The organism is Nostocoides veronense (assembly GCF_039531185.1).
GTDB lineage: Bacteria > Actinomycetota > Actinomycetes > Actinomycetales > Dermatophilaceae > Nostocoides_A > Nostocoides_A veronense.
In genome coordinates this window covers 1-54,562 of sequence record NZ_BAAAPO010000044.1, presented here as the reverse complement: position 1 = coordinate 54,562, position 54,562 = coordinate 1, and the positions used below count along the sequence as shown (strand labels likewise).

At 69.0% G+C, this 54,562-nt stretch carries 61 protein-coding genes and 2 pseudogenes (1 of these 63 cut by a window edge); 26 read left to right on the top strand and 37 right to left on the bottom strand.

Annotation, left to right across the window (positions count from 1 at the left end; all coding sequences use genetic code 11):
- Positions 1–717: the 3' portion of a LacI family DNA-binding transcriptional regulator gene (locus ABD225_RS14740; RefSeq protein WP_425564456.1), read on the top strand. The gene continues 285 nt to the left of window position 1, outside the view; only the last 717 of its 1,002 coding nucleotides appear in the window; its start codon lies beyond the left edge, outside the window; its stop codon occupies positions 715–717.
- Between the two features lie 244 nt (positions 718–961).
- On the opposite strand, the gene ABD225_RS14735 is transcribed toward ABD225_RS14740, so the two are convergent.
- From ABD225_RS14735 to ABD225_RS14700, 8 genes are all read right to left on the bottom strand, one after another.
- Positions 962–1,612 carry a hypothetical protein gene (locus ABD225_RS14735; protein ID WP_344087043.1) on the bottom strand — a complete coding sequence of 217 codons (651 nt, stop codon included), beginning with the start codon at positions 1,610–1,612 and terminating at the stop codon, positions 962–964.
- A gap of 92 nt (positions 1,613–1,704) precedes the next feature.
- Positions 1,705–2,661 carry a 23S rRNA (guanosine(2251)-2'-O)-methyltransferase RlmB gene (rlmB, locus tag ABD225_RS14730; RefSeq protein WP_344087040.1) on the bottom strand — a complete coding sequence of 319 codons (957 nt, stop codon included), beginning with the start codon at positions 2,659–2,661 and terminating at the stop codon, positions 1,705–1,707.
- Positions 2,661–4,091 carry a cysteine--tRNA ligase gene (gene cysS, locus ABD225_RS14725; RefSeq protein ID WP_344087037.1) on the bottom strand — a complete coding sequence of 477 codons (1,431 nt, stop codon included), beginning with the start codon at positions 4,089–4,091 and terminating at the stop codon, positions 2,661–2,663. Before cysS ends, rlmB begins: the two co-directional genes overlap by 1 nt.
- 158 nt (positions 4,092–4,249) lie before the next feature.
- Positions 4,250–5,059, bottom strand: coding sequence for an outer membrane protein assembly factor BamB family protein (locus ABD225_RS14720; protein WP_344087034.1), 810 nt, complete (start codon positions 5,057–5,059; stop codon positions 4,250–4,252).
- A 226-nt stretch (positions 5,060–5,285) separates the two neighbouring features.
- Entirely contained in the window at positions 5,286–5,963 is a 678-nt protein-coding gene (locus ABD225_RS14715) for an OmpA family protein (RefSeq protein ID WP_344087031.1), read from the bottom strand.
- Positions 5,960–6,619: a hypothetical protein gene (locus ABD225_RS14710; protein WP_344087029.1), complete on the bottom strand. Its 660-nt coding sequence runs from the start codon at positions 6,617–6,619 to the stop codon at positions 5,960–5,962. Before ABD225_RS14710 ends, ABD225_RS14715 begins: the two co-directional genes overlap by 4 nt.
- A gap of 169 nt (positions 6,620–6,788) precedes the next feature.
- Positions 6,789–7,436: an MBL fold metallo-hydrolase gene (locus tag ABD225_RS14705; RefSeq protein WP_344087026.1), complete on the bottom strand. Its 648-nt coding sequence runs from the start codon at positions 7,434–7,436 to the stop codon at positions 6,789–6,791.
- Positions 7,433–8,515 (bottom strand): S-(hydroxymethyl)mycothiol dehydrogenase, encoded by a 1,083-nt coding sequence (locus tag ABD225_RS14700; protein ID WP_344087023.1) that lies wholly within the window; start codon positions 8,513–8,515, stop codon positions 7,433–7,435. Before ABD225_RS14700 ends, ABD225_RS14705 begins: the two co-directional genes overlap by 4 nt.
- A 159-nt stretch (positions 8,516–8,674) precedes the next feature.
- Here ABD225_RS14700 and ABD225_RS14695 point away from each other — a divergent pair, with 159 nt between their 5' ends.
- Positions 8,675–8,992, top strand: coding sequence for a transcriptional regulator (locus tag ABD225_RS14695; RefSeq protein ID WP_344087020.1), 318 nt, complete (start codon positions 8,675–8,677; stop codon positions 8,990–8,992).
- 25 nt (positions 8,993–9,017) lie between these two features.
- A complete protein-coding gene (locus ABD225_RS14690) occupies positions 9,018–9,800 on the top strand; it encodes a MerR family transcriptional regulator (RefSeq protein ID WP_425564455.1) in 783 nt (260 codons plus the stop codon).
- A 109-nt stretch (positions 9,801–9,909) separates the two neighbouring features.
- Here the strand turns inward: ABD225_RS14690 and ispF are convergent, their stop codons facing one another.
- From ispF to ABD225_RS14675, 3 genes are read right to left on the bottom strand one after another with little or no spacing between them, the layout of a single operon-like run.
- The gene (gene ispF / locus ABD225_RS14685) at positions 9,910–10,410 is read right to left on the bottom strand and encodes a 2-C-methyl-D-erythritol 2,4-cyclodiphosphate synthase (protein WP_344087014.1); all 501 of its coding nucleotides are present in this window, start codon (positions 10,408–10,410) and stop codon (positions 9,910–9,912) included.
- Positions 10,407–11,159, bottom strand: coding sequence for a 2-C-methyl-D-erythritol 4-phosphate cytidylyltransferase (ispD, locus tag ABD225_RS14680; protein ID WP_344087011.1), 753 nt, complete (start codon positions 11,157–11,159; stop codon positions 10,407–10,409). The genes ispF and ispD overlap by 4 nt, the downstream gene beginning before the upstream one ends.
- A gap of 19 nt (positions 11,160–11,178) precedes the next feature.
- On the bottom strand, positions 11,179–11,661 hold the full coding sequence (locus ABD225_RS14675) for a CarD family transcriptional regulator (RefSeq protein WP_344087008.1): 483 nt from the start codon (positions 11,659–11,661) through the stop codon (positions 11,179–11,181).
- 131 nt (positions 11,662–11,792) lie between these two features.
- Here ABD225_RS14675 and ABD225_RS14670 point away from each other — a divergent pair, with 131 nt between their 5' ends.
- Positions 11,793–12,272, top strand: coding sequence for a hypothetical protein (locus tag ABD225_RS14670; protein ID WP_344087005.1), 480 nt, complete (start codon positions 11,793–11,795; stop codon positions 12,270–12,272).
- Positions 12,273–12,368: 96 nt separating this feature from the next.
- Here ABD225_RS14670 and ABD225_RS14665 read toward each other — a convergent pair whose 3' ends face one another.
- Positions 12,369–13,055, bottom strand: a complete 687-nt coding sequence (locus ABD225_RS14665; protein ID WP_344087002.1) for a winged helix-turn-helix domain-containing protein — start codon at positions 13,053–13,055, stop codon at positions 12,369–12,371.
- The gene (locus tag ABD225_RS14660) at positions 13,052–14,212 is read right to left on the bottom strand and encodes a sensor histidine kinase (protein ID WP_344087106.1); all 1,161 of its coding nucleotides are present in this window, start codon (positions 14,210–14,212) and stop codon (positions 13,052–13,054) included. The genes ABD225_RS14665 and ABD225_RS14660 overlap by 4 nt, the downstream gene beginning before the upstream one ends.
- Before the next feature lie 175 nt (positions 14,213–14,387).
- On the opposite strand from ABD225_RS14660, the gene phoU reads away from it, so the two are divergent.
- Positions 14,388–15,074 (top strand): phosphate signaling complex protein PhoU, encoded by a 687-nt coding sequence (gene phoU / locus ABD225_RS14655; protein WP_344086999.1) that lies wholly within the window; start codon positions 14,388–14,390, stop codon positions 15,072–15,074.
- Positions 15,075–15,205: 131 nt separating this feature from the next.
- Here the strand turns inward: phoU and ABD225_RS14650 are convergent, their stop codons facing one another.
- Both ABD225_RS14650 and ABD225_RS14645 read right to left on the bottom strand, forming a co-directional pair.
- Positions 15,206–15,499: a hypothetical protein gene (locus ABD225_RS14650; RefSeq protein WP_344086996.1), complete on the bottom strand. Its 294-nt coding sequence runs from the start codon at positions 15,497–15,499 to the stop codon at positions 15,206–15,208.
- A complete protein-coding gene (locus ABD225_RS14645) occupies positions 15,496–16,389 on the bottom strand; it encodes an ATP-binding cassette domain-containing protein (protein ID WP_344086993.1) in 894 nt (297 codons plus the stop codon). Before ABD225_RS14645 ends, ABD225_RS14650 begins: the two co-directional genes overlap by 4 nt.
- On the opposite strand from ABD225_RS14645, the gene ABD225_RS14640 reads away from it, so the two are divergent.
- Positions 16,388–16,831 carry a hypothetical protein gene (locus ABD225_RS14640; RefSeq protein ID WP_048548021.1) on the top strand — a complete coding sequence of 148 codons (444 nt, stop codon included), beginning with the start codon at positions 16,388–16,390 and terminating at the stop codon, positions 16,829–16,831. The two genes, ABD225_RS14645 and ABD225_RS14640, sit on opposite strands and share 2 nt — an antisense overlap.
- Positions 16,832–16,850: 19 nt before the next feature.
- Here the strand turns inward: ABD225_RS14640 and ABD225_RS14635 are convergent.
- A pseudogene (locus tag ABD225_RS14635) lies at positions 16,851–17,895 on the bottom strand (LLM class flavin-dependent oxidoreductase).
- Between the two features lie 90 nt (positions 17,896–17,985).
- On the opposite strand from ABD225_RS14635, the gene ABD225_RS14630 reads away from it, so the two are divergent.
- The 4 genes from ABD225_RS14630 (at position 17,986) to ABD225_RS14615 (ending at position 21,840) form a co-directional block, all read left to right on the top strand.
- Positions 17,986–19,569 (top strand): molybdopterin-dependent oxidoreductase, encoded by a 1,584-nt coding sequence (locus tag ABD225_RS14630; RefSeq protein ID WP_344086987.1) that lies wholly within the window; start codon positions 17,986–17,988, stop codon positions 19,567–19,569.
- A 111-nt stretch (positions 19,570–19,680) separates the two neighbouring features.
- A complete protein-coding gene (locus ABD225_RS14625; RefSeq protein WP_344086985.1) occupies positions 19,681–20,349 on the top strand; it encodes a fasciclin domain-containing protein in 669 nt (222 codons plus the stop codon).
- A gap of 46 nt (positions 20,350–20,395) precedes the next feature.
- Entirely contained in the window at positions 20,396–21,007 is a 612-nt protein-coding gene (gene sigK, locus ABD225_RS14620; RefSeq protein WP_344086982.1) for an ECF RNA polymerase sigma factor SigK, read from the top strand.
- The gene (locus ABD225_RS14615; protein WP_344086979.1) at positions 21,004–21,840 is read left to right on the top strand and encodes an anti-sigma factor; all 837 of its coding nucleotides are present in this window, start codon (positions 21,004–21,006) and stop codon (positions 21,838–21,840) included. The genes sigK and ABD225_RS14615 overlap by 4 nt, the downstream gene beginning before the upstream one ends.
- Before the next feature lie 146 nt (positions 21,841–21,986).
- On the opposite strand, the gene ABD225_RS14610 is transcribed toward ABD225_RS14615, so the two are convergent.
- Together ABD225_RS14610 and ABD225_RS18770 are read right to left on the bottom strand one after the other, a co-directional pair.
- Positions 21,987–22,190: a hypothetical protein gene (locus tag ABD225_RS14610; RefSeq protein ID WP_344086977.1), complete on the bottom strand. Its 204-nt coding sequence runs from the start codon at positions 22,188–22,190 to the stop codon at positions 21,987–21,989.
- Between the two features lie 2 nt (positions 22,191–22,192).
- Positions 22,193–22,348: pseudogene (locus tag ABD225_RS18770) on the bottom strand (nicotinamide mononucleotide transporter); the annotation flags it as partial.
- 109 nt (positions 22,349–22,457) lie between these two features.
- On the opposite strand from ABD225_RS18770, the gene ABD225_RS14605 reads away from it, so the two are divergent.
- Positions 22,458–22,982, top strand: a complete 525-nt coding sequence (locus ABD225_RS14605) for a SigE family RNA polymerase sigma factor (protein ID WP_344086974.1) — start codon at positions 22,458–22,460, stop codon at positions 22,980–22,982.
- Positions 22,979–24,355 carry a hypothetical protein gene (locus ABD225_RS14600; protein WP_344086971.1) on the top strand — a complete coding sequence of 459 codons (1,377 nt, stop codon included), beginning with the start codon at positions 22,979–22,981 and terminating at the stop codon, positions 24,353–24,355. Before ABD225_RS14605 ends, ABD225_RS14600 begins: the two co-directional genes overlap by 4 nt.
- A gap of 110 nt (positions 24,356–24,465) precedes the next feature.
- Here ABD225_RS14600 and ABD225_RS14595 read toward each other — a convergent pair whose 3' ends face one another.
- From ABD225_RS14595 to ABD225_RS14575, 5 genes are all read right to left on the bottom strand, one after another.
- Positions 24,466–25,152 (bottom strand): GNAT family N-acetyltransferase, encoded by a 687-nt coding sequence (locus ABD225_RS14595; protein WP_048546828.1) that lies wholly within the window; start codon positions 25,150–25,152, stop codon positions 24,466–24,468.
- A 101-nt stretch (positions 25,153–25,253) separates the two neighbouring features.
- Positions 25,254–25,991, bottom strand: a complete 738-nt coding sequence (locus tag ABD225_RS14590; protein WP_344086965.1) for a phosphoglyceromutase — start codon at positions 25,989–25,991, stop codon at positions 25,254–25,256.
- A gap of 31 nt (positions 25,992–26,022) precedes the next feature.
- The gene (locus ABD225_RS14585; protein WP_344086962.1) at positions 26,023–26,544 is read right to left on the bottom strand and encodes a type III secretion system chaperone family protein; all 522 of its coding nucleotides are present in this window, start codon (positions 26,542–26,544) and stop codon (positions 26,023–26,025) included.
- Positions 26,541–27,791, bottom strand: coding sequence for a D-inositol-3-phosphate glycosyltransferase (gene mshA, locus ABD225_RS14580; RefSeq protein WP_344086959.1), 1,251 nt, complete (start codon positions 27,789–27,791; stop codon positions 26,541–26,543). Before mshA ends, ABD225_RS14585 begins: the two co-directional genes overlap by 4 nt.
- A complete protein-coding gene (locus ABD225_RS14575) occupies positions 27,788–28,594 on the bottom strand; it encodes a hypothetical protein (RefSeq protein ID WP_344086956.1) in 807 nt (268 codons plus the stop codon). Before ABD225_RS14575 ends, mshA begins: the two co-directional genes overlap by 4 nt.
- Positions 28,595–28,632: 38 nt before the next feature.
- On the opposite strand from ABD225_RS14575, the gene ABD225_RS14570 reads away from it, so the two are divergent.
- From ABD225_RS14570 to dtd, 5 genes are all read left to right on the top strand, one after another.
- The gene (locus ABD225_RS14570) at positions 28,633–29,430 is read left to right on the top strand and encodes a class I SAM-dependent methyltransferase (RefSeq protein ID WP_344086953.1); all 798 of its coding nucleotides are present in this window, start codon (positions 28,633–28,635) and stop codon (positions 29,428–29,430) included.
- Positions 29,427–30,155: a molybdenum cofactor guanylyltransferase gene (gene mobA / locus ABD225_RS14565; protein ID WP_344086950.1), complete on the top strand. Its 729-nt coding sequence runs from the start codon at positions 29,427–29,429 to the stop codon at positions 30,153–30,155. The genes ABD225_RS14570 and mobA overlap by 4 nt, the downstream gene beginning before the upstream one ends.
- A gap of 1,041 nt (positions 30,156–31,196) precedes the next feature.
- Positions 31,197–31,406: a hypothetical protein gene (locus ABD225_RS14560; protein WP_344086947.1), complete on the top strand. Its 210-nt coding sequence runs from the start codon at positions 31,197–31,199 to the stop codon at positions 31,404–31,406.
- A gap of 186 nt (positions 31,407–31,592) precedes the next feature.
- Entirely contained in the window at positions 31,593–32,570 is a 978-nt protein-coding gene (locus tag ABD225_RS14555) for an asparaginase (RefSeq protein WP_344086944.1), read from the top strand.
- Positions 32,570–33,004: a D-aminoacyl-tRNA deacylase gene (dtd, locus tag ABD225_RS14550; protein ID WP_344086941.1), complete on the top strand. Its 435-nt coding sequence runs from the start codon at positions 32,570–32,572 to the stop codon at positions 33,002–33,004. The genes ABD225_RS14555 and dtd overlap by 1 nt, the downstream gene beginning before the upstream one ends.
- Before the next feature lie 228 nt (positions 33,005–33,232).
- Here the strand turns inward: dtd and ABD225_RS14545 are convergent, their stop codons facing one another.
- Both ABD225_RS14545 and ABD225_RS14540 read right to left on the bottom strand, forming a co-directional pair.
- Positions 33,233–33,934 (bottom strand): hypothetical protein, encoded by a 702-nt coding sequence (locus ABD225_RS14545; protein ID WP_425564453.1) that lies wholly within the window; start codon positions 33,932–33,934, stop codon positions 33,233–33,235.
- Complete coding sequence (locus tag ABD225_RS14540; RefSeq protein WP_344086935.1) at positions 33,931–34,410, bottom strand: helix-turn-helix domain-containing protein; 480 nt, start codon at positions 34,408–34,410, stop codon at positions 33,931–33,933. Before ABD225_RS14540 ends, ABD225_RS14545 begins: the two co-directional genes overlap by 4 nt.
- 91 nt (positions 34,411–34,501) lie before the next feature.
- Here ABD225_RS14540 and ABD225_RS14535 point away from each other — a divergent pair, with 91 nt between their 5' ends.
- The gene (locus ABD225_RS14535) at positions 34,502–34,822 is read left to right on the top strand and encodes a DUF2516 family protein (RefSeq protein ID WP_344086932.1); all 321 of its coding nucleotides are present in this window, start codon (positions 34,502–34,504) and stop codon (positions 34,820–34,822) included.
- A gap of 4 nt (positions 34,823–34,826) precedes the next feature.
- Positions 34,827–35,690 (top strand): formate dehydrogenase accessory sulfurtransferase FdhD, encoded by an 864-nt coding sequence (fdhD, locus tag ABD225_RS14530; RefSeq protein WP_344086929.1) that lies wholly within the window; start codon positions 34,827–34,829, stop codon positions 35,688–35,690.
- A gap of 25 nt (positions 35,691–35,715) precedes the next feature.
- On the opposite strand, the gene ABD225_RS14525 is transcribed toward fdhD, so the two are convergent.
- Together ABD225_RS14525 and ygfZ are read right to left on the bottom strand one after the other, a co-directional pair.
- Entirely contained in the window at positions 35,716–36,540 is an 825-nt protein-coding gene (locus ABD225_RS14525) for a beta-keto acid cleavage family enzyme (RefSeq protein WP_344086926.1), read from the bottom strand.
- Positions 36,541–36,589: 49 nt separating this feature from the next.
- Positions 36,590–37,630 (bottom strand): CAF17-like 4Fe-4S cluster assembly/insertion protein YgfZ, encoded by a 1,041-nt coding sequence (gene ygfZ, locus ABD225_RS14520; protein ID WP_344086923.1) that lies wholly within the window; start codon positions 37,628–37,630, stop codon positions 36,590–36,592.
- 82 nt (positions 37,631–37,712) lie between these two features.
- Here ygfZ and ABD225_RS14515 point away from each other — a divergent pair, with 82 nt between their 5' ends.
- Entirely contained in the window at positions 37,713–38,732 is a 1,020-nt protein-coding gene (locus ABD225_RS14515) for an LCP family protein (protein ID WP_344086920.1), read from the top strand.
- Positions 38,733–38,889: 157 nt separating this feature from the next.
- Here ABD225_RS14515 and ABD225_RS14510 read toward each other — a convergent pair whose 3' ends face one another.
- Positions 38,890–39,381 carry a heme-binding beta-barrel domain-containing protein gene (locus ABD225_RS14510; protein ID WP_344086917.1) on the bottom strand — a complete coding sequence of 164 codons (492 nt, stop codon included), beginning with the start codon at positions 39,379–39,381 and terminating at the stop codon, positions 38,890–38,892.
- A 148-nt stretch (positions 39,382–39,529) separates the two neighbouring features.
- Between ABD225_RS14510 and ABD225_RS14505 the strand changes: the two genes are divergently transcribed.
- Complete coding sequence (locus ABD225_RS14505; RefSeq protein WP_344086914.1) at positions 39,530–39,898, top strand: DsrE family protein; 369 nt, start codon at positions 39,530–39,532, stop codon at positions 39,896–39,898.
- A gap of 113 nt (positions 39,899–40,011) precedes the next feature.
- On the opposite strand, the gene ABD225_RS14500 is transcribed toward ABD225_RS14505, so the two are convergent.
- Positions 40,012–40,812, bottom strand: coding sequence for a hypothetical protein (locus ABD225_RS14500; protein WP_344086911.1), 801 nt, complete (start codon positions 40,810–40,812; stop codon positions 40,012–40,014).
- Between the two features lie 179 nt (positions 40,813–40,991).
- Positions 40,992–41,306: a MoaD/ThiS family protein gene (locus ABD225_RS14495; RefSeq protein WP_344086908.1), complete on the bottom strand. Its 315-nt coding sequence runs from the start codon at positions 41,304–41,306 to the stop codon at positions 40,992–40,994.
- Between the two features lie 21 nt (positions 41,307–41,327).
- Between ABD225_RS14495 and ABD225_RS14490 the strand changes: the two genes are divergently transcribed.
- From ABD225_RS14490 to ABD225_RS14475, 4 genes are read left to right on the top strand one after another with little or no spacing between them, the layout of a single operon-like run.
- Positions 41,328–42,029 (top strand): winged helix-turn-helix transcriptional regulator, encoded by a 702-nt coding sequence (locus ABD225_RS14490; protein ID WP_344086906.1) that lies wholly within the window; start codon positions 41,328–41,330, stop codon positions 42,027–42,029.
- A complete protein-coding gene (gene mshD, locus ABD225_RS14485) occupies positions 42,022–42,924 on the top strand; it encodes a mycothiol synthase (protein WP_344086903.1) in 903 nt (300 codons plus the stop codon). Before ABD225_RS14490 ends, mshD begins: the two co-directional genes overlap by 8 nt.
- Before the next feature lie 13 nt (positions 42,925–42,937).
- Complete coding sequence (locus tag ABD225_RS14480) at positions 42,938–45,235, top strand: RNA degradosome polyphosphate kinase (protein WP_425564450.1); 2,298 nt, start codon at positions 42,938–42,940, stop codon at positions 45,233–45,235.
- 8 nt (positions 45,236–45,243) lie between these two features.
- Positions 45,244–46,185, top strand: coding sequence for an NUDIX hydrolase (locus ABD225_RS14475; RefSeq protein ID WP_344086900.1), 942 nt, complete (start codon positions 45,244–45,246; stop codon positions 46,183–46,185).
- Positions 46,186–46,257: 72 nt separating this feature from the next.
- Here the strand turns inward: ABD225_RS14475 and pstB are convergent, their stop codons facing one another.
- The 6 genes from pstB to ABD225_RS14445 all read right to left on the bottom strand — a co-directional run bounded on the left by pstB (position 46,258) and on the right by ABD225_RS14445 (position 52,341).
- The gene (pstB, locus tag ABD225_RS14470) at positions 46,258–47,034 is read right to left on the bottom strand and encodes a phosphate ABC transporter ATP-binding protein PstB (protein ID WP_344086897.1); all 777 of its coding nucleotides are present in this window, start codon (positions 47,032–47,034) and stop codon (positions 46,258–46,260) included.
- A 36-nt stretch (positions 47,035–47,070) separates the two neighbouring features.
- A complete protein-coding gene (pstA, locus tag ABD225_RS14465) occupies positions 47,071–47,991 on the bottom strand; it encodes a phosphate ABC transporter permease PstA (protein WP_344086894.1) in 921 nt (306 codons plus the stop codon).
- Complete coding sequence (pstC, locus tag ABD225_RS14460) at positions 47,988–48,998, bottom strand: phosphate ABC transporter permease subunit PstC (RefSeq protein ID WP_344086891.1); 1,011 nt, start codon at positions 48,996–48,998, stop codon at positions 47,988–47,990. The genes pstA and pstC overlap by 4 nt, the downstream gene beginning before the upstream one ends.
- Positions 48,999–49,193: 195 nt before the next feature.
- Positions 49,194–50,351, bottom strand: coding sequence for a phosphate ABC transporter substrate-binding protein PstS (gene pstS, locus ABD225_RS14455; protein WP_344086888.1), 1,158 nt, complete (start codon positions 50,349–50,351; stop codon positions 49,194–49,196).
- A 360-nt stretch (positions 50,352–50,711) separates the two neighbouring features.
- Complete coding sequence (locus ABD225_RS14450) at positions 50,712–51,707, bottom strand: inorganic phosphate transporter (RefSeq protein WP_344086885.1); 996 nt, start codon at positions 51,705–51,707, stop codon at positions 50,712–50,714.
- 7 nt (positions 51,708–51,714) lie between these two features.
- Positions 51,715–52,341 carry a DUF47 domain-containing protein gene (locus ABD225_RS14445; protein WP_344086882.1) on the bottom strand — a complete coding sequence of 209 codons (627 nt, stop codon included), beginning with the start codon at positions 52,339–52,341 and terminating at the stop codon, positions 51,715–51,717.
- Between the two features lie 105 nt (positions 52,342–52,446).
- Here ABD225_RS14445 and ABD225_RS14440 point away from each other — a divergent pair, with 105 nt between their 5' ends.
- Positions 52,447–52,650, top strand: coding sequence for a hypothetical protein (locus ABD225_RS14440; RefSeq protein ID WP_344086879.1), 204 nt, complete (start codon positions 52,447–52,449; stop codon positions 52,648–52,650).
- 655 nt (positions 52,651–53,305) lie between these two features.
- Here ABD225_RS14440 and ABD225_RS14435 read toward each other — a convergent pair.
- Entirely contained in the window at positions 53,306–54,529 is a 1,224-nt protein-coding gene (locus ABD225_RS14435) for a S8 family serine peptidase (protein ID WP_344086876.1), read from the bottom strand.
- Between the last annotated feature and the right edge of the window lie 33 nt (positions 54,530–54,562).

The following is a 54,562-nucleotide window of genomic DNA, read 5'->3' as shown; positions in this document are numbered from 1 at the left end:
CTGGACGAGACGACGCTGCGCGAGCAGCATATGGTCGAGAACCTGATCTCCCGGCGGGTCGACGGCCTGGTGCTGGTGCCCGCCAGCGCGCGCCAGGACTATCTCGCGCCGGAAGTCCGCAGTGGCTTCCCCGTGGTTTTCGCGGACCGGGCGCCCCGGGGCATTGAGACCGATTCGGTCGTGATCGACCATGCGCTGGGCGGGTTTATAGCGGTCGATCACCTGCTGGCCAATGGCCACCGGCGGATCGCGATCATCGCGGACAGTTCGACGATCACAACAGCGAGTGAGCGGGTGCGGGGGGTGCGGGCGGCCTTCACGAAATACGGCCTGGAGGTCCCTGAAGACCTCGTGCGGGTGGGAGAACGCACCGAGGAGGGGGCCCGGGCGGCGGTGCACGCCTTGCGCGGGCTACCGGATCCCCCGACAGCGATCTTTGCCGGGCGAAATACGATCGCGCAGGGGGCGGTCCGGGCCTTGTCGCAACGCGGTGAGCGCGAGCGGGTGGCACTCGTCGGCTTCGACGACTTCCCGATGTCCGACCTGCTCGGGCTGACCGTCATCCGCCAGGATGTGTCACGCCTCGGAGCCCTGGTCGGCGAGCGGCTGCTTGCCCGGATCCAGGGCGACACCTCCCCTCCCAGCCAGCAGGTGCTCCCGCCAGCCCTGATCGCCCGCGGCTCCGGCGAGATCCCCCCGCCCAGAGTGGCGGGATGAAAGCGGCTGCGCGCCAAGGGGGTTGACTAACTTCTGCTAGCAGACGTTAGTCAAATCCGCACACCGTGCAAGGTCTGCAGATTCGACGTACTTCTCCTAGGCCGTGGTGCGAAAGTCCTGGACGGGGTCCCCGCGAAGTACCGGAGCTGGGTCCCACGCTCTGCGTGGGCGCTTGCGAGCGAGGAAACTTCGTGGGGTGTCCTTGCAGAGGTTAGGAGACCCGGCCTTAGAGACCCGGCCGCGGTTAGATGCGGGGGGCACTCATGGCGTTGTAGTAGGCGGTCGAGTCCTTCTGCCACATGAAGTACGTCGCGCCGGCGCCGAAGGCGAGGCCGATCAACCCGAGGATGCGCGCGAGGCCCGGCTGCGGCTGGGTGAAGGAGAAGGCCGCGCTGAGCAGGCTGATGCCGAAGAGCACCGAGCCGAAGATGCGCGCCCACGACTTGCCCTTGCCATTCGCCGACGCCATCCAGAACCACAACAGCGTGCCAAGCAGGCCGAAGACGACCGCGAAGCCGATGCTGATGTTGACGACCGTATCCAGGTCGACATCGGGCGTCGGATTGCGGTCCAAGCTGTCTTGAGCGGCCTCGCGGATCTGGTCCTTGAACAAGAAGACCGACAGGATGTTGAGCAGCGAGAGCAGCCCGCCCGCCTGCATGAGCTTGACGGCCAGGTCGAGAGACTTCGGGCGAGCCGGCGGCGGGCCGGGGGTGTAGCCGCCCCCGCTGTAGCCGGGCATCTGACCGTACTGCGGGGCGGCTGGCATGCCCCCCGTGAAGCCACCACCACCGGGGTTGTTGTATGCCGGCGGGGGCGGCGGCGGCACGTCCCCATAGCTCGGCGGCGTCGGCGGGTTCGCGGGCGGGGGGTTGTTCGGGTCGTAGTTCGACATCTCACGTCCTTGTCGTGTGCTCCGGCCCCCAGCAGGTGACCGACAGGTGCATTGGCTCGATCCTAAGCGAGCCCGCCGCGCACTCGGCCGATTCAGACCCGGCGGGCGCGGGCCACTTCGTACATCGTGACCCCCACGGCCATGCCGGCGTTGAGGGACTCAACGGCACTGGACATCGGGATCGAGACGATCTGGTCGCAAGTCTCGCGAACCAGGCGCGAGAGGCCCTTGCCTTCCGAGCCGACGACGATCACAAGGGCCTGATCGGCCAACGCCAACTGCGGCAGCTCCACGTCACCGTCCATGTCGAGCCCGACGATGAAGAAGCCCTGCTTGCGATAGTCCAGCAGCGCCCGGGTCAGGTTGGTCGCCTGCGCGACCGGGATGCGGGCGGCGGCGCCGGCGCTGGTCTTCCAGGCCGAGGCCGTCATACCCACCGACCGGCGGGCGGGGACGAGCACCCCGTGACCGCCGAAGGCCGCGACCGAGCGAATGATCGCGCCGAGATTGCGCGGGTCGGTGATGCCATCGAGGGCGACGATCACGGGCACGCCGGGGCGTTCCGGGTCGAGCAGGTCGCCGGGGTGGGCATAGGAGTAGGCCGGCACCTGCAGCGCCAGCCCCTGGTGCACCGCCCCATCGGTGAGCCGGTCGAGTTCGGTTCGCGGCGCCTCGAGCATGGGTATGCCGCGCTCCCCCGCCAGCTTGATGACCTCGCGCACGCGGTCATCGGAGTCGATCCGGCTCGCGACATAGAGCGTCGAGGCGGGGATATCGGTGCGCAGCGCTTCGAGCACGGAGTTGCGGCCCGCGACCATTTCACTGCTCGCCTTGGTGCGGCGCGGCGGCGCCGACCGGGCTGGCCGGGAACCAGTGGCAGCGGTCTTGTTGGCGCTCTTGTAGGCCTTGTGGTTCGGCCGGTCGGCGGCCTTTGGCGTGGGGCCCTTGCCTTCCAGGCTCTTGCGGCGCTGGCCACCGGAGCCGACGGTCGGCCCCTTCTTGGAGCCCGGCTTGCGGATCGCGCCGCGGCGTGCGGAATTGCCGGCCATCAGTGCTCGCCCTTAGTCAAACTCCACCGCGCGCCAGTCGAGGTGTCCTCGATCGAGATGCCCACGGCGTGCAATTGGTCGCGGATCGCGTCGGCCGCGGCATAGTCGCGGGCCGCTCGGGCCGCGGCGCGGGTTGATAGTTGGGCTTGCACCAGGGCGTCGAGCGCCTCGGCTGCGTCGCTGCCGCCGGCATCCGAGCCCGTCCAGTTGGGCGCCAAGGGATTGACCCCGAGGACATCGGTCATGGCGATCACCAGGCGGGCGATGGCGGCCGCCTCCTCGCGCTCGTCCTCATCCAGCGCGATATTTCCCTTGCGGACGTGCTCGTGAATGACGGCCAGGGCACCGGACACCCCCAGATCATCGTCCAGTGCTTCGGCGAAGTCCTCCGGGAACCCCTCGTCGCCGGACGGGATCGCGGTGTGCTCGGTCGGCAGGGCGCGCCGCAGGAAGCCCTCGATCCGGTCGACCGCGGCCTCGGCCTCGGCGAGCGCGCCCTCGTGGAACTCGATCGTCGAGCGATAGTGCGCGGCGGTGAGGTAATAACGCACCGCGAGGGGCCGGGCCTGCTTGGTCACTTCGCCGATGAGCAGGGAGTTCCCGAGCGACTTGCTCATCTTCTCCCCGCCCATGGTCACCCAGGCGTTGTGCAGCCAGTAGTTCGCGAAACCCAGTCCCGCAGCGCGCGATTGGGCCTGCTCGTTCTCATGGTGCGGGAAGCGTAGGTCGACGCCGCCGCCGTGAATGTCGAAGGTGTCGCCGAGATACTTGCGGGCCATCGCCGAGCACTCCAGGTGCCAGCCCGGACGGCCGATGCCGTATGGCGTGGGCCAGCTCGCGCTGACCGGCTCGGTCGGCTTGGTGCCCTTCCACAGCGCAAAATCGCGCGGGTCGTGCTTGCCGCGCGGGTCGGCATCCTCGGCCGCGGCCATGTCCTCGACCTTCTGGCGGGTCAGCTCGCCATAAGCCGGCCAAGAGCGGACGTCGAAGTAGACGTCGCCACTCTCGTCGGGAGCCGGATAGGCGTGACCCTTCTCGATCAGGATGCGCATGAGCTCGACCATCTCGGGCACATGGCCGGTAGCACGCGGTTCGTAGGTCGCGGGCAGGATGCCGAGCAGGTCGAGGGCCTCATTGGTGAGGCGCTCGTTGCGATAGGACAGGGCGAACCAGTCCTCGCCCGCCTCCTGTGACTTGCGCAGGATCTTGTCGTCGATGTCCGTCACATTGCGGACCAGCGTCACGTGATAGCCGTGGCCGCGCACCAGCCAGCGACGCAGCACATCGAAGGCGACGGCGAATCGTACGTGCCCGATATGCGGTGGCGCCTGGGTCGTGAGCCCGCAGATGTAGATCCCGACCTGGCCCGGGGTCACGGGCACGAACTCCCGGATCTCTTTGGCGGCGGAATCGAAGAGGCGCAAACTCACCGCTCAAGGCTACCTGGGCGGACGCGTCCGACCATATTGATCCGTTCGCCCTCCGGCTCACACGACCGGAGGCGCAACCAATGAAGGGATCGTCAGAGACGACCACCACATCGTCGCCGACGCCCAGGAGGCCGCTCACGGGATCGCGGACATCCTGGTCATAGAGCAGGCGACCGGTCGCCGGGTCCAGGGCGTCCACCCAGCCGGGCGTCGCTGATGTGGGAGAGCTGCTCCCCCGTGTTTGCGTTCAGGGCGAAGACTTCTGCACGAGATTCTCCGTAACCGCTAGCCGCCCTCCGCTCACGGCCGAGCAGAATCACCTCGCCCGCGCGATCGACGACCTCGAGGTGAGAATCGCCCGGCGGCGGCACGGACCAGGTCCAGCGCGCGTGGCCCGTCGCCGGGTCGAGGCCCCGCACCTGGCCACCATCGACCAGCACGATCGGGTCCTGCACGGGGAGTTGACGCCAGCCCAACTCCGGTGTCACCGGAACGCGCCAGACCGGGCTGCCGTCGGCGATGCGCAGCGCGACCACGCTGTCGGGCTGGCCGACATCCACCAGCTCGGCGGACGCCGAGGCGGGACCCGTCGGCGGGACGAGGCGTCCACCCGGCCTGAACTCCCAGCGGGTCGAGCCTGACTGGGCGTCCTTGAGCGTGACCGCGCTCGATGTCCAGGCCCCGACCTGCGCTTCGGCCGGTTGCAGCCGGACAAGATGGTCAGAATCCCACTGCCACAACGACTTTCCCGTCTCAGCCGAGACCGCGATGGTGTTGTCCTGGCCCGCGACGACGAGAACATCACCCACAACGATGGGCGGCGCGATTCCCTGGCGCGGCGGAATCTCGACCTGCCACCTCGGGTGCCTAGTGACGGGATCGAGCCGAGTCAGTTGCGCTCGGTAGTGGAAGTCGCCGCACCCGCCTCCCGAGCCGTCACCGATCCCGTCGAACTCCTTGCCACTCAAGAGGTCGTGCGCTGCTCGGGCGCGACCCAGGCGAGCATGCCCACTCCCGCCACGATGGCGAGTGCCGCGATCAGCCAACGCAACCGATGCATCAGGCCCTCCGTCCGGCGGGCCGCCTGCCGAGCCACCTGGCCTGGCCACCGGCCCGTTGTGGGCGATTGTGCCGCGCGCGCTCGTTCGCCCGGTCGCGGTGGCGTAACGATTCATCGCCACGTCGCCCGCTCGCTCAGCGCTCGACGGTGACCGTGACGCGGCGGTTCAGCGCCTGCCCACGGGCATCGTCATTGCTCGCCACGGGGTCCTCCTCGCCATGCCCGCGCACGGTCAGGCGCGCCCCCGTTTCGAGGGCCGCCCGCAGTCGGTCAGCGACCGCCGCGGCTCGCTGGCGGGACAGCGTCAGGTTGTATGCCGCCTCCCCCACCGAATCGGTATAGCCGTCCACCCGCACCCGGGTGGCCCCCGCCGCCCGCAGCTTGCCAATGAGTTCGCCGATCGCCGCGTCCGCCGCCGGCGTGAGATCGGCGCTATCGAAGCGGAAGAGTAGGTCCGCATCCAGCCGGAACCGGCGGCCATCGAGGTCGGTGAGCGAGCCGTCGAGGTTGGCCGTCGGGAGGATGAGCCGCTGCACCTCGCCGCGGATCTCTAGCACGGGCAGGGTGGCCGGTGCGCCCGTGACGGGTATGCGGATGCTGTCGCTCTCGACCACGGCCGAGGCTCCCGCCGTCACCGACACCGCGCCGAATGCCGCGACCGGGCTGGCGGTGGCACGCGGAAGGGCTCCGATCCCGGCGACCGCCAGCGCAAGAACGAAGACCACGATTCGCCGGCCGCCCGGCGGATGAACAAGCCGGCAGAGCTCCCATACCGCAGCGACGGACTGGCCACGGTGCTGCAGTGCGCTCACGCCCGCGTCACCGGAACCTTGGCGAAGGTCCCGACCTTCGGGATGACGACATCAACGGTGGCGGTGCTGCTCGGCGGCGCGGCGAAGACGGCTTCCAGCACCACCTCCCCACCCGGCCCGATCATGTCAGCGCCCACGTGGGAGCTGCAGACGCACTCGCCGTCCTTGTCCCGCGCGACGAGATAGCGGCGCTTCGCGGCCGGGTCCAGGACATAGACACCGTCGACATTTGGATCGAATCCTCCGAGAGCTGTGTCCACAGCCGTCCCGTTGGGGTTTCCGGCATAGAAATACGTCCCCACGAACCAGCCGTCACTCGCATCACTGCGGGCGGTGAAGGTCACGGTCATCAGTTCGCCATTGACGACCACGGAGTTGAGGCTGACCTCCATCGACTCGCCAGTGGATTGCGGAGCCCCCTTGCGGGTCGCGATGACCGGCAGCGCGGTCGGGCTCGCCGTCGCGCCGGACGCGGTCGAGGACGGGCTTTCGCCGGCACTCGCATCGGGCGCGGTCGGCGTGGCGTCAGCGGTTGCGGCGCTCTGCGTGACGGTGACGGTCGGCTGTTCGGTGCCGGTGCACCCGGTGAGCGCGGCCGCGGCGGCGAGCGCGAGCGTCATACGCATCGCCGGGCGGCGGGCAGTGAATCGGACCATGAGGAGCCCCTTCGGGAAGAGTGGGCGGGCACCCCCTGCGGGCCCGCCTCCCGGCCGACGCTAGGGCCGGTTGCCGAATCGCGCATCCGCATACCCGGGTTATCCACAGGCACATAGCGCGCGGCCCAGGATCTCGTCGTCGATCCTGGGCCGCGGGGTCTAAGGGGGGCTACTCGGCAGCGTCCAGCCCGGCCGCTTCCGCGGCGATGGTGGTCGAATCGCCGTGGCCGGTCAGGACCACGGTCTCGGCGGGGAGGGTGAGCAGGGTGGCCCGGATCGACTCCAGGATCGTGTCCTTGTCGCTAAAGGAGCGGCCGGTCGCGCCCGGCCCGCCCTGGAAGAGGGTGTCTCCCGTGAAGACCAGGCCGAGGGACGGGGCATACAAACAGACCGCGCCGGGTGCGTGTCCGGGAGTATGCAGCACCTCCAGTGCCACATCTGCGACCACCAATTCCTCGCCATCGGCGAGCTGCTCGTCGGGCTCGGTCCCGGGGTATGTCAGCCCCCACAGCACCTGGTCGGCGGGGTGCAGCGCGATCGGGGCGCCGGTCGCCTCGCGGACGGCCGGGGCGGCGGTGATGTGGTCGTTGTGGGCGTGCGTGCACAAAACCGCGAGAACATCGCGGCCCGCGACAGCGGCCAGGATCGGCTCGGCCTGGTGGGCCGCGTCGATGACATAACAAGAGGTGTCGTCGCCGACGATCCAGACGTTGTTGTCGACCTCCCACTCCCCGCCGTCGAGGGCGAAGATGCCGCTGGTGATCACGCGCTCGACGCGGACGCCGCCAGGCGAGGTCGCGATGATGTCGGTGGTCACAGCTCGACCACCGAACGCAGCACCTCACCCTTGTGCATCTTCTCGAAGGCCGCCTCGATGTCGCCCAGGCCGATGCGCTCGGAGACGAACTGCTCCAGCGGGAAGCGGCCCTGCTCGTAGAGCGCGACGAGGGTGGGGAAGTCGCGGGTGGGGAGGCAATCGCCATACCAGCTGCTCTTGAGGGAGCCGCCGCGGCCGAAGATCTCGATGAGGGGCAATTCGAGCTTCAGGTCGGGGGTCGGCACGCCGACGAGGACGACGGTGCCGGCGAGGTCGCGGGCGAAGAAGGCCTGCTGATAGGTCTCCGGCCGGCCGACGGCTTCGACGACGACATCGGCGCCAAACGAGCCGGTGAGTTCACGGATCGCCTCGACCGCATCGACCTCGCGCGAGTTGATGGTGTGGGTGGCGCCGAATTGCTTGGCCCACTCCAGCTTTCGGTCATCGACGTCGACCGCGATGATCGTCGTCGCGCCGACGACCTTGGCGCCGGCGATCGCGGCATTGCCGACCCCGCCGCAGCCGATGACGGCGATCGAGTCGCCGAGCTTGACGCCGCCGGTGTTGACCGCCGCACCGAAGCCCGCCATCACGCCGCAACCGAGCAAACCGACAACGGCCGGGTCGGAGGTGGCGACCTTGGTGCACTGGCCGGCCGCGACGAGCGTCTTCTCGGCAAAGGCGCCGATGCCGAGGGCCGGGCTGAGCTCGGTGCCATCGGTGAGCGTCATCTTCTGGCGGGCGTTGTGGGTGTTGAAGCAGTACTGCGGCTTGCCCTTGTGGCAGGCGCGGCACTCACCGCAGACGGCGCGCCAGTTCAGGATGACGAAATCGCCGGGCGCCACCTCGGTCACGCCCTCGCCGACCGCCTCCACGACGCCTGCCGCCTCGTGGCCGAGCAGGAACGGGAAGTCGTCGTTGATGCCGCCCTCGCGATAGTGCAGGTCGGTGTGGCAGACCCCGCACGCCTGGACCGCGACGACCGCCTCGCCCGGACCGGGATCGGGGATGACGATGTCGAGCAGTTCGACCGGCGCACCCTTGGCGCGCGCGACGACACCCTTGACGGTCTGGGGCATGGAAACTCCTTCGTGGGGGACGGACGGCATACCTGCCCCCCACTGTCGATCCGGCAGCCGCGGGAGCGCAAGACCCGGCCCGCCACGGCATACGAAAGCCCAGGTGGGAGGGGGTGATGCGGACTTTCCTGTGCGGAAAGTCGACATATGCTTAGGCCCGTGCCCCACGCGCTTTTCGACCCCCTGATCCACGAGCCGACACGGCTGCAGCTGTGTGGGCTGCTCGTGGATGAGGAGGAGGTCGAGTTCGCGGCGCTACGCGAGCGGCTGGAGCTGGCCGAGTCCGCGCTGAGCAAGCATCTATCGGCGCTGCGGGCGGCTGGCTATGTCACGGTCGAGCGGCGCTTCGGCGCCGGGCACGGCCGGGCGTATGCCGCCCTCACCGACCGCGGCCGGCACGCCTTTTGCGGCCACGTGGCCGAGCTGCAGCGGCTGGCGCGGGTGGCCGCGCCGCGCGGGCGACGGCATACGGCTTGACCCTCACGCGACGTCAGCCCCCACGATGGCGGATATGACACGAAGCGAGGCCGAGGGGCTGACCGTCGGGCAGATTGCCGAGCGGTTCGGCGTCACGGTGCGCACGCTGCATCACTATGACGAGGTGGGCCTGCTGCGACCCAGCGAGCGGACGTATGCCGGATACCGGCTCTATGCGCCCGCGGACCAGGAGCGGCTCGCCACGATCGTCGTCTATCGCCGGCTCGGGTTCGGGCTGGAGGAGATCGCCGACCTGCTCGGCGGGGGTGACCTGCGGGCGCATCTGGAACGGCAACGCGACGCGGTCATGTCCAAGCTGGACGAGCTCACGCAGCTCGCCAGCGCGATCGAGCACGCCTTGGAGGCAGAGATGGGCAACCGGCCCGCAACAGACGCGGAAATGAAGGAATTGTTCGGCGACGGCTTCGATGAGTCGTATGCCGCGGAGGCCGAGCAGCGGTGGGGTGACACCGACGCCTGGGCGCAGTCGCGCGCCCGGACCTCGGGCTACACCAAGACGGATTGGGAGGCGGTGAAGGCCGAGACCGATGCCGTGAATGCGGCTTTCGTCGCGGCGCTGGTCGCCGGCGAGCCCGCCGATAGCGAGGCCGCCATGGCCGCCGCCGAGGCACATCGCCGCAGCATCCATGACCGCTTCTATGACGTGTCCTATGCGATGCATCGCGGCCTGGGCGATATGTACGTCGCGGACCCGAGGTTCACCAAGACGTATGACGACCTCGCCCCCGGCCTGGCGGCCTACGTCCGCGACGCCATCCACGCCAACGCCGCCCGCCGCGAGGCCTAGCCGCCCCGTGTAGGTTTCCCGCCCGATGCCGGAAACCCTTTGTTTGTGCCGGAAAGAATCTGACACAAACAAAGGGTTTGTGGCATCGGGCGGGATACCTACACCAGCGTCACCTGGGCAGGAGGAGGGCGGTGGCGAGGGCGGCGAGGCCCTCGCCGCGGCCGGTGAGGCCGAGGCCGTCGGTGGTCGTGCCGCTGAGGGCCACCGGAGCACCGGCGGCGGCGGACATCGCCGCCTGGGCCTCCTCGCGGCGGGTGCCGATCTTGGGCCGATTGCCGATCACCTGGACGGCGATATTGCCGATCTCGAAGCCCGCCTCGCGGACCACTCGGGCCGCCTCGGCGAGCAGCGTGGCGCCGGAGGCCCCGGCATACTCCGGGCGCGCGGTGCCGAAGTGCGCGCCGAGGTCACCGATCCCCGCCGCCGAAAAGAGGGCATCGCACGCGGCGTGGCAGGCGACGTCGGCGTCCGAATGCCCATCCAGGCCGCGCTCCCCCGGCCACAACAGGCCGCCGACCCACAACTCGCGCGGCGCATCCACCGGCGCGAACGCGTGCACATCCACCCCGATCCCGACCCGCGGAATCCCGCTGCCCAGCGCTGGGTTCATCCGCCTGCTCGCCCGTCGTCTGGCCTGACCATCTCGCCTTCCGCCGGGGCCCCGGCCGCGAGCGCCTGCTCGGCCCGGAGCAAGTCGTCGGCGGTCGTCACTTTGAAGGCGCGCGCGTCACCGGGCACGACCCGCACGGGTATGCCGCATGCCTCCGCCAGCGCCGCGTCATCGCTCGCGTGCACGCCGCTCGCGTGCGCCCGCTCCAGCGCGGACCGCGCGAAACCCTGGGGTGTCTGGATGGTGCGCAGGCTCGCCCGGTCCGGGGTATGCCGCACCAAGCCCTCCTCGTCGACCACCTTGACCGTGTCGATCGCCGGCAGGCCGGGGACCGCCGCCGGGTCACCTCCGCGCACTGCCGCGATCACGCGCTCGAAGACGGCAACCGGTGTAAAACACCGGGCGGCGTCGTGGACCAACACCACCTGGATGGCCGGGTCTAGCGCCGCCAGTCCGGCACGAACCGAATCAGACCGCTCGGCGCCCCCGGCCACCACGGCCACCGCGGGCCCGCCGGCCGGCACCTCGGCATACTCACCGGCCAGCGCCTCGGCATACGCCCCGGGCGCGACGACGACCACCTGGGCGACCCCCGGCACCGCGAGCGTCCCACGAATTGCCCAATCGACGATCCGCCGGCCGCGGACCTCGACAAAAGCCTTGGGCACCGCCGCCCCCAGCCGCGTCCCAGAGCCCGCCGCAACGACGACGACGCCGACACTGCCGAGGGCAGTGCCGGCGTCGGTCACGTGGTGATGAAGCGGGAAATCAGGAGGCGAGCACGCCGTCGAGGATCGACTCGGCGTTGACCTCGTCGGTCTTCTCCGCCAGGGCGAGCTCGGAAACCAGGATCTGGCGGGCCTTGGAGAGCATGCGCTTCTCGCCGGCCGACAGGCCCCGCTCCTTGTCGCGGCGCCACAGGTCACGCACGACCTCGGCGACCTTGATGACATCGCCGGAGGCGAGCTTCTCGAGGTTGGCCTTGTAACGGCGCGACCAGTTGGTCGGCTCCTCGGTGTACGGGGCGCGCAGGACCTCGAAGACGCGGTGCAGGCCCTCTTGGCCCACGACATCGCGCACACCGACGAGATCGCAGTTCTCGGCCGGCACCTCGATCGTCAGGTCCCCTTGGGCTACCTTGAGTTTGAGGTAGAGCTTCTCTTCGCCTCGGATGACGCGGGTCTTGATCTCTTCGATGAGTGCAGCCCCATGGTGCGGGTACACGACCGTCTCGCCGACCTTGAAAACCATATTTATGTGGCCCCTTTCGCAGCACCCAGAATATCACGAGGGCGACACGCGTGATCTGGCCGACAATCGCCGGACGGTCCCCTTACGGGGCCACCCCACGCAGCACGGACCTCAGCCGCTAGGCTGACCCCGTGACCGTCCCCACCGCATCGCGCCGCCTGCGCATCGTGAAGACCACCGCGGCCTTCGTGGCCGGTTCCACCCTGCTCGCGGGGTGCCAACTGATCTCGCCGCGACAGACCGATGAGATGTATGACGCGGGCGATGGTGTCTCGGTCAATGTCGGGCCGCTGCAATTGCGCAATGTCGTCCTCGTCAGCGACAAGCTCGGCGCCGCGGGCGTCGTCAGCGCCGCCGTCGGCAACCCCACGAGCGAGGACATCGCGCTGAGCGTCACCGGCGCCGGTGAGGGCAACTCCGCCCAGGTGACGATCCCCAAGAATTCGACCGTCAACCTCTCGGTGGACGGCAGCAAAGTCACCTTGGCCAAGGTTGATGCCGAGCCCGGGAGTATGACGCAGCTGACCTTCTCCTCCGCGCAAGCCGGCAACTCCCCCGTCGGGGTCCCGGTGGTCCCCGCCACTGGTTACTACGCCGATCTGACCCCCTGATCAACGCCCTTCCCGACGCCCGCTGATCCGGCTTTTAACGGATCGGCGCGCGGCCAACCGCCCCAGCCCGGCCGCGAACCGGAGCACACGGCATACTCAGGCCTCGAATTTGTAGCCCAACCCCCGCACGGTCAGGATGTGGACCGGCTCTTTGGGGGTTTCCTCGATCTTCTTGCGCAGCCGCTTGATGTGCACATCGAGGGTCTTGGTGTCACCGACATAGTCGCTGCCCCAGATCCGGTCGATCAGCTGGCCGCGCGTGAGCACCCGCCCGTTGTTGCGGACGAGGAACTCCAGCAGCTCGAACTCCTTGAGCGGCAACGCGATCGGCTCACCGTGCACGGTCACGACATGGCGCTCGACATCGATGGTGACCGGACCGGCACCGACCGAACTGGGCACCAATTCCTCCGGCTCGGCGCCGCGCCGCAGCACGGCCTTGATCCGAGCGAGCAGTTCGCGAGAGGAATAGGGCTTGGTGACATAGTCGTCCGCGCCCAACTCGAGCCCGACGACTTTGTCGATCTCGCTGTCCTTGGCCGTGAGCATGATGACCGGGACATTCGACTTTGCCCGCAGGCCACGGCAGACGTCGATGCCGCTCATGCCGGGCAGCATGACGTCCAGGAGCACCAGGTCGGCACCAGCGCGTTCGAAAGCCGCGAGACCGTCCGGTCCGGTCTCGGCGACGGTGACCTGATAACCCTCCTTGCGCAGCAGGTAGTTGAGGGGTTCGGAGTATGACGGCTCGTCCTCGACCACGAGGATGCGGGCGGCGCTCATGCGGCAGTTCCTTCGGTGAGGGGGGCGTGTTCGATGCCGGGCGGCGGGGGCGGGAGGGTGATGGTGAAGGTGGAGCCTTCCCCTTCACGACTCCATACGGTGACTTTGCCGCCGTGGTTGGCACAGATGTGTTTGACGATGGCCAGCCCGAGCCCGGTGCCGCCCGTGCTGCGCGAGCGGGCGGCGTCGACGCGATAGAAGCGCTCGAAGATCCGTTCTTGCTCGACCAGGGGTATGCCGGAGCCCCGGTCCGCGACCGTGATCTCGATCCCCTCGGGGCCGGCCGCGCCGCGCACCCCGACCTCGCTGCCCACCGGCGAATGCGCGATGGCATTGCCGATGAGATTGCGGACGGCGGTGACGAGCAGGCTCAGATCGCCATACGCGAGCAGGTCGGGATCGACGAGTTCGCGGATGCGGATCTCCTTGGCGGAGGACTCGACCGAGCTGAGGTCGACGGCCTCGCGGATGACATCCGCAACCCGGACCGAGGTGGGCCGCTGCATTCCGTCGGCGGACTGCAGGCGGGACAGGTCGACGATTTCCTTGATGAGTTTGCCGAGCCGCGCGGACTCCAATTGCATCCGGGAGGCGAACAAGTCGATGGCCTCTGGATCGTCCTTGGCGTCGGCGATCGCTTCCGCGAGCAGTGACAGGCCGCCGACCGGGGTCTTGAGCTCGTGCGAGACGTTGACGACGAAATCCCGGCGGACCTCTTCGACGCGATGCGCCGTGGTGCGGTCCTCGACCAGCAGCAGGACGTGAGCGTCCAGGAGCGGGGCGACCCGCACGTGCACCCACGCCGGCGGACGGCCGGGGACAGCGATTTCCAACTCCGATTCGCGGATTTCGCCATCGCGTTGGACCTGGCGAGCCAGGTCCAGCAGGGCCGGTTGGACGAGGCGGTCACCGGCAACCAGGCCGAGGGCCACGGCATTCGGGCTGGTGTTGAGCACATGCTCGCCGCGATCAAGGATGACCGCGCTGGAGCGCAGCACCGCCAGCACCGCCGAGGCCCCTTCGGGCAACGGAGGACGCACGGCGGGCGCGCCGGCGCGGCGCTCGGAACGCTCGGAGGCGACCACCGCGAAGACCGACATCGACCCGAGGAGGACGCCCGCAAGCCCGCCGAGCAGGGCAGCATTGGTGGGGTCCACAGACAAGAGATTACGGTCTTGCCGAGGCAGCCTCTGCCCGAGGCGGGTCGCGCCGACAACCGTCCCCGCACTCGGCTCTCGCCGTTCACCTGCGGGCCGGACGGCGTTCACCCGGCTTTGTTGCCATTCTCGTGGAACGCCCTGCCGACGTTCCGCCCGTTGACGAAGGAAGACGATGCGCACCGCATACCACGAGGATCTGCGACGGATCAGCGACCAGCTGGTCGAGATGACGCGGCTCGCCGGCTCGGCGATGTCGCGGGCGAGCACGGCGCTGCTGGACGCCGATGTCCGGCTCGCAGAGACGGTCATCACGGCCGACCACGAGATCGACGCGAACCGCGAGGCCCTCGACAACCTCGCGATCGATTTGTTGGCGCGGCAGAACCCGGTTGCCACCGATCTGCGCACGGTCGTCACCGCGATGCGGATGAGCGCGGATCTGGAGCGGATGGGTGACCTGGCCCGGCATGTCGCCAAGGTGGCCCGCCTGCGCTATCCCGACTCCGCCGTGCCTGCGGAGCTTCGCGGCACCATCGTGCAGATGAGCCAGGTCGCGAGCCGGATCGTCGCCAAGGCCGGGTCCGTGATCGCCTCCCGGGATCTCGCCGAGGCCGCCAGCCTGGAGCGCGACGACGATGCGATGGACGATCTGCACCGCGAACTTTTTGCGCGCCTGGCCGATCCGGACTTCAACCACGGCACGCAGACCGCCGTCGACCTGACCCTGGTCGGGCGCTATTACGAGCGCTTCGCCGACCACGCCGTCTCCGTCGCCCGCCGCGTGACCTTCCTGGTCACCGGCGACTACGACACGGTGGTCGACCGCGAGGACGAAGAGGACGCCGTCCTTACCTCCTGAGCCCCCTGTAGGTTTCCCGCCCGGTGCCGGAAACCCTTTGTGCCGGAAAGCTTCTGACACGAACAAAGGGTTTTGTCTCCCACACCAGGCACGCGTATGACGAGGCGCGGCCCGCGCGGCCGGGCGCCTCGTCATACCCGGGGCTCCTCCAAAGCCAAAGAAGAAAAGTCTGCGAGGCTCTCAACCTGCTGGCGCTCGACGGCGGCGTTGCCACCGATGCTCGTCGTCGCCGTCACCGCGCCGTATGCCGCCATGCTGATCATGACGTACATGGCGACGTTGCCGTTGCCGATCGTCTCGTCCTTGGCCGCGACGGTGGCGCCGAAGATGAGGGAGAAGAAGCTCGGCAGGACGGCGGTGAAGAACATCCCGGCCCAGTCGCGGGTGATCCGGCGCATCTCGAGCAGCGTGAAGGTGGCGTTCATCGGACGAGCTCCTCGTCGGGGGTCGTGGCCGAGCGGCCGGGGGTCGTGGCGGAGCGGCCGGGGGTCGTGGCCGAGCGGCCGGGGGTCGTGGCCGGACCGCCGGGGGCGTGGTCGTGGGTGTCGCCGGTCAGGGCCATGAAGGCCTGCTCGAGGCCGGCGGTGACGATCTCGAGGTCGGTGCCGCCGAGCTCGAGCAGGAGCAGCCGCGCGACGGCGTCGGAGTCGGCGGCCGAGACGACGACGCGCGAGCCGCGCTCCTCGACGTCGCGGACGCCCTCGACGCGGCGCAGCGCCGCCACCGACTCGCCGAAGGAGCCGGCGGGGAGCGTGGCCGAGACGGTGCGGCCGCTCGCCTGCGAGCGGATCTCGGCCGTCGTGCCGTCGGCGACGATGCGGCCGCCGGCGACGAGGACGATGCGGTCGGCGAAGGCGTCGGCCTCCTCGAGGTAGTGCGTGGCGAAGACGACGGTGCGTCCCGCGCTCGCGTCGGCGTGCATCGTGTCCCAGAAGTCGCGCCGGGCCGTGACGTCCATGCCAGCCGTCGGCTCGTCGAGGACGAGCAGGCGGGGGTCGGGGAGCAGCGCGAGCGCGAAGCGCAGCCGCTGCTGCTCGCCGCCCGAGCACTTGGACACCCGGCGGTCGGCGAGCGTCCTCAGCCCGGCGCGGTCGATGACCTCGTCGACGGGGGTGTGGGAGGCGTACGTCGAGGCGATCATCCGCACCGTCTCGCGGACGGTGAGGTCGCGCAGGAGCCCGCCGGTCTGAAGCACCGCGGAGACGGCGCCGGAGACGACGGCCTCGCGGGGACGGCGCGGCGCGGCAGCCGCAGGCGTCACGTCCTGCCCGTGACAGGTGTCACGGGCGGCGCCGACCCGACAGACTGTGGCCATGGCCGACTTCGAGGTGCATCTCGACTCCCCGCTGCCCGCCCCCGAGGCGTGGCGGCGCATCCTCGACCTCACGGCGCACACCGCCGTCATCCCGCTGACGACCGTGACCGGTCAGGCCATGACGGCCGCCGAGCTCGTCGCCGGGTCGCGGTTCGTCGCCCGCACCGGCGTGGGGCCGGTGGGCTTCGACGACGTCATGGTCGTCGACGCCATCGAGGCGCCGACCGAGGCGTCGGCCGGGAGCGCGCGGATCCACAAGGAGGGCACGGTGGTCCGTGGTCGGATCGACCTGCTCGTCACCCCCACGGCCACGGGGTCGACCGTCGCCTGGTCGCAGCGCATCGGGGTGCGCGGGGTGCCCGCCCTCCTCGACCCGGTCGTCGCCAAGGTGGCCGGGGCGGCCTACGGCTCGACCCTCCGCAAGCTCCTGGCCCGCGGCTGACGGCGCCCCAGCCCCGCCGTCAGCGCCAGCCGAGCTCGGGGGCCACGTGGGTCAGGAGGCTCTCGATGACGTGGGCGTTGTAGTCGACGCCGAGCTGGTTGGGCACGGTGAGCAGGAGCGTGTCCGCGGCGGCGATCGCCTCGTCCTCGGCGAGGTCACGGACGAGCTGGTCGGGCTCGCCGGCATACGTCTTGCCGAAGCGCGCCGTCCCGCCGGCGATGTGGCCGACCTGGTCCTGGCTGCCCGCCTCGCGCCCGAAGTACGCGCGGTCCGTGTCCGACACGATGGGGAAGACGCTGCGGCTCACCGACACCCGCGGCTCGCGCTCGTGCCCGGCGGCCTTCCACGCGTCGCGGAACCGCTGGATCTGCTCGGCCTGGAGGCGGTGGAACGGGACGCCGGTGTCCTCGGTGAGCAGCGTCGAGCTCATGAGGTTCATCCCCTGCTCGGCCGTCCACTCCGCGGTGGCGCGAGTGCCGGCACCCCACCAGATGCGGTCGCGCAGGCCGGGCGAGTGCGGCTCGATGCGCAGCAGGCCGGGCGAGTGCGGCTCGATGCGCAGCAGGCCGGGCGGGTTGGGGAACATCGGGCGCGGGTTCGGCTCGGCGAAGCCGCGTCCGGTCAGGACGCTGAGGAGGACCTCGGTGTGCTGCCGGGCCATCGCGGCGTGGTCGCCGTCGGTGGGCTCGTAGCCGAAGTAGCGGTAGCCGTCGACGACCTGCTCGGGTGACCCACGGCTGATGCCGAGCTGGAGCCGGCCGGCGGATGAGGTCGGCGGAGCCGGCGTCCTCGGCCATGTAGAGCGGGTTCTCGTAGCGCATGTCGATGACGCCGGTCCCGATCTCGATCCGGCTCGTGCGCGCACCGACCGCGGCCAGCAGGGGGAACGGCGAGGCGAGCTGCCGGGCGAAGTGGTGGACGCGGAAGTACGCGCCGTCGGCCCCGAGCTCCTCCGCCGCGACGGCGAGGTCGATCGACTGGAGCAGGACGTCCTGCGCCGACCGCGCCTGCGAGTGCGGCGAGGGGTTCCAGTGCCCGAGCGAGAGGAATCCGATCTTCTTCACGTGCGGTCAACACCGGGCGGGGCTCCGCTCTTCCCGCCGGCCGCAGTCCCTCGGACAATCCGGAAACCCTTGTGGCGCCGAACGACCCCCATGACGCGCCGACGACTTGCCCTCAGCGGGATCCTCGCCGCGATAGCCGGGATCGCCGCCGGTCACCTCGTGGCAGGCTTCCTCGCCCCTGCATCCTCGCCGGTGCTCGCCATCGGGTCGACGGTGATCGACCTGACCCCCACCCCCGTCAAGGAGTGGGGGATCGCGACCTTCGGCACCAACGACAAGCTGATCCTCCAGGGCTCGGTGCTCGTCGTGACGCTCGCGCTCGCGGCCGTCGCCGGCCTCCTCGCCCGCCGACGTATGCCGCTCGCCGTCGGGTTCATCGTGCTGCTCACCGGCCTTGCCGGTGCCGCCGCGCTGCTCCGGCCCACGGCCCGCCCGCTCGACGCCCTGCCCGCGCTCGCCGCGATGGCCGCCGGGGTGGCGACGCTCGTCTGGCTCGTCCGTCTCGCCCGCCGTGCGTCCGGCGAGGCCGTGGCCAGGAACGACGAGGCGACCGTCGACGGCCCGCGCGGCTCGAAGATGACCCCCGCCGCCGACCCCAACGACCCGACCGCCCGGCCCGGCACCGGCCGTCGCGGCTTCATCGGCGGGGCGCTCGGCGTCACGGCGCTCTCGGTGCTCGCCGCCGTCGGTGGCCAGCTGCGCAGCGGGGCCCAGACCATCAAGAAGATCGTGCTGCCGGCCGCTGCCGACAAGGCCAAGCCGCTGCCGACCGGCCTCGAGGGCACCGTGCCCGGCATCTCGCCGCTGCGGACCCCGACCGACAAGTTCTACCGCGTCGACACCAACCTCACCGTCCCCAAGGTCGACGTCGACACGTGGACGCTCGAGATCGACGGCATGGTCGAGAAGCCCTTCACGATGACCTTCGCCGAGCTCTCCGAGATGCCCCTCATCGAGCGCGACATCACCATGACGTGCGTCTCCAACGAGGTGGGCGGCGGCTACATCGGCGCCGCGCGCTGGCTCGGCGTCCGCCTGACCGACGTCCTCGACCGCGCCGGCATCACCGGCAGCCCGGACCAGGTGCTCAGCACGGCCGTCGAAGGCTTCACCATCAGCACCCCGCTCGCCGTCGTCCGCGACGGGCGCGACGCGATGATCGCCATCGGCATGAACGGCGCCCAGCTCACCGACACCCACGGCTTCCCCGCGCGACTCATCACGCCCGGCCTCTACGGCTTCGTCGGCGCCACGAAGTGGCTCACCAAGCTCACCCTGACGACGTATGCCGCCGAGCAGTCCTACTGGACGAAGCGGCAGTGGGCGACGGACGCCCCGATCAAGACGAGCGCCCGCATCGACACCCCGGAGCCGCTCTCGACGATCAAGGCGGGGATGACCGCCATCGGCGGCGTCGCCTGGGCCCAGCACCGCGGCGTCGGCAAGGTCGAGGTCAAGATCGACGACGGCGACTGGCAGGAGACCAAGCTCGGCCCGGACGTCAACATCGACTACTGGCGCCAGTGGTACCTCCCGTGGGACGCCAAGCCCGGCCTGCACCGCATCGCCGTCCGCGCCGTCGACCGCCAGGGGCGCGCCCAGATCACCGAACGCGCCACGCCCTTCCCCAGCGGGTCGAGCGGCATCCAGGAGGTGGTGGTGACCGTCGCGTGATCCCGGCCGTCGAAATCTCCTCGAAAAAACTTCTCCGACAAGCAATCCGGAGCCACAGCAGCTCCGAATCCCACATGACCGTGCACCACACAGCCACAAGGAGTGACTGACATGAAGACCATCAAGACCCGCACCGGCCTCGTCGCCCTCGCGATCGCCCTGCCCCTGAGCCTCGCCGCCTGCGGCAGCTCCAGCGACAACACCACGTCGCCCGGCGCCGGCAGCACGCCCGCCGCGACGTCGTCCGACTCGATGACGAGCAGCACCCCGTCCGACACGATGACCTCCTCCGAGTCGATGGACGCCGCTGCGGCCGTCTTCGGCGAGGGTTGCGCCGCCGTGCCGAAGGACGGCGCCGGCTCGTTCAACGGCATGGCCACCGCGCCCGTCGCGACCGCCGCGAGCGCCAACCCGCTGCTCTCGACGCTCGTCACCGCCGTCAAGACCGCCGGTCTCGTCGACACCCTGAACTCGGCTCCCGAGATCACCGTCTTCGCGCCCGTCAACGACGCGTTCGCCAAGATCCCGGCCGCCGACCTCAAGAAGGTCCTCGCCGACAAGCCGACCCTGACGAAGATCCTCACCAACCACGTCGTGGCCGGCAAGCTCTCCCCGGAGCAGCTCGCGGGTGACCACAAGACCCTCGCCGGCACGACCATCACGGTCAAGGGCTCGGGCGAGAACTTCACGGTCGGCAAGGCCGACGCCAAGGTCATCTGCGGCAACGTCCCGACCGCCAACGCCACGGTGTACATCATCGACGGCGTGCTGATGCCCTGATCGTCTCCCGACCAGGCTGACGCGGAACACGACGACGGGCGACACAATGGACCCCATGTCACGGTTCTCGGTGGTCCCTTCCGGTGATGAGTCACCGGAGGGGGCCACCCGCCCAGTCCCCCTGGAGCAGCTGCTCCGCAGAGCGGCGACCGGCGACGAGACGGCGTTCGCAGAGCTCTACGACGCAGTCTCCTCCCGGCTCTTCGGTCTGGTCCGCAGCGTCGTGCGCGACCCCGCCCAGTCGGAGGAAGTGACCCAGGAGGTCTTCCTCGAGATCTGGCGGCACAGCGCACGCTTCGACCCGAGCAAGGGTGCAGCTCTCTCGTGGATGCTCACCATCGCTCACCGCAAGGCCGTCGACCGGGTCCGGTCGGCGGAGGCCTCCCGCAACCGCGACGAGGGATACGGCGCCAGCAACCAGGACGTCACCCACGACTCCACGGCCGAGGCCGTCGTCGAGCGTCTCGATGCGGAGCGGGTTCATCGGGCGTTAGAGACGCTCACACCGGTCCAACGGCAGGCCCTCGAACTGGCCTACCTCTCGGGATACACCCACACGGAGGTGGCCACGATGCTCGACCTGCCACTCGGGACCGCCAAGACACGCATCCGTGATGGACTGATCAGACTACGAGACACGTTGGGGGTGACACTGTGAGCGAGGACATCCACGCACTGTCCGGTGCCTACGCCGTGGACGCTCTCGACGACGTCGAGCGGGCCCGGTTCGAGCGACACCTCGCCGGCTGCCCGGCCTGCCGCGCCGAGGTCGACGGCCTCGTCGCCGCCGCCTCCGAGCTGTCGGTGCTCACCGAGGCCGCACCGCCGGCCTCGCTCCGCGCCAAGGTGCTCGCCGAGATCGCGACCGTCCGTCCGCTGCCGCCCCTCACGGCCCCGCAGGCGGAGTCGGGTGACGATGCCGTCACGTCGGCGCCGCCCGCCCCGTCCCAGCCCGCTGCCGAGGCCGCCCCGGCCGAGTCGCACGGCGACCAGGGCCGGCACGCCGACGAGCTCTCCGAGCGCCGCCGGTCCCGGTCGGCCCGCGGTCTCGCCCGCGGTTGGCGGGTCGTCGTCGCGGCCGCCACGGTCGCGGTGCTCGCCATGGGTGGTTTCACCGTCTGGCGCCAGATCGACAAGGACCCGTCGCGGGCCCTCGCCGACCAGGTGCTCGCCGCCCCGGACGCCACGCGCTACGGCGCACGGCTCGCCGGCGGCGCCACGGCCACCATCGTGCGCTCCACCTCGCTCCAGAAGGCCGTCATCGTCACCTCCGGCATGGCGCAGCCGCCGACGGGCAAGGTCTTCCAGCTCTGGCTGCAGGACGCGACCGGCCACATGACCTCCGCGGGGCTCATGCCCGGCGGTGGCGACCAGGTCGTCGTGCTGAGCGGCGACGCGAGCCACTCGAAGGGCGCCGGCATCACCGTCGAGCCCGCCGGTGGCTCCGACCAGCCGACCACCAACCCGATCGCCTTCGTGGCCTTCGCCTGAGGCGCAGGACCGCAACCGGTCGCCACGACGTCGGACGGTCCCGAGCTCGCTCCCGGCTTCCCCAGCTGGAGCTCGGGACCGCCCGACCTCGTGGGCGTGGAAGGGGTAGAACTTGCCGATCACGAGGCCGTGCCCGTGGCGCCCGCTCATCGCGCACCCACGGATGCCGGCTCGCGGGTCCCGGCCGCCTCCTCGGGCGCGTCGCGCATCCGCCACCACTGGCGGAGGCCGACGGCGCACAGGACGACGAAGCCGGCATACAGCACGGCGGTGAGCGTGAGCCCCTTGTGGAGGTAGAGGGGGCGTAGAGCACGTCGGCGGCGATCCACAGCACCCAGTTGCCGAACCACTTGAAGCTGAGCATGAGCTGCGCGACGAGGCTGAGGGAGGTGGTCAGCGCGTCCCACGTCGGCACGTCGGAGTCGGTGTGCCGGGTCAGCAGCGACCAGACGGCCCACGTGGCGCCGGCGACGAGGCGCCCGGCCCGCGCGGCCGGGCGCCTCGTCATACCCGGGGCTCCTCCAAAGAAGAAAAGTCTGCGAGGCTCTCAACCTGACGCGGTGTGCGCGACCTCTTAGGGGGTGACAGCGACATACCCACGACAGGGAGGCCCGGACGTGAACAGCGAAGCCGAAGCGGAGTTTCGCCGCTTCGTCGAGACGCGCTGGCAGCACCTGGTGCGCACCGCGGTGCTGCTGACCGGTGATCAGGGACGCGCCGAGGACCTCGTGCAGCAGACCTTGGTGATCGTGCACCGCAAGTGGCGAAGCATCGAACCCGGCGCCACCATGGCCTATGCCCGGGCCGTCCTGGCCAACCAGTCCGCCTCGTGGTGGCGGCGGCGCCGGCACCCCGAGGTGCTGATCGCCAGTCCCGGCGACGAGTTGCCGGGCTCGGCCCAGGCCGGCCGCGATGCGATGGCCCAGATCGATGCCCGCGACGAGCTGCTCCGGGCCCTGGCGACCCTGCCGCCGCGGATGCGGGCGGTGATCGTCCTGCGCTACTACGACGACCTCTCCGAGGCCGACACCGCCGAGGCTCTCGGCATCTCCGCCGGGTCCGTCAAGGCCCAGGCCTCCCGCGGGCTGGACCGCCTGCGCACCGCACTGACCACCCTCGAGACCGGGGAGCGAATCCGATGAACGCCACCAAGCACGATGACTTCGAAGCCCTGCTGCGCAGCGCGCTGGCCGACCGCGCCCAGACCGCCACGACCCTGCCCGATCCGTATGACCGCGTCACCGGTGCCGTGCGCCGCGACCGTCGTCGTCGCGCGGTCGTCGGCTCTGGCCTGGCGGCGGGGGCCCTGGCGCTGGCCATCGCCGTGGCGGGCCAGTTGCCCGGTGGCAGCACCGTCAACTCCGACCCGGCCGGGCGGTCCACGACCAGCCAGACCTCGGCTCCGGCCCAGGGCTCCCTGGCACCCATCTCCGCCTGGCCGGTTCGCGGCAACTTGGCGGGCGACAAGGCACTCATCTCGGCCGTCGAATCTCGTTTTGGGCGAGTGCTTTTCGCTGATGTGCACGATGGCAAGGCGATCGTCATCTCGGTGGCCGACCCGAACCAGACCGACCCGGTGGCCAGTGCCAAGTTCTCGGCATTCGTCGGCGACCCCGGCACTCCCTTCCCGGCGGACGGCGAGGACTTCGGCACGTGGGAGGTGTATGACGGGGTCCGCCCGACGCCCGCCGCGATCGCCTTCGCGGGCGCGGCAGATGCTCGCTCGAATCTGCTGGTCCTCGCTGCCCCCGGGACGAGCAGTGTCGACATCTCGACGATGGCCATTCCGGCGCCGGACGGCACGATCCAACGGCAGTGGCAGACGCTGCCCATGGCCGATGGCGTCTCCTGGTCCCGCACGGCCGACACCGGCGGTGAGACGGTGCGCTTCCGGGTGGGCACGGCATATGACGGGCCGGTGACGATCGAGGGCAAGCTGACCCGCGAGGTCACTCCCTTCTGCATGGGGTGCGCCACCGGTGAAGACGATGTGGTGACCTTCCGGCAGCGAGTCGCGTCGGCATACGGCTATGAGCTGGAGTCCTTGCAGGGCCAGATCACCTACAACGAGACGGTGCCGGTGGTGGACTTCCAGGACGGCACGGGTAATGCCACGCGCATCACCGTCGTCGATGTCGTCGAGCCAGGCGGGCGGCACTTCCGCGGCTATGTGGCGCGCACCGAAGGCAAGGAGCAGGGCACGGGCTCGCTCAGCGGCGGATCCGCATACCCCCTGAGCCCGAAGTGGAACGACAAGGCCCCGCTGGTCCTGGCCGGCGAGAACAACACGCAGGTCGTGATCGCCCCCGGTGCCGCGACGATCCGGTGGGAAGCCGGCGGCAGCCACGGGACCGAGCAGGTCAACGCCAAGGGGTATGCCGTCCTCCCCTCCCCCGCCGCCGGCCTGGCGGACCTTCGGGTGCTGACCTACGACGCCGCGGGCACCACGCTGGGCGAATACACCGAGGCGATCGACGGCGAGGTCATGGGTGACCCGCTCGACCTGCAGCCCTGAGGCGCCACGGGGGGCTTTGTAACCTCTGCTAACACCACTTAGTGAACTGTGCACACCCTGCAAGGTGTGCACAGTTCACTAACGTGTGCAAGGTTGGCGCGGCGCGGCCGTCAAGGGCGGTAGGCCACAACCTGCACAGCGTCCGGGACGAAGCCGGCCCCGCGGTAGAGATGCAGTGCGGGGTTGACGCTCTCGGTCACGATGACCCACCTGCTGGCCCCGCGCGCATTCGCCCAGGCACCTGCCTCCGCGAGCAGGTGCCGGGCGAGACCACGGCGCCGGTGGTCCAGATGGGTGCCCACCGCCTGATAGCGCGCCAGGCACGTGCAGAGCACGATCCCGAGGTATGCCGCGAGGTCGCCGTCCTCGGTGAAGGCACCAAACCACTGGGCAAGTCCCCGCTCCACCAGGTCCCGTCGGGTGGCTTGCTGGGCCACCAGGAAGGTCCGGTGCTCGTCCTCGGGGTAGCGCGCGTCGAGGCGATTCTCCCCCTCGTTCGCCGCGAGCAAGGCGCCCCAGTCCTCGGGGGTGAACGGCCGCGATGAATAGCCGACCGGCACCGGGACCTGATCCGGACAACAGTCCCGGATCAGCACCTCGTCTGTGCTGACGGCGAGCCCGAGGCGCCGATACGGCTCCCCCACCGGCAGGCGCGGCAGCCCGATCGCACGGTGGGAAGCTCCCGGGAAGGCGTGCGCGAAGGTCCGCGTCCAGCGCGCGGCGTCATCGGCCGTCTGCGGATCCGTGACCAGGACGAAATTGCCCCAGTGAAAGGTCGGATTGTGCGGCGACCGCACGATCAGGTGGTCGCCGTGGTCCTCGACCAGTGACCCGGCGTGCCGCAGGATCGCCAGATCCGTATGCCAGCCCGCCGAGAGATCGGGCAGTGGAGCCGTGGCTACTTCTTGCCCTGGTTCGCAACCGCCTCGGCGGCGGCCGCGGCGGCCTCCGGGTCGAGGTAGCGGCTGGGGCCGGTGGGCATGAAGTCCTCGCCGAGGTCGTAGACGAGCGGCATGCCGGTCGGAATGTTCAGGCCCGCGATGTCCTCATCCGAGATGCCGTCGAGATGCTTGACCAGGGCGCGCAGGCTGTTGCCGTGCGCGGTGACCAGCACCGTCTTGCCGTCGCGCAGGTCGGCCTGAATCTCGTTCTCCCAGTAGGGCATCATCCTCGGGATCACGTCGGCGAGGCATTCGGTCAACGGGACGTCGATCCCGGCATACCGCGGGTCGCTGGTCTGATCGAACTCGCTGCCCTGCTCGATCGGGGGCGGCGGGGTGTCGAAGGAGCGGCGCCACAACATGAACTGCTCGTCGCCATACTTCTCGCGGGTCGCCGCCTTGTCGAGGCCCTGCAGCGCGCCATAGTGGCGCTCATTCAGGCGCCAGGATCGGCGCACCGGAATCCAGTGCCGGTCGCAGGCGTCGAGTGCGAGATTGGCCGTCGTAATCGCGCGGCGCAGCACGGAGGTGTGGACGACATCGGGCAGCAGCCCCGAGTCCTTGATCAGCGCCCCGCCCCGCGCGGCCTCGGCGCGACCTTTGTCGGTCAGGTCGACATCGACCCAGCCGGTGAACAGATTCTTCTGGTTCCAATCGGACTCGCCGTGGCGCAGCAGGATCAGCGTGTAGGTCATGACTCCAGACTATCGACGCGGCGAGCGACCGTCAGCGGGTGTCCGGTTCGGCAGCGGCCGGGGCCGAGCCGTCATCGAGCAGGTGCCGGAAGGCCTCCAGATTGCGCATCGACTCGCCACGCGAAACCCGCCACGCCCACTCCTTTTTCATCGACGTGAGGAAGCCCAAGACAAGTAAGTCGTTGAAGGGCGCATCGGCCGCCTCCAGCACCACGCCAAAGAGCTGGTCGAGGTATGCCGCGTCCACTCCGTCCGTCGGGACCCGTCCAGTGACATAGACATCGCCGTCGCTGTCGATGGCATAGGCCAAGCCCGGCAGCCGCAGATTGCGTTGCAGCAGAAAGCGATAGACCGCGCCATGGTTCTCATCGGGATTGCGTATGACGAACGCCCGCGTGATCAGCTGGCCGCCGCTGAGCAGGAGGGAGACGACCGTGCGGAGCTTCTTCTCGCCGGGCAGGGTGACGACCCATTCATCAGGATTGACCCCGGGCTCCCATTCCAGGTCGAGCTCCGCCAGCACCTCCGGGATGAGTTCCTGAATCTCCTTCATGAGTCCGTCTCCTGGTCCTCTCGTGCCTGCTCGTAGACCTCGACCAAGTGATCCACCGTCCGCTCCCAACTGAATCCTCGTGCGTGCTCGATCGCCTTGCGTCCCAACGCATCCCGCGCGTCGGGGTCAGCGAGAAGCGCACCGATCGCGTCCGCCCAGGTATGCGGATCGTGCCCCTCGACGAGCACGCCCCCCGGCCCGACGGCGTCTGGAAGACCACCGACTGCGGCCGCCACAACCGGCGTGCCGCACGCTGCGGCTTCGATCGCGACCAGCCCGAACGACTCGTTGTAGGACGGCACGATAACCAGATCTGCAGCCCGGAACCATTGCGCGAGAACATCTCTCGCCACCGGCTCGCCGAAAATGACCCGGTGGCCGATGCCGAGGTCGTCGGCCAGCTGGCGCAGTCGCTCCGTCTGCCCTGCCCCCGTGCCGCTCTCACCGCCAAGGATGGCCACGCGAATCCGGCCGGAGAGGCCGTCGCCCCGCCCGATCAGCCGGGCTGCCGCGCGCACGAGGACATCGGGAGCCTTGAGCGGTTGGATCCGCCCAACGAACAATAAGAGCAAATCCTCTTGTGCCACAGCGACATTCCGGCGGGCGGTCGCACGGTCCCCCGGACTGAACAGGTCAAGGTCGACCCCGGGCGAGACGACGCGCACCCGGGCGGGGTCGGCGGCATACAAGCTGATCAACTCCTGCCGCTCTTGCTCCGTGTTCGCGACGAGAACGTCGGCGGCCCCGACGACCTGTTCTTCGCCGATCAGCCGCCCCGGCGGCTCGGCAATATCGTCGGCAGACAGGTAGGCGTTCTTGACCTTGGCCATGGTGTGCATCGTGTGAACCAGCGGCACGCGCCACCGATCGGAGACCAGCCAGCCGACCTGGCCCGAAAGCCAGTAGTGGCTGTGGATCACATCGAACCAGCCCTCCGGTGAGCGCGCGCCCTCACGCATGACTCCCGCCGCAAAGGCGCACAACTGGCCGGGCAGATCGGCCTTGGACAGGCCCTCGAAGGGCCCGGCCGGCACATGCCGCACGAGCACACCGGGGCTCGGGTGAAAGACCGGTTCCTGCGCGGATGTCGTTGCGCGCGTGAAGATTTCGACCTCGATCCCGCGCGCGGCCAAACGCTGGGCGGTCTCCGCGACATAGACGTTCATACCGCCGGCATCACCGGTCCCGGGCTGGGCGATCGGCGAGGTGTGCATGCTGATCAGGGCCACGCGTCGCAGCCCGCTCATCGCGTCGCTCCTGCGGCGAGAGCCTGCGCCGACTCCGCGACGGCGCGTCGGGTCATCAGCAAGGACGACTGCGACGACCAGACGTGGACATCGATGCGACCCGTCTCGCGCAGGTCGACGGCGCGGGGCACCTCGGCGGGTCGGATGCGGATGTCCGCGCCGCGCATGGACGTGAAATCCCCGCCGGGGACAGAGGCTTTCAGCCACCAGGCGCGGTTCTTCAGATTGCGTTCGGGCAGCGCCGGGGCGTAGCCGCGGATGTCGTAGTCCGTATTGAGGTGCCACACCAATGCGTCCGCGCCGGGAACATTCGCCGCGACATACACCCGATCCTCGGCGACGGAAATATCCAGGGTGAGGGGCCAGGAGTGGCCGCCCTCGTCATACACCGCCCCCGTGTAACGCGCCCGCGCGGCATCCGTCGCGACCGCATCGATCCGCACATTGCTGACGACCTGGGTGGTGTGCTCCACGCGTTTGCCGCCCGAACCGGTCACGGTCCCAGTCAGGAGCGAGATGGGCGCGCCGCGGATCACGGTGTTCATGAGCAGGCCGGAGCGGTCGCTGACGCGCAGGCCCGAGTCGTACAAGGTCACGCTGGCGCCGCCGGTCAGCGTAGCGATCCCACTCGCCGCTTCCTCGACGGTGAACAAGCCCGGGCGGGTGACATGCACCCCGCTGTCCTTGCCGATCAGGCCGGGCACCCACGCCATACCGGCGAGCGCAAGCACCCCCAGAACCGCGAGGGTGAAGGCGATCATGCTCTTGCTCACCTCACGCTCGCGCGCGCGACCGAACCACATAGTCCGGCCAGCCTATGCGTCCTTTCTAAGCTGTCGGGGTGCGCAGTTCACCCGTCGGCGCGATCACGCGCGGCACGACGAATCCCAACCGGCTGCGCCGCTGCGACCGCTGGTTGGCCGGGCCGCAGGCGTGGCGGCTGCGGCAGGCGAGCGCGCCGATCGTCGTGGATCTCGGGTATGGCGCGTCGCCGGTCACCGCCGTCGAGCTGCGGGATCGCTTGCGGCGGGTGCGTGCGGACGTCGAGGTGGTGGGGATCGAGATCGACCCGGTGCGGGTGGCGGCGGCACAGGCGCTCGCCGGACCGGGGCTGAGCTTTCGGCGCGGCGGCTTCGAGATCCCTTTGGATGGCGACGCCCGGCCGGTGATCGTGCGGGCCTTCAATGTGCTTCGTCAGTATGACGAGGCGACCGTCCCCGCCCACTGGGACCTAGTCCGCTCCCGGCTCGCGCCCGACGGACTGTTCGTGGACGGAACCTGCGACGAAATTGGCCGCCGTGCCGCGTGGGTGGCGCTGGAGCCCGCTGGCCCGGTGAGCCTGACGCTGTCCTGGCGGCTGCGCGGGTTGGAACGGCCTTCGGAGATCGCGGAGCGGCTGCCGAAAGCACTGATTCACCGCAATGTGGTGGGCGAGCCGGTGCACCGTCTGCTGACCGACCTCGACAGCGCATGGGCCCGCGCCGCGGGGCACGCGACCTATGGCGCCCGGCAGCGCTTCGTCGCGGCGGCCGCGACGATGCGCGAAGCCGGGTGGCCGCTGCGGCATCCCGAACGGTGGCGTCTGGGCGAACTCACCGTCGACTGGTCAGCTGTCGCGCCGGGTGGGGGCCACGGATGACTGACGACGGGGTGAGCGACGCAGAGGCGACCGGCCGCATGCCGGGTGCCGCGATCGTCCTGGCGGGCGGGCGCGCGTCGCGGATGGGCGAGGACAAGATTCTGGCCCCCCTTGGGCGCGACGAGGGCGACACCGTGCTCGGTCGAGTGCTCGCCGCCTGCGCGGGAATCACCGTGGTGCTGGTCGGGCCGCCGGACCTGGAGCGGGCGGTGCCAGCGGGTATGTCCGTGCGCCTGGTCCGTGAGGACCCACCCTTCGGCGGCCCGGTGGCCGGGCTCCGCGCGGCGCTTGAGGCCCTGCCTCCCGGTGACCGCCTTGTGGCCCTCCTGGCCGGCGACCAGCCTCACCTCGACGCCGCCGCACTGGCGGAGCTGACGGCCACTCTCATCGGCGCGATCGACGCTCCCCCTCCGTCGAGTTCGGGAAACACGCCGAGCGCGACCCCACAAACCGGGCGTGTTTCCCGAACTCGACGGGGTGGGGGTGCAGTGGAAAGTGCGGCATACCTCGCGGCGGAGGGGCACGTGCAGTTCTTGTGCGCGGTCTGGCACGAAGATGCCCTGCGCGCCCGAACCGCTACGGCGGGGGCCTCCATGCGCTCGGTGTATGCGGACGCCCGCGTCCTCCTCCTCCCCGACCCACGAGCCGTGGCCGCCGATGTCGACACCCCCGCGGACCTCGCCGCTGCGCGCCACCGCATCTCAGGCACCGGCGGCACTCCCTAATCCGCCAACCCACCCCAAACCCCACACGTCGAGTTCGGGAAACACGCCCACGAACGGGGCCCCACGTGGGCGTGTTTCCCGAACTCGACGGGGATCTCGGTGCTGCCACGCGCGTGACCGACACTCTTGAGTCAACATCCACAGGGTTATCCACAGCTTTGACCGGTCGGTGCCCCGGGTCGCGCGATGGCGGCCAGGGTGGACGCATGGACGATTACCTAGCCACCACGTCCGCCACATTCACGACCGGCGCACGCCACGAATTCCATGGGCCTTTCAGCCTGGCCCAAGCCCGAGCCGCCGGCATGACCGAACGTGAGTGGCGCGATCGAGCCCTGGTCCGCGCCACGCGCGGTGTCCGAGCGCCGCGCGAGGCCCACACTCTCCAGGAACGGGCCCGAGTCATGGCACTGGCCATACCCGAGCCCTTCGCCTTCTCTCACTCGACGGCCGCGCGATTGTGGGGATTGCCGCTGCCAGCGCCATATGAGAATGAGTTGACTCTGCATGTCCTGCGGGGTCGGGCCATTGAGCGCCTCGGGTGCACCGGACACGCTGGCCTGCCGTCGCGGCAGACGGCCCTTGTTCGTGGCTTGCCCGTGACAAGCCTGGCCGACACCTGGGTGGACCTCGGCGAATTGGCCGAGCCCGCACTCACCCGCGACGACTTGGTCGTCATCGGCGATGCGATTGCGCTGGCCCTGGACCGCGCCCTGGCACCTGTCGATGAGGACGATGACGCAGCATGGGCGGATTATGTGGCGGCGAGGTATGACGCCGAGCAAGCGACCTGGTCCCGTCGCGCCGCGGTCGGGATGGACGCCGAGCCCGCAGGCGTCACGACGATGCGGGAGGCGCGTGACCGGCGGGTGCGGCCGCGCGGCGCCGTCCTTCTGGACTCTGCCCTCGAGCGCGTGCGACCGCGCGTCCGCTCACCGCAAGAGACCAGGACACGCCTAATGTTCGTCGCCGCCGGCTTGCCCGAGCCGGAGACGGGAGCTCAAATCGGCACGCACTCGGGCTGGTGGGGGGGAGTTCGACTTGGCCTGGCGGCGCCAGAGGGTTGCCGTCGAATACCAGGGCGCTCCGCACGGCACCCTCGCCTCGCGTCGATCGGACCGCGCCAAGTTCCGGCTCGTCGAAGACGAAGGGTGGCTGGTGTTCGAAGTCTTTGCCCACGACCTTCGACCGGGCGTCCACCGTCGCGAACTGCTCGACCGCATCGGCCGGGCGCTCAAAGAGCGTGGCTGACTCTCGGTGCGAGGCGGCGTTCATCACCCGTCGAGTTCGGGAAACACGCCGACGACGGGGCCGCACACTCGGCGTGTTTCCCAAACTCGACGAAGGAGGCGAGGCGCAGGACTGGGCCTTGGGTCCGGATGCGGTGCTCCCGTCCGTATGTCGTGTTGGCGGCCTGAAGGGCTAGCCTCGGGCAGCGTGAGCCCTGCATCGCCTGCCCCCGCCGTCCTGACCGAAGCGCCCGTGCTCGCGTATGTCGACCGGGGCGGCTTCGTTGAGTCCGTGCACCGCGCCTCCGTGGTGGTCACCGCCCCCGACGGCTCGGTTGAGCGGGCCTGGGGCGATGTCGCGGCGCCGATCTTCCCGCGCTCCAGCAACAAGCCGCTGCAGGCACTGGCCATGGTGCGCGCGGGCTTGGATCTGCCGGATCACCTGCTCGCGCTGGCGTGCGCGAGCCATTCGGGGCTGGCATACCACCTGGACGGGGTGCGCGAGATCCTCGGCGGGGTGGGGCTGGATGAGGCCGCACTGCAGAACACCCCCGACCTGCCCTATGACGCCGCGGAACGCGAGCGAGTGCTGCGCGCGGGCGGGGCTCCGACATCGATCTTTCAGAACTGCTCGGGCAAGCACGCGGCGATGCTCGCCACCTGCCACGCGAATGGCTGGCCGATCGAGAGTTATCGCGATTCGTCGCACCCCCTGCAGGTGGCGATGGCGGCGACGATTGCGGATCTCGCCGGGGAGCCGGTTGCGGCGAGCGCCGTCGACGGCTGCGGTGCGCCGGTCATGGCGATCAGCCTGCGCGGGCTGGCGTGGGCCTTTGGCCGGCTGGCGAGCGCGGACCCCGCGACCCCGGAGGGTCGGGTCGGGCACGCGATGTCAGCGCACCCGGAGTATGTCGGCGGCGAGGGTCGCGATGTCACCGCGCTGATGGCCGGGACGCTCGGGGTGGTGGCCAAGGATGGCGCCGAGGCGGTGTATGCCGTGGGCCTGCCCGACGGGCGCGGCATCGCGCTCAAGGTCGCCGATGGTGGCCAGCGGGCGCGGCCGGTCATCCTCGCCGCCGTGCTGCGCTCCTTGGGCGTCTCGAGTTCGGCCTACGCCACGCTCGAGTACGCCCCGATCCTCGGGCATGGCGAGCCGGTGGGATCGGTCTACGCCGTCGGCATCTGATGCGCGTCGTCATTCAACGGGCCGACGGGGCGTCGGTTGTCGTTGCGGGGGAACGCATTTCGGGCTTCGTCGGACCCGGTCTCGTGGTGCTCGCCGGGGTAACGCACGGGGACGGACCCGCGGAGGTGGCCTTCTTGGCGCGCAAGATCGCCCAGTTGCGGATCCTGCGGGAGGAGCGCAGCGCCGAGGAACTGGGGGCGCCGGTCTTGCTGATCAGTCAGTTCACGCTCTATGCCGACACCCGCAAAGGCCGCCGGCCGTCCTGGAATGGCGCCGCCCCCGGGCTGGTCGCCGAGCCGCTGGTGGCCGAGTTGGGGCGGGCGCTCTCCGCATACGGCCTGCCCGTGCACGAGGGCGTCTTCGGCGCCGATATGGCCGTCTCGTTCACCAATGACGGCCCCGTGACAGTCTTGCTCGACTCGGCCGCCCCCTGACCGTCGACCCCTAAGCGCCACCCCTGACCCCCTCTGACGAGCTCCCCCACCCCGTCGAGTTCGGGAAACACGCCGAGAAAGCGGTCTGATCTTCGGCGTGTTTCCCGATCTCGACGTTTGTGATCGGCCGCCCAGAACCCAGACATGCGCGTGGGGCCCGGGGAGTGATCCTCCGGGCCCCACGGCGTTCAGGGTGTCAGCGGGTCAAGCCCGCGCGACGGGTGCTGCTCAGGCGCCGACCTTGGCGGTCGCGTCGGTGGCGGCCTTCTTGGTGGCGGCAGCGGACTTGCGAGCGCTGGTGGTCGCACCCTTGGCGGCGGTGCGGGTCTTGGCCGCGCTGTTCTTGGCCGTCGTGGTGGTGCGCTTGGCCGCGGTGCGGGTCTTCTTGACCGCGGTGGTGGCCTCGGCCTTGACCTGGGCGGCCTCGTCGGCGACGGAGTCACCGAGGACGCTGACGAACTTCGCGGCTTCCTTGCGACCGGTGGTGAAGGTGGCCTTGGCCTGCGCCTCGACGTCGTCGAAGGCCTTCTTGGCCTGGGTCAGGGCGCCCTCGGACAGGGCCAGGGTGCTCTTGGCCTGCTCGACGAGGTCCTTGGTGGACTTCTGGTTGCGGATCCGGTCGACGAGCTTCTCGCCGCGGGTGGCGAGCTCCTCGTAGGACTCCTGGAGCTTCTCGGCCAGCTCGCGAGCCTTGGCCGGCGCGTCCTGGGCCTCGGTCATGAACTTCGTCGCGAAGTCCGAGACCTTGCCCGGGAAGGCGGCGACATCGGTGCGGGTGGCGTCGGCGGTCTCGCCGGCCTTGAGGGTGACCTCGCGGACCTTCTCGATCGCCAGGTCGGTCATGCCGATGTAGGCGTACATGGGCGTGGTGCCCTCGGCGACGGCCTTGCGCAGGTCGAACTTCTTGGCGGTGGTGGTGGCCACTGTCATCCTTCTTTCGTGTTTGCCGCAGCGGGTGCGGCCTTGGTCTTGGGGGTGGGGCGCTTGCGTGGGGCACGCGGCGCCGGGGTCTTCGCGCTCGAAGCGGCGGGCTCCGAATCGCTCTGCGCGGCACCGACGAAGCTGTCGTAGATGTCGAGCAGGGTGCTCTTTTGCCGGCTGGTGAGCCGAGGGTCGGACTTGATGACCGCACGGGTGTCCGGGCCGGTCGGGCCACTGGCCTCGTCCGGATCGAGCAGTCCCGCACGGACATACAGGGACTCCGCGGAGACCTGCAGACCCTTTGCGAGCTGGTTGAGGATCTCGGCGCTCGGCTTCTTCAGGCCCCGCTCAATTTGCGAAAGGTAGGGGTTGGAGACGCCGGCGAGCTCCGAGAGCTGACGGACCGACAACCGCGCCCCCACGCGCTGTTCGCGCAGGTAGTCACCGAGGCCTTGGCCTAGGTCACCGAGCGGGTTGTTCTTCATGTCCACCATTATGCTTGCTCCAGTTAGCACTTTGCAAACTGGGGCATCCGTGACCTGCCTCACGCACGGCTTCGCCCCGTATGCTGCCCGCATGTTTCACGAGGTCCAGTCCTGGGTCCTGCTGGTGCTCGGCGTGGGCGCCCTGGGCCTCGAAGTCTTCGCGCTCATCGATGCCGTACGCCGCCGGCCGGATGCCTTCGTCGCCGCGGACAAGCGCACCAAGCAGCTGTGGACGATCGTCCTCGGCATCGCCACCGCGCTCGGTTTTGTGCTGCTCTTCAGCCCGCTGAACCTCTTTGGCTTGCTCGCCGTGGTCGCCGCCGCCGTCTATCTCACCGACGTCAAGCCGGCCCTCGACCAGGTCCAGGGCCGCGGCGATCGCCGCAATATGGGTCCCTACGGTCCCTGGTGACCCGATGGGTCGGGTGACGACGCGGGTCCCGGTCACGAAGATCCGGTATGCCGATGCCTCCCGCCCCGCCCCTCGCGCGGATGTCGTCGCTGTCGAGGAGCCCTTGGAGATCCGCGCGGCCGGACAGGTGCTCACCGTCACCATGCGCACCCCCGGCGCCGATGTCGATCTCGCGCATGGTTGGTTGCTCGCCGAGGGCCTGATCACCTCTGCCGCGGAGGTGCGGACCGCACGCTATTGCGCGGGCGCCGGCGAGACCGGCCCGGACGGGATCGCCCAGAACACCTACAACGTCCTCGACCTTGACCTCGCCGACCGCGCCCTCGCACGGCTCGACGGTCCCCTGGGTGCCGCGCAGCGACTTGGCGTGACCACCAGCGCCTGCGGAGTATGCGGATCGGCCTCCATCGACGCTCTCCGCGAGCGCCTGCCCACCGCTGGCTTTTCCCATGTGGCGCAACAGCTTTCGGTCGCTGCCGTGCCGTCGATGATCGACGCGCTCCGCGCCTCCCAAGCCACTTTCGGAAAGACCGGCGGGACACATGCGGCGGCCCTCTTTGACGACTCCGGCGTCCTGCGCGGCGCGGCCGAGGATGTCGGCCGCCACAACGCGGTCGACAAGGTCGTCGGCGGCGCCCTCGTCAGCGGCGCCGTGCCACCCCTCGGCGGGACGCTCGTCGTCAGCTCGCGGGCGTCCTACGAGGTGGTTCAGAAGGCGGCGATGGCCGGCATACCCGTCGTCATCTCGGTCTCGGCACCCAGCTCACTAGCGGTCGACGCCGCCACCACTCTCGGGATGACGCTGCTCGCCTTCGCCCGCGAGGATGGGGTCAATGTGTATGCCGGGGCGCACCGCCTGACCGACTGACCACCCCGCATACCTCTAGCAGAGCTCAGCGGCGTTTGACACCCAAGGCCTCGCGGGCCGCGGGCGTGGTCATCGGCGGTCGCTGCATCTCTGTCGCCAATCGCGCTGCGCGAGAGACGAGTTCGCTATTGTGCTGCACCGGCTGACCCTTGGCATACATGATGTTGTCCTCCATCCCGACGCGCAGATGCCCACCCGCCGAGAGAGCGGCGGCCATGATCGGCAGGTGGGCTCGACCGATGCCGGTGGCCGCCCAACTGGTCACCTCACGCGGAAGCATCCCGACACCCGCCATCAGCGCGGCGGTCGTGCCCGGCATACCTCCGGGCACATTGGTCACGAAGTCAACATGCACGATGCCGCCGAAGGGCAGCCCGTGCGTGTCGATCAGCCGCGCGAGCGCGGCGACATGGCCGAGGTCGAAGAGCTCGAACTCCGGCACGACCTCGCGCTCCTGCGCCTGGACATAGAGGTCGCTCATGAAGCCATAGGGGTTGAGGAAGACGTCATCGCCGAAATTCGTTGTGCCACAGGTCAAACTGCACGAGTCCGGCTCCGCGTCGAGCACGGTCAACCGCTGCTCCAGCGGATCGTGGACCGAACCGCCGGTGGAGAGCTGGATGATCAGGTCGGTCTCGGCGCGCACGGCGTCGACCGCCGCCTTGAGATATCCCCGGTCGAGGGTCGGCTGATGCTCCGCATCGCGGATGTGCAGGTGGATCATCGCGGCCCCGGCCGCCTCGCACGTGCGGGCCGTTTCGACAAGCTCCTCGAGGGTGGTGGGGAGTTGCGGGACGTCAGCCTTCGCGTGCTCGGCGCCGGTGGGTGCCACGGTGATCAGGGTGCTCATGACCCCATCATCGTGGCTCCCCGCCGGCGGCTCGAACCGGGCCCCCGCGTCAGGGCGTGACGATCGTGCTTTGCGCCGCACTGATATCCCCGGCGCGCAGCTCGGCATCCTCCGGGGTATTGCGCTTGATCATCGCGAGCGCAATCGGTCCATCCTCGTAATGCCGCGCCACGCTGGTCAGGTGGCCGATGGCACGCCCGTCCAGAGTGAGCTGGGTGCCGCGCTCCGGGAGGGTATGCCCGGAGCCATCAAGGTGCAGGAAGACCAGCCGGCGCGGGGGCCGACCCAAGTTGTGGACGCGCGCGATCGTCTCTTGCCCGCGATAGCAGCCCTTGTGCAGATGCACCGCCGTGCGCAGCCAATCCACCTCGTGCGGGATCGTGCGATGGTCGGTTTCGTAGCCCACCCGCGGCCGCCAATCCGCCACCCGCAAGGCCTCCGCGGCCCACATCCCGGCGAGCGCCCGATCCTCGACGGCCTTTTCCAGCTCAGCGCGCGGCACGATCAACTCGCGCCACGCGCGGCCGGCAGCGGGGTGCTCCGCGGGGCCGTATGCCGTGGTGTCCCCCACCAGATCCGGCCACGGATCGCGCCACGCCGCGACGCCCACGGGGTCACCGGGGGCGAACTCGCGCCCGACCGGCTCGCCCAGCACGGCATACGACGCCGTGACCAGGTCGACCTCGACCCGCAACATGAAACGCATCCTGTCCAGCCACTCGGCGAGCGCAACCCCGGTGCCCGGCTCGAGCGTGATCCACACGCGCTCGCCGTCGTCGACGAGATGTAGATCGTGCTCGATGTGACCCTTGGGTGACAGGACCAGCGACTCGCGGGAGGTCCACGGGGCCAGCCCGGTCAGGTGCTGGGTCGTCATGGAATGCAACCACGTCAGGCGATCCGGCCCGGTGATGGTGAGGACATCGCGATTCGACAGATCGACGGCAGCCAACCCCTCGATCAGCAGCCGCTGTTCGCGCAGCGGATCCCCGTAGTGCGCGGCGACGGTGGCATCCACCCCGTCACCCGCGACGGCCCCCGGCCGCCCCAGCAGGGGCGAGGGTGCGAGGGTGACGGGAGCGAACGGCATACAACCATCGTCGCAGACCAGACTGACAGGGCCCGCCCGGCACGGTCAGGTCCCACCCAGCCGGTGACCGTATGATCGCCCGGTGCAGGAGCAGTACGCGGACGGCGCCGAACCCACCCCGCGGACGCGACGGCGGGGGCGCCGGATCCTGGTCGCCTTGCTCCTCATGGCCTTCCTCGCGGTGGCCTCGATGGGCGGCTTCCTGCTGTATCTGAACAGCAAGGTCGGGTCGATCCAGACCGACACCACCCTCCTGCCGACCGCCGGCTCGAATGACGGCGGCGGCACCGGCGAGGGCACCGGATCGGGCGGTGAGACCCTCGTGACGGACGCGGGCACGAACTATCTCATCATCGGCTCCGATGCGCGGCCGGGGGAAACCTTCAGCCGCAGCGACGTCATCATCTTGGCTCACGTGACGAAGAAGAAGGACAAGGTCTACCTGATCCACTTCCCGCGTGACCTATATGTGCAGATTCCCGGGCGGACCAAGGACAAGATCAACGCCGCCTATGCCTATGGCGGCGGCGCACTACTGGCCCAGACGCTGCAGAATCTCACCAAGGTCAAGGTCGACCACGCCGCGAAGATCGACTTCGAGGGCTTCAAGCGGATGACCGACGCCGTCGGCGGGGTGCGCGTGTGGGCCGAGCAGCCGAGCACCCAAGGTGACCTGCAAATCGTCAAGGGCTGGAACGACCTCAATGGCACGCAGGCGCTGGCCTTCGTCCGCGAGCGCTACCAATTGCGCGAGGGCGATATCGACCGTGGCCGGCGTCAGATGGCCTTCGTGAAGGCGTTGATGGTCAAGACGATCAGCCCCGGTGTGCTGTTGAACCCGGTCAAGCTGACGACCTTCATCAATGCCGCGACGGACAATATGACGGTGGACGCGGGCTTGTCCGGCTCCTACATCCGGTCCGAGGCGCTGTCCTTGCGGAATCTGCGCCCCGACGACATCGTCTTCATCACAGCGCCCTTCAGCGGCTATGGCACCGCCCCCAATGGCGGGGCGATCGACATCCTCGACGAGATCCGCATGGACCGGTTGGCCGAGGCGCTGCAAAACGACAAGGTCGATGAGTACCTCGCCGAGAACTGACCCGGCCCCATCTGCCCTAGGGGCCCACTCGACGCGGCCTATCTACTGAGCTACCGCCTGGTATTGGTCGTGATCGCGACCAATACCGGGCGGTAGCGCGGTCGGTAGCGCGGCCCGGTGGGGGCATCGCTCAGCGGGGTCGACTCGGTCGACGGGCCTACTCGACGCGCTTGAGTTCCGCGGAGGCGTGGCTCTGCATGGGGTGCCCCGTGGCCGCCATATCCATGGCCCACATCAGATTGGAATTGACCAGGCCATAAAGCCGACTCGCCGCGTTGTACTCCTTCGCATGCGCGCTGCGCAGCACGCCATCGGTGCGCAACTCGATCTTGGCCGGCTCGGCCGTGCCGTAATAGAGCTCGAGGATCCCCGTCGGGTGGGTGAGCAGCAGTTCCGCCTCGCCCCCGGCCATCCGCCAAAAGCCCATCTCCGTCGAGGCCGGGCGGTCGATGGTGCCATCCTCATGCAGCAGCCAACTGCGCGTTTGCCACCGCAGGAAGGGCCGGCCGTCGTGTTCGACGACGATCTCCTGCCCGAAATTGCGCGACTCCATCGACGGATAGCCGACCACCCCCGCGCCCTCCCAACGCCCGATCAGCCACGCGAGCGGGCGGATGTCCTCATGGATGGTCTCGTCGAGGTGGAACACAGTTCGTCAGCGTAGTCGCGGGCACGCTCGAGGGCTCGGCTGTCCGTCGAGTTCGGGAAACACGCCGACGTCGACACCCCACGCTCGGCGTGTTTCCCGATCTCGACGCTGAGCGGTGAGGAGGCACGGGACGTGGGAACCTGGACGTATGCCGTCAGCCACCGCTCTTGTCGTCAAGCTCACCGCAGGTGCCGAGGAAGCAGAGCGCGCCAACCAAGCCCTGACCGTCGCCGCGACGGCGCTCGCCAGTGGCGTGGACGTCAGCCTGTGGCTGACCGGTGAGGCGGCCTGGCTCGCCGTCCCCGGCCGCGCCGCGGAGCTATCGCTGCCCCTCGCCGCCCCGGCGGAGGACCTCCTTGAAACGTTGCTTGCCGGCGGCTCGGTGACCGTATGCAGTCAATGCGCCGCCCGCCGTGACCTCACCGAGGCGGGCCTGCTCCCGGGTGTCACGATCCGTGGCGCGGCCGCCTTCGTCGAAGAGATCCTGCGCCCGGACACCCAAGCCCTCGTCTATTGAGCCTCAGTTCGCACGAGGCTCGCGGCATCGTCGCGCCTGGCCACGCAAGCGCTCGTCCACTGAGCCGTCCGCTTCTCCGGAGGCGCCGCTTCCGGCTCGGCCGCGACGGCGGGTCAGCCCAGCAGCAGCTTGGCGATCGTCACGATGACGAAGCCGGGCGCGGCCAGGCTGGCGGCGGCGATGACGGCGGGGGCCACGGCATACCGGCTGCCCGGCAACTCTCCGAGCGCCACGCGGGTCGCTAGCGCAACAACGGAGGCGCACGCGCCGAGCACCGCCGCCGCAGCCGTTGTGGCGGAGGTAGGCACGAGCAACGCTCCGATGAGGCCGCCGCAGGCGCCCAGGGCGGTGCCGGCCAGCAGCGTCAAGCCCCGCATACGTGCGGGCAGCAGCTCGGCGAACAAGCCCGCGGCGATTCCGGCGGCGGCGAGCGCCAGCGGGCGATCCGCGCCGCGCAGATCGGGCAGCACCGCCATGGCCATGACGGAGGCGACCAGCGTGAGGCCGCCGGCGGCGCTGGTCAGCGCCGTCACGACCCCGGCCTTGATGTCACCGCGCACCAACTGCATGAGAAAAGCGGCGATCAAGCCGACCGCGATGGCCACGGGCAGGTGGCGCAAGGCAATTCCGTAGGGGGCTTGATAGCCGGCCAGCACGATGGCGGCGGCCGTCACCGCCAGGCTCAGTCGGGTCCCCGTCGGTTCCGGCGAGTCGGTGAGAATCGGCCAGCCCCAGATCAGGAGCAGCACGGCCAGCGTGAGGGCGAGGAGGACGAACACGGCGCCGGCCGGTTCGCTGACCGTCAGCAGCGCTGCCCCAGCAAGGCACGCGATGAGCGTCGGCACAGATCGGGCCCGGGCCGCGGCGCTCGGACGCGGCTCCGATTCGGTGGCTATCGCGGACGCCTCGGACACGGCGGCCATCCTCTCACCGCCCGAGGCTCGCATCGGTCACCCCTCGCCGCGGGTTGTCTGCGCTTCGAGGTGCTTTCTAGCGGGTTGACGTGCAGACAACCGACATCCGGAGAGAAATGAGCACCCCCCCAACAAGCGGCCCCGGACGGGTCCCGCGGGCCCGCGAGACAGGGGCGCGGTCAGCCGCCGGCGAAGGGCGGCAGGAACTCGATCGTCGCGCCGGGGGCGACGAGGGTGTCCGGCGTGGCGGCGATCCCGTCGACGAGCACGGCGCAGACCCCCAGGACGGCGACAGCATCCGGATGCCGGGCCGACGCGGCAGCGACGATCTCGGCCACGCTGCCCGCCGGCAGGTCCTCGGTCGCGACGCCCGCGGCCGCCTGCGCGCCGGCCCAATAGCGCGCGGTCACGCTCCCGCCGGCCTCTCGAGGGGGCGCGGCAGCAGCGCCCAGCGGCGGTTCCGTGTACTGATCGATTCGGAGGTCGTTGCTCATCACCGCCTATCCTGCCTTGTCATGGCCCGGCTGCTGTTGTTGACCAATGCGCTCGCCCCGAGCGCCGAGGTCCTGCCAGCCCTGTCCTTGCTCAGCCACCAGGTGCGCATCCTGCCCGCGGAGGCAAGCGCCCTGGTCCAGGCACCCCCGTGCGACGCCCTGCTCGTCGATGCTCGCCGCGACCTGGCCTATGCCCGCAGCCTGACCCGTATCCTGCGCACCACGGGCGTCTCGGTGCCGCTCATCGCCATCCTCACCGAGGGCGGGCTGGCCGGCGTCACGGCCGATTGGGGCGTCGATGACGTCCTGCTCGACACCGCCGGGCCCGCCGAGGTCGAGGCGCGCCTGCGCCTGGCGTCCGGAAGGGTCGTCCTCGTCGAGCCCGAGGTGGATGAAGCGCCGATCACTTCGGGCAATCTGGTCATCGACGAGGCGAGCTATTCCGCCCGCATCGGCGGCCGCGCGCTGGACCTGACCTATAAGGAATTCGAGCTCCTCAAATACCTCGCCCAGCACCCGAGCCGCGTCTTCACCCGGGCGCAATTGCTGCAAGAAGTCTGGGGCTACGACTATTTCGGCGGCACCCGCACCGTCGATGTCCATATCCGCCGACTGCGCGCGAAGCTCGGCGGCGACTATGAAGTGCTGATCGGCACGGTTCGCAATGTCGGCTATCGCTTTGTGCCGGAGGAGTTCCCCGCGCACGCCGATGCCGATGCCTAAGCCGCTGTCCGCTGCCGACCACGCGGCCGTCCACGACCTGGCCGATGCCGCGAACAGCGCCGACGGCGTCCGGCCGCTCTCCGAACGCACTCTGCTCGACCTCGACCTCCTCCACGAGAGCGTGCGCCACCTGCTGGTATGGCAGGGGGGTGAGCTGGCGGCATACGCCCAGCTCGGTCGGGAGCGCCAAGGTGAGCTAGTGGTCCACCCGGCGCACCGGCGCGCCGGGCACGGACGAAACCTCCTCACCAACCTCGCCGGACAGGGTGCGGCGGCCGTATGGGCGCACGGTGACCTCCCCGCCGCCCGCGCCCTCGCCGCGAGCGTCGGCTGGGAGCCGGTGCGCATCCTGCGCAAGCTCAGTCGCCCTCTCGCAGAGGAGGATTCCGCGCCGGTCACACTGCCGGAGGGTTACGGCATACGCGGCTTCGTGCCCGGCCAGGACGAGGCCGACTGGCTGCGGATCAATGCGCTGGCGTTCGCCGACCATCCCGAGCAGGGCCGCGTCACCCGCAACGATCTGGACCGACTGATCGCCCAGGACTGGTTCGACCCTGCGGGCCTACTGCTGCTCACCGACGCCAGCGGCGCTGTCATCGGATCGCACTGGACCAAGGTCGATCCGGCCGAGCGTGCACCCGCCGCCGACGGCTCGCCCGTGCCCGCCGGGGAGGTGTCTGTCGTCGCCCTCGACCCCGCCGTCCATGGCCGCGGGCTGGCCGCTCCCCTGACCGCCGCCGGCCTGGCCCATCTGGCCGCGCGCGGTCTGCGCTCGGTCGTGCTCTATGTCGACGACGACAACACCGCCGCCCTGCGCACCTATCGCCGCCTCGGCTTCACCGACCTGGAAGTGCACGCGCAGTACGCGCCGGTGTCCGCAGCCCGCCCAGCCTGACAAGATGTCGGGTATGACGACCCCCCACGACGTGCGACCCGCGGGCGAGTGGGACCTCACCGAACTCGACGACGGCACCCAGGCCGCCATGCCCGAGATCGACGGTGCCCCGCTCGGGGATATCACCTTTGCCGCGACGGCAAGTTCCCGGATGCCGCTGCGCGCCCCCAATGGCCGCTTCGTCCGCGCCGGCGGTCAGGTCGTCAATCACAAGGGACTGCCCGAGGACCGCTTCCTGGACCGTGAGGTCTCCTGGCTGCAGTTCAACGAGCGCGTTCTGCAGTTGGCCGCCGACCCGGACCTGCCGCTGCTGGAGCGCGCCCGCTTCCTCGCGATCTTCAGCAGCAATCTTGACGAATTCTTCATGGTGCGGGTCGCCGGCTTGAAACGCCGCATCGCCACCGGCATCGCCATCCGCTCCGCGTCCGGCCTGGAGCCGCGCGAAGTGCTGGAAAAGATCTCGGCCGTCAGCGCGGAACTCCTTGCGGCACAGTCGCAAATCTTCCACGAGCAGATCCGGCCCGCGCTGGAGGATGAGGGCATTTCGCTGGTGCGCTGGGACGAACTCAGCGATGGCGAGCAGACCCGGCTCACCGGCTACTTCACCGACAACATCTTCCCGGTCCTGACCCCCTTGGCCGTCGACCCGGCGCACCCGTTCCCCTATATCTCCGGGCTCTCGCTGAACCTCGCCGTCGTGCTCATGAACCCCAAGTCGGAGAAGGAGCATTTCGCGCGGGTCAAGGTCCCCGAGATGCTTCCCCGGCTGGTCAAGGTCGAGGTAGCCGACGAGACCTCTGTCGACGAACTCTTCGACACCCGTTTCGTCCCGCTCGAAGACCTCATCTCGGCCCATCTCGACCAACTCTTCCCCGGCATGGTCGTGCTGGAGAGCTTCACCTTCCGCGTCACCCGCAATGAGGATCTTGAGGTCGAGGAGGATGACGCCGAAAATCTGCTGACGGCGCTGGAGCGGGAGTTGACTCGGCGCCGGTTCGGTCCGCCGATCCGCCTCGAAGTCGATGCCGAGATGGATGAGCATGTGCTCGACCTGCTCGTGCGCGAACTCGGCGTCAGCGCCAGCGAGGTCTACAAACTGCCCGAGCCGCTGGATTTGCGCGCCCTCAATATCGTCGCGGACATCGACCGCTCCGATTTGCACTACGAGCGCTTCGTCCCGCGCACCAATGCCGATCTGGCCCCGACGGAGTCGGCCAAGGCCCGCGACATCTTCGCGAGCATCCGCAAGCAGGACATCCTGCTGCACCACCCGTATGACAGTTTCTCCACCTCGGTGCAGGCCTTCATCGGCCAGGCCGCAGCCGACCCGCACGTGCTGGCGATCAAGCAGACGCTCTATCGCACCTCCGGTGACAGTCCGATCATCGACGCGCTCATCGATGCCGCCGCTGCGGGCAAGCAGGTGCTGGCGCTCGTCGAGATCAAGGCTCGCTTCGATGAGGAGAACAACATCTCCTGGGCCCGCAAGCTGGAGCACGCCGGGGTGCATGTCGTCTATGGCATCGTGGGCTTGAAGACGCACTGCAAGCTCTCGCTCGTCGTGCGCCAAGAAGCCGAAGGTCTGCGGCGCTACTGCCATATCGGCACCGGCAACTACAACCCCAAAACTGCTCGCCTGTATGAAGATCTGGGCCTGCTCACGTGTGACCCGGTCGTCGGGGAGGACCTGACCCGGCTGTTCAACCAGCTCTCCGGCCTCGCCCCGCGCAGCCGGTTCAAGCGGCTGCTCGTCGCGCCGCGGTCGGTGCGCTCCGGCCTGATTGACCTCATCGACGCCGAGATCGAGCACGCACGATCCGGGGCTGGTGGCCGAATCGGGTTGAAGGTCAACAGCATTGTCGACGAGAAGCTCATCGATGCGCTCTATCGCGCCTCGCAAGCCGGCGTCGAGGTGCAGATCTGGGTGCGCGGCATCTGCGCCCTGCGTCCCGGCCTGCCCGGCGTCTCGGAGAATATCGAGGTGCGCTCGGTGCTCGGGCGCTTCCTCGAACACTCCCGCGTCTTCGTCTTCGGCGGCGGCGGGCAACCCATCGCTTTCATCGGCAGCGCCGACATGATGCACCGCAATCTCGATCGCCGCGTCGAGGCCCTCGTCCAACTGAACCCGCACCACACGCGCGAGGTGATGGCCCTGATGGAGCGCGGCCGCAGCGACCGCTACGCCCACTGGCGCCTCGGGCCGGACGGGCGCTGGGTGCGTTTCCACCGCGGCGATTCCGGGCCGCTGGCGGACATTCAAGCCGACCTCATCGAGCTCTACGCGAAGCGCCGTCGTCGGGCCAGCCGCTAAGTCCTGGCATGCCTCCTTCTCGTTCGGTCCCCGCCGCCGGCACGCTGCCGTGGCGCGTCGTCGACGGTGAACTGCAAGTCCTGCTGGTGCATCGCCCGCGGTATGACGACTGGTCCTGGGCCAAAGGCAAGCTCGACCCGGGCGAGGATTACGCCATCGCCGCCGCCCGCGAGACCTTCGAGGAGACGGACTTCATGGTCCGCCTCGGGCGCCCGCTGCCCGACGCGCGCTACCAAATCTTGGAGCGGGATCACACCTTCGCCGTGAAGTCCGTGCGCTACTGGGCATCGACGATTACCGGCGGAAGTGGCAAGCCCCGCAACGAGATCGACAAAGTCGCGTGGATGTCGCCGACCCAAGCGCATGCGGCCCTGGACTATGCCCGTGACCGGGACCAATTGCTTGCCCTCGTCGCGATGCACCGGGCCGGTGAGCTCGACACCTGGCCGCTGATCATCGTCCGGCACGCGACCGCACTCCCCCGCTCCAAGTGGTCGCAGAAGGACTGGTTGCGCCCCCTGGACCCGGACGGGCAGGCGCGAGCTGAGGCACTCGTGCCGGTCCTGACGGCATACGGCCCGCTGCGCGCCGTGAGCAGTTCCAGCGTCCGCTGCCGCGACACCCTGGCGCCCTATGCGCGCGCGGGCAAGACAGCCCTGAAGCTGCGGGATTCGCTGTCTGAAGAGGTCTTCGACAAGAACCCCGAGCGCGCGCTGAAGACCGTGCGCAAGGTGATCCGCCGTGGTCGACCGACCGCCCTGTGCTCCCACCGGCCCTTGCTGCCGGCGATCCTTGGGCAACTGCTCGAGGTCGCCGCCGACGCCGATGTGGCGGCGCTGCTTCAGGAGTCGATCGAGCTGGGCATGGACAAGGGCGAGGCGATCGTCTGCCACCTGAGTGGCACCGGAGCCGGCGCGAAAATCGTTGCCGCGGAACGGCATACTCCCTGATCGCAAAGCGGCACGGCGATCGGCGCCCCCTGCCCGCCGATCGCCGCGCCCGGTCAGGGGATTGTCAGCGGCTCACCCGAAGCGGCCGGAGATGTAGTCCTCGGTGGCTTTTTCGCTGGGGTTGTTGAAGATTCGGCTCGTGGAGTCGATCTCGACGAGCTTGCCCGGCTGGCCGGTGGCCTTGAGGTTGAAGAAGGCCGTCTGGTCCGAGACGCGGGCCGCCTGCTGCATGTTGTGCGTCACGATGACGATCGTGTAGCGCTCTTTCAGGTCGTTGATCAAGTCCTCGATCGCGAGCGTGGAGATCGGGTCGAGCGCCGAGCACGGCTCATCCATCAGCAGCACCTGCGGCTCCACGGCGATCGCGCGCGCGATGCAGAGACGCTGCTGCTGCCCGCCGGACAGGCCGGCTCCCGGCTTGTCGAGCCGGTCCTTGACCTCATTCCACAGGTTGGCGCCCTTGAGCGACTTCTCGACGACCTCATCGAGCCGACCCTTGCTCTTGACGCCATTGAGCTTCAGCCCCGCCGCGACATTGTCGCGAATCGTCATGGTGGGGAAGGGATTCGGCCGCTGGAAGACCATACCGACGGTGCGGCGCACGCCGACCGGGTCGACATCCTTGGCGTAGAGGTCTTGGCCGTCGAGGAGCACCTTGCCCTCGACTCGGCCGCCGGGGATGACTTCGTGCATCCGGTTGAGGGTGCGCAGCACCGTGGATTTGCCGCAGCCGGACGGGCCGATGAAGGCGGTGACGGCGCGGGGTTCGATGCTCATCGAGACGCCCTCAACGGCCTTGAAGCTGCCATAGAAGATGTCCAGGTCGCTGACGTCGATGCGCTTGGCCATGGTGGGGATCGCCCTTGTCTGGGTTGGGGGTCGGGGTCAGACCTTGCTGAAGCGGCTCGCGAGCCGGCCCAGCAGGTTGAGCAGGAGGATGAGCAGGATCAGCGTGAGCGCGGCCGCCCAGATCCGGTCGTATGCCGGGTGCGTCACCGCCTGGTCGCGGTCCTGGTTGATCATCGTCGGAAGCGTCGCCATATTGCCGCCGAAGAGATCGGTCGCGATGGCCTTGGTGTAGGGCCCAAGGATCAGCAGCGGAGCTGTCTCGCCCATCACTCGGGCCAGGCCGAGCAGGACGCCGGTGATGATTCCGGAGAAGGCCGTCGGCAGGACGACCGAAAAGATCGTCTTCCACTTCGGCACGCCCAGGGCGTATGCCGCCTCCCGCAACTCGTTCGGGACGAGCTTGAGCATTTCCTCGGTCGAGCGGACGACGACCGGGATCATCAGCAGGGTCAGCGCGAAGCAGACGAAGATGCCCGAGCGCTGGAAGCCGAAGGCGTTGACAAAGACGGCATAGATGAACAAGCCCGCGACGATGGACGGCACGCCGGTGAGGATGTCGACCATGAAGCTGACGGTCCGGGCGAACCGGCCGCGGCCATACTCCACGAGGTAGACCGCGGTCAGCACCCCGATCGGCACCGAAATCAGTGCGGTCACCAGGCCCTGAATCAGGGTGCCCTGGATGGCGTGGACGGCGCCGCCGCCCTCGCGTCGGGCCGTGACTCCCTGTTGGGAGTTGGTCCACCAGGTGGAGTCGAGGATGAGGTGGCCGCCCTTGACCGCGACCGTGACGAGGATCCACACCAGTGGGATGACGGCGATGGCGAAGGCGGCCCACATGACGAATGTCGCGATGGAGTTCTTCAGCGCGCGGCCACCGCTCTTGCCACCGAGGTCGAGGCCGCGGGTCTCGACCACAGGATGATCCCGCGGAAAGTCGTTGGTAATGGCGGTCATTCGGTGAAGGCCTTCCGACGCTCGATGACGATGCGGGCGATGGCGTTGACGATGAAGGTGAGGATGAAGAGCACCAGGCCGGCGGCGATATAGGCGCCCGTCTTCTGCGGAGTGTCGAACTCGCCGGCGCCAAGGGCGATCTTTGAGGCGAAGGTTTCGCCCCCATCGAAGAGGCTGAACGAGAAGGCCGTGCCCTGGGCGAGAGAGGAGATCAGGATCATCACGGCGACCGTCTCGCCGAGAGCGCGGCCGAGGCCGAGCATCGCGGCGGAGATGACACCGGGCTTGCCGAAGGGCAGGACCGCGGTGCGGATCATCTCCCATTTCGTGGCGCCGAGGGCCAGCGCCCCCTCCTTGTGAGTTGGCGGGGTCTGCGCGAAGACTTCGCGTGACAGCGCGGTGATGATCGGCAAAATCATGATCGCGAGGACGATGCCCGCGAGGAAGATCGTCGTGCTACTCCCGACGGTCGTCTCTTTGAAAAGCGGGAACCACCCAAGGTTGTCCCGCAAGAAGTTCTGGATGCCGTCCGTATGCGGACCGAGGACTCGAAGCCCCCACAGGCCGAAGATGATCGAGGGCACGGCCGCGAGCAGGTCGACGGTGGACGCGGCGGGTTTGGAGAGCCACTTCGGGGCGTAGTTGGTGATGAACAAGGCGACGGCAATCCCGATCGGCACGGCGATGGCCAGCGCCATCAGCGAGGACAGGACGGTTACCCACAGCAAACGCAGGATGCCGAAACGCGGGTGATCACCGCCGACGCTCCATTCAGTGGAGGTGAGGAAGTTCGCCTCGTTCTTCATCAGCGACGGGATCGCCTGCGATAGCAGGAAAACCCCGATCAACGTGACAAGGCCGACGACGATGGCGCCCGCGCCAATGGCGGCGCCGCCAAAGAGTCGGTCGCCGAGGCGGCCGGTTCCCGCGCCGTCGCCGGCGAGCGGTGACTGTCCGTGGGCCCCGGGTGTCTCGTCGGCGATGGAGACGCCGGTCACGCTCTGCATGGCTGGCTCACCTTCCGTTGTCGTATGTCGATGTCGTATGCGGATGTGCGACGGGCCCGGCCGGTGAGGCTTCCCGGCCGGGCCGCGTCGCCCGTGGTCGTGCTGCGTGCTAGCCCCTCTTGCGAAACCCCGGGATGGGGTCCCCGCGAAGTACCGGAGCGAGCTTGCGAGCGAGGAAACTTCGTGGGGTACGGATCAGGACAGGGCCGAGACGGCGGCCTCAACCTTGGACTGAACCTCAGTGGGCAGCGGCGCGTAGCCGATCTCCTCAATGAGGGTCTGAGCATCGCTGGAGGCGAAGTAGGTGAGGAAGGACTTGATCTGGTTCTGCTTCTCCTTGTCCTTGTTGACCGAGCAGACGATCTCGTAGGTCACCAGGCCGATCGGGTAGGCCCCGGCCTCCTTGGTGGCGTAGTCGAGCTTCAGGCGCAGGTCGTTGCCCTCGCCGTCGGCGGTGGACGTCGCGATGAACTTGCCGATCGACTCGCTGGTCAACTCGACGGCGCCCGAGCCGTTGTCGATCTGGGCCATGCCGAGGGCGTTGTCCTTGGCGTAGGACAGCTCGACATAGGTGATGCCGCCCGCGGTGGCCTTGACGGCGTCGGCGACACCGGAGGACTTCTCCTTGCCCTCACCCTTGCCGGTCCAGGACTTGGCCGGCTCACCGGCCCAGGCGTCGCCGCCCGCGGCCTTGAGGTACTTGGTGAAGTTCTCCGTGGTGCCCGACTCGTCCGAGCGGAAGAAGGGCTTGATCGGGGTGCTGGGCAGCGTCACGCCGTCGTTGAGCGCGGCGATCTTGGGGTCGTTCCACGTCGTGATCTCGCCCTGGAAGATCGCCGCCAGGGTCGCAGCGTCAAGGACCAGCTTGTCGACGCCGTCGAGGTTGTAGGCCACGGCGATCGGGCCGATCACCATCGGGAGATTCCAAGCGTCGGACTCGCAGCGCTTCTTGGCCGCGTCGACCTCGATGACGCCATCCTTCTCCTCGGTCTTCAGCGCCGAGTCGGAGCCAGCGAAGTCAACCTGGCCAGCGTTGAACTGCTTGATGCCGGTGCCGGAGCCGGTCGGGTTGTAGTTGATCGTCAGGTCGGGGCACTTCTCGTTGTATGCCGTGACGACCTCCTCGAAGGCGTTCTTCTGAGCCGAGGAGCCTTCGGCGTTCAGCGTGCCGGAGGGGCAGGCGGCGGCGTCGGTGGACGACGTCTCGCCGGAGGTGCTCGAGCTGTTGGTCGATCCGGAGGCCGAGGAGCTGGAGGAGCTCGCGGTGTTGTTGTCCGACCCACACCCGGCGAGGGCAAGGCTGCCTGCGGCAACCAGGAGCACGGCGGCGCGGCGGCGGTGGATGGTCTGCACGAAAGGGACCCTCTCTAGGTCTTTGGACGGCGAGCCTTACGTTCGGCTCGCTCGTCCTCGACGGTAGGAATCGCTGGTGGCGCGCTGGTCCCGCTTTGTTGAACGGCTGGTGAACGGGCCGGGAATGCTTGGCCTTCGCCGCGCCTTCCCGTGCTTGCCGACACCGATGTATGCGGTGCGGCTGCCCCCGCCGGGCCGTCACCACGCCGAACCCCGGCCCGACCTTCCGCCGGCATGGGCCCCAAAGTGACGAGGGCGTCACTTTCGGCTGAGATCGTCACATCAACCTGACGACCTCGGCCGAAACTGACGACCTCAGGCCGGCCCGCAGCCGGTCAGGTCCGGGTGCGAGCGGTCAGGTCAGGCGAGCAGATGCAACGCGTACCAGCTCAGCGCCGCGAGCAAACCAGCGCCGGGAAAGGTCAGCAGCCACGCCCAGCCGATATCGCGCGCCACCTGCCAGCGCACCGCCTTGGTCCCGCGCGTCGCGCCGGCCCCCAAGATCGCGGCCGTGATGGCCTGCGTCGTCGAAATCGGCGCCCGCAGCGCCGTCGCGACGAACAAGATCGCCGCCGCGCTGACCTCGGCGGCGAAGCCCTGCGGCGATTCAAGGTCGATGATCCGCTGCCCCAGCGTGCGCATGATGCGCCAGCCACCTGCATACGTCCCCAAACTGAGCACCGCCGCGCAGAGCACCAGCACCCAGATGGGAATAGCCGCGGATCCGTCGGCGTGGTGACCCGAGACGGTCAGCGCCAGCACGACGACACCCGCCGTCTTGGCCGCATCCTGCATGCCATGGCCGAACGCCATCCCGGCCGCCGACACCGTCTGGGCGAGGCGGAAGCCGCGGGCGACCGAAGCCGCGGGGCGCGATCGGAAGGCCCACATGATCGCGGCCATCACGGCATACCCCAGAAGCAGGCCGAGGAGCGGGGAGGCGAGCATGGGCAGCAGAACCAGCTTGGTCACGCCGCCCCACAGCACCTCGCTGCCCGCGGCGAGCGCGGCGCCGCCGAGGCCGCCGACGAGGGCGTGGCTGGAGGAGGACGGCAGGCCGCGCGCCCAGGTGACGAGATTCCAGGTGGTCGCGCCGACCAGGGCCGCCGCGCAGAGCAGCAGTCCGGAGTTGCCGCGCGGTGCCTCGATGATGCCGCTGCCGACGGTTTGGGCGACGCGCGCACCGAAGAAGGCGCCGATGAGATTGGCGGCGGCGGCCAGGGTGACGGCCACGCGCGGCGTGAGGGCGCGGGTCGAGACTGAGGTGGCCACCGCATTGGCGGAGTCGTGGAAACCGTTCGTGTAGGTGAACGCGAGGGCGAGCGCGACGACACTCGCCGTGGGCAGCCAGTCCACGACGAGCTCAGGAGGCCTTCATCGAGATGACCTCGATCACGTGCGCGACCTGTTCGAAGCCATTGCTCACCGCTTCGAGGGCGTCGACGACATCGAGGACTTTGAGGATCTCCAGCACCTGGTCCGGATCGCCGCCGAGCAGGCCGGCCCGGATGCGGCGGTGCTCACGATCGGCCTGGTTCTCCAGGCGGTTGATCTCCACGACATACTCCCGGACCCGCTCGGCGTCCCGCAGCGCACCGAGGACGCTCACGGTCAGTTCCGCCATCCGGGCGATGACCTGGATCTGCGTCGCGGAGCGCTCGGGGAGGGCGGCCAGATGGTAGGCATCGATCAGGTCGACGCCGCGATCCATGTGGTCGAGGCAGTCGTCGAGGCGGGCCGCGAGGGCGTGCATGTCGGCGCGGTCGTATGGCGTCACGAACGAGCCGTCGACGGTGGCGATGATCTCGTGGGTGGTTTCGTCGGCGCGGTGCTCGACGTCCCTCATCCGGGCGGCGACTTCGGGGCGGGTGGCCTCGTCGGCGGCCAGGAGATCGGTCAAAAGCCGGGCGCCCTCGACCAGCAGCTGGGCGCTTTGCGCGAAAAGAGCGGAGAAGAGGTCGTCATTGCGCGGGGTTAGTCGGAAACCCACCGGCTCTCCCCAGGTCGGACGGACACGATCTGTGCCACATCGTAATCGGGGAAGACCAGGCGCTATCTCCCCGTCGTGCCCAGGCGCCGTTTTATGGTGTCAGCTATGGGACAAGAGACGCCGACGAGGGGCGACGAGGACACCTTCACCACTGAGTCAGTCTTGCTCTCCGGCGTCCGAACAGCCATCTCCAATGCGCAGGGCTCCATGGACCAGGGAGCCATCGACGAGGCGCTCGGCGTGACCCGCCAGCAGGCCGCAGACTCTCTGGACGCGCCCGCGCCCGCCGCGGCGGCTGTCACAGGCTGAGCGTGGACCTCCGTAGAGAGTTCGAGAACCCCTGCCCGGCCCTGAGAACGGTGTCTTCTCGCAGGTCACAGGGAGTCTACCGGCGGGATCGGAGGCCGTCGGAACCGTCCGTAGAGGACTCGCGGGGGCGGATGGTGCGTGCAGTTGGGATGACTCAAACCTTTCTGAGCCCGACGCAGGTGGACGAGTTGGTGGCCCGCTACGAGGCGGGCGCGACCCTGGTGGAGCTAGGCGAGCGGTTCAGCATCCATCGCCGCACTGCCGCTGCGCATCTGGTCCGCCGTTCTGTCCCGATCCGCCGCCGCGGCCTTGACGCGTGCGACTTCGCCGAAGCGGTCGAGCTATATGCCGGAGGGTTGAGCCTGATGGAGGTCGGGTTGCGGTTCCAGGTCAGCCAACAAGCGGTCCGACGTGCACTCGTCGCTGAGGGGGTCACAGTCCGGCCAAGTGGACGTCAGTCACGATAGTCAGAGCGCAGGGCGCTTCGATCGCCCCGGTTTCAGGAGCATGCGTGCTCGGTCGCGGGAGGCGCTTCGCACTACTCGCCCCGTTCCAACGCCACAAACAATGTCGACGCAAAAGATGTGAATCGATCTGAGGGCTTGAACTACGCACAGTTGTCGACGACGCACTACCGAACCGCGATCATCTTTCGCTACTGCGGGCGAACAGCAACTCGGGTCTCAACCTGAGTCTTGACCTGATTGTAAATGTCCACGTTCACGGTCGGAGCGACCCAGAGGGACAGGGCGACGGCGAAGTCCACCTCCTGGCCCGCGAGTCCTCCGGCTTGCTCGAAGCACTTGACTCGGACGACCATGTTCGATCCCTGGCCAGAGCCAAATGTGCTGTTCAGCTCCCACGATTGGTGCTGCACGGTTGCGGCACCACGAGTGGTGGTGTCGGAGGAGAGACCACTGGGAGTTTGCAGCTTGGGTATCGAGCCGGCCGGCTTGACGAAGGACATTGCGGCACGCCGGTACTGACGGTGTCGCCAGTTGACTGGGCTGAGCCAGGCGAGCGTTGCGTCGATTCGCTTGGCCTCGCGGACATTGAGACCATCCGGAAGAGGGAAGAGTAGTTCTTGTTCTTGTGCCGCACCAATCGAGCCAACGAAGAGCACGACGGCTTCGTTGGTTGCGCACCCGTCGGCAAAGTCTCGTTGGATGCTGCCGTTGCCCAGCGCAGCTTCGGGAGCCAGCGGTTGCGTCGACAGATCGTGGACGAAGCCCGTGCCGTGCACGAGGAGCGCCTTGATCGCTGATGCTCGCTGGCGGCGGGTGATCGTGCGTCCGGCGGTGATCTGCTCGATGAGATCGTGGATTCGGGCCGCCTGTCGAGTGACCAGCGCTGCGGCGGGGCTGGTGCCAGCGATGAATACTTCCTTGTTCTGTGCCGGAGTTGCGACGCGAATCCCCGGCCCCAATGACGACAGGCTGGTGAAGGAGACGGAATCCTCAGGCGTCGGCGGGTCGCGGAAGATCACTCGGCCGCCGTTCGCGACGAGATCAGGTTTGATGCTCCGCCGATAGCCGCTCCCAGTCGCAGAGATCGGGCTGAGGCTCGGCAGCCCGTCTGTCGGGTCAAGCGCGTAGCCCCGCGGGTCCGCGCCCGATGCGTCGTCATGCAGGGCGCCCACTGTGAGAGCGTTGACCGATTCAGCTGGAGCGAGCGGGCGGCGGTTGTTCTGCTCACGTTGCTGAGCATCAAGGATGGCTTGTCGTCGATCTTCGCCTACCAGGTCGGCGATCTCGCGTGAGTTGCTCGGCGTCAGTCTGAGTCGGGGATGATTGCCTACCGAGACGATGATGAGTACGCCGTACTCGTAGCTGAGCCAGTCGATGGAGCAATTGTCAAGAGTTGTGGATGGGTGTGTCATGACGCGCGTTGATCTCCTCCTTCGTGGTGGTCG

Excerpts from the sequence above, each read along its gene's own strand:
- ABD225_RS14735 (WP_344087043.1), bottom strand. The coding sequence starts at position 1,612 with ATGTCGAACTACGACCCGAACAACCCCCCGCCCGCGAACCCGCCGACG.
- rlmB (WP_344087040.1), bottom strand. The coding sequence starts at position 2,661 with ATGGCCGGCAATTCCGCACGCCGCGGCGCGATCCGCAAGCCGGGCTCC.
- ABD225_RS14710 (WP_344087029.1), bottom strand. The coding sequence starts at position 6,619 with ATGGTCCGATTCACTGCCCGCCGCCCGGCGATGCGTATGACGCTCGCG.
- ABD225_RS14700 (WP_344087023.1), bottom strand. The coding sequence starts at position 8,515 with ATGCCCCAGACCGTCAAGGGTGTCGTCGCGCGCGCCAAGGGTGCGCCG.
- ABD225_RS14690 (WP_425564455.1), top strand. The coding sequence starts at position 9,018 with ATGGCGGATATGACACGAAGCGAGGCCGAGGGGCTGACCGTCGGGCAG.
- ispF (WP_344087014.1), bottom strand. The coding sequence starts at position 10,410 with ATGAACCCAGCGCTGGGCAGCGGGATTCCGCGGGTCGGGATCGGGGTG.
- ABD225_RS14675 (WP_344087008.1), bottom strand. The coding sequence starts at position 11,661 with ATGGTTTTCAAGGTCGGCGAGACGGTCGTGTACCCGCACCATGGGGCT.
- ABD225_RS14665 (WP_344087002.1), bottom strand. The coding sequence starts at position 13,055 with ATGAGCGCCGCCCGCATCCTCGTGGTCGAGGACGAGCCGTCATACTCC.
- phoU (WP_344086999.1), top strand. The coding sequence starts at position 14,388 with ATGCGCACCGCATACCACGAGGATCTGCGACGGATCAGCGACCAGCTG.
- ABD225_RS14650 (WP_344086996.1), bottom strand. The coding sequence starts at position 15,499 with ATGAACGCCACCTTCACGCTGCTCGAGATGCGCCGGATCACCCGCGAC.
- ABD225_RS14640 (WP_048548021.1), top strand. The coding sequence starts at position 16,388 with ATGGCCGACTTCGAGGTGCATCTCGACTCCCCGCTGCCCGCCCCCGAG.
- ABD225_RS14645 (WP_344086993.1), bottom strand. The coding sequence starts at position 16,389 with ATGGCCACAGTCTGTCGGGTCGGCGCCGCCCGTGACACCTGTCACGGG.
- ABD225_RS14630 (WP_344086987.1), top strand. The coding sequence starts at position 17,986 with ATGACGCGCCGACGACTTGCCCTCAGCGGGATCCTCGCCGCGATAGCC.
- ABD225_RS14625 (WP_344086985.1), top strand. The coding sequence starts at position 19,681 with ATGAAGACCATCAAGACCCGCACCGGCCTCGTCGCCCTCGCGATCGCC.
- sigK (WP_344086982.1), top strand. The coding sequence starts at position 20,396 with ATGGACCCCATGTCACGGTTCTCGGTGGTCCCTTCCGGTGATGAGTCA.
- ABD225_RS14600 (WP_344086971.1), top strand. The coding sequence starts at position 22,979 with ATGAACGCCACCAAGCACGATGACTTCGAAGCCCTGCTGCGCAGCGCG.
- ABD225_RS14590 (WP_344086965.1), bottom strand. The coding sequence starts at position 25,991 with ATGACCTACACGCTGATCCTGCTGCGCCACGGCGAGTCCGATTGGAAC.
- ABD225_RS14585 (WP_344086962.1), bottom strand. The coding sequence starts at position 26,544 with ATGAAGGAGATTCAGGAACTCATCCCGGAGGTGCTGGCGGAGCTCGAC.
- mshA (WP_344086959.1), bottom strand. The coding sequence starts at position 27,791 with ATGAGCGGGCTGCGACGCGTGGCCCTGATCAGCATGCACACCTCGCCG.
- ABD225_RS14575 (WP_344086956.1), bottom strand. The coding sequence starts at position 28,594 with ATGTGGTTCGGTCGCGCGCGCGAGCGTGAGGTGAGCAAGAGCATGATC.
- mobA (WP_344086950.1), top strand. The coding sequence starts at position 29,427 with ATGACTGACGACGGGGTGAGCGACGCAGAGGCGACCGGCCGCATGCCG.
- dtd (WP_344086941.1), top strand. The coding sequence starts at position 32,570 with ATGCGCGTCGTCATTCAACGGGCCGACGGGGCGTCGGTTGTCGTTGCG.
- ABD225_RS14545 (WP_425564453.1), bottom strand. The coding sequence starts at position 33,934 with ATGACAGTGGCCACCACCACCGCCAAGAAGTTCGACCTGCGCAAGGCC.
- ABD225_RS14540 (WP_344086935.1), bottom strand. The coding sequence starts at position 34,410 with ATGAAGAACAACCCGCTCGGTGACCTAGGCCAAGGCCTCGGTGACTAC.
- ABD225_RS14535 (WP_344086932.1), top strand. The coding sequence starts at position 34,502 with ATGTTTCACGAGGTCCAGTCCTGGGTCCTGCTGGTGCTCGGCGTGGGC.
- fdhD (WP_344086929.1), top strand. The coding sequence starts at position 34,827 with ATGGGTCGGGTGACGACGCGGGTCCCGGTCACGAAGATCCGGTATGCC.
- ABD225_RS14525 (WP_344086926.1), bottom strand. The coding sequence starts at position 36,540 with ATGAGCACCCTGATCACCGTGGCACCCACCGGCGCCGAGCACGCGAAG.
- ygfZ (WP_344086923.1), bottom strand. The coding sequence starts at position 37,630 with ATGCCGTTCGCTCCCGTCACCCTCGCACCCTCGCCCCTGCTGGGGCGG.
- ABD225_RS14505 (WP_344086914.1), top strand. The coding sequence starts at position 39,530 with ATGCCGTCAGCCACCGCTCTTGTCGTCAAGCTCACCGCAGGTGCCGAG.
- ABD225_RS14495 (WP_344086908.1), bottom strand. The coding sequence starts at position 41,306 with ATGAGCAACGACCTCCGAATCGATCAGTACACGGAACCGCCGCTGGGC.
- ABD225_RS14490 (WP_344086906.1), top strand. The coding sequence starts at position 41,328 with ATGGCCCGGCTGCTGTTGTTGACCAATGCGCTCGCCCCGAGCGCCGAG.
- mshD (WP_344086903.1), top strand. The coding sequence starts at position 42,022 with ATGCCTAAGCCGCTGTCCGCTGCCGACCACGCGGCCGTCCACGACCTG.
- ABD225_RS14480 (WP_425564450.1), top strand. The coding sequence starts at position 42,938 with ATGACGACCCCCCACGACGTGCGACCCGCGGGCGAGTGGGACCTCACC.
- ABD225_RS14475 (WP_344086900.1), top strand. The coding sequence starts at position 45,244 with ATGCCTCCTTCTCGTTCGGTCCCCGCCGCCGGCACGCTGCCGTGGCGC.
- pstB (WP_344086897.1), bottom strand. The coding sequence starts at position 47,034 with ATGGCCAAGCGCATCGACGTCAGCGACCTGGACATCTTCTATGGCAGC.
- pstA (WP_344086894.1), bottom strand. The coding sequence starts at position 47,991 with ATGACCGCCATTACCAACGACTTTCCGCGGGATCATCCTGTGGTCGAG.
- pstC (WP_344086891.1), bottom strand. The coding sequence starts at position 48,998 with ATGCAGAGCGTGACCGGCGTCTCCATCGCCGACGAGACACCCGGGGCC.
- ABD225_RS14440 (WP_344086879.1), top strand. The coding sequence starts at position 52,447 with ATGGGACAAGAGACGCCGACGAGGGGCGACGAGGACACCTTCACCACT.
- ABD225_RS14435 (WP_344086876.1), bottom strand. The coding sequence starts at position 54,529 with ATGACACACCCATCCACAACTCTTGACAATTGCTCCATCGACTGGCTC.